Here is a 55,740-nt window from a genome sequence, read left to right as displayed (position 1 = left end):
CACAGGGGAACGGAGCACGGGCAAACCTCCATGAAGCGGGCGCACTATAACCGACTGACGCGACAATTCGAGCCCTGTTTCGCATTCTCGCGCGGGAGATCGCGCCGCCGCGATCACGCAGATGCGATCACGCACACGCACGGGCGGGTTGAGATCGCCGCGCAATGGCTTACCTTGTCCCTGCCGGGTCGGCGCGGCGCGAACGCCGGGAATGTCCCTTTGCAGCGTATAGGTCCAACATGAGTATTTCGTTTCGCCGCCTCGCCGTCACCGGCGCCGTGGCGCTCGTCATCGTCGGCGGCGTCATCGGCATCCGCGCCTACCGGGGGGGCAGCGCGCCGGGCGGCACCTGCCCGGCCTCGGCAGACGTGCTCACGCGCCTGAAACCCTTGGCAACCGGCGAAGTCGCCGCCGTCCAGGTGGAGAATCGCGCGGCGCCGCTTACCGAACTCACCTTCCTGTCGGCGGACGGAAAGCCGCTGTCCCTCGCCGATTTCCGCGGCCGCACCGTTCTGCTCAACCTGTGGGCGACGTGGTGCGTGCCGTGCCGGGCGGAGATGCCGGCCCTCAACGCCTTGCAGAAAAAGCTGGGCGGGAGCGATTTCGAGGTCGTGGCCGTGAACATCGATACCCGTGAGCCGCAGAAAGCCATGCAATGGCTGAAGGACAACGGCATCGACAGCCTCACGCCCTACAGCGATCCGAAAGCGAAAATCTTCCAGACGCTGCGCGCGGACGGCAAGGCATTTGGTATGCCGACGACCGTGCTTGTCGACCGGGACGGCTGCGCGTTGGGGCATCTCGCCGGCGCGGCGGAATGGGCCTCGAACGACGCAGTGGCCCTGATCAGGGCGGCGATCGGCGGCTGAGGCCGCCGGCTCCCGGGCCTATTCGGCGGCGACCTCGATGCCGTTGTCGGCAAGGATCTTCTGCAGCTCGCCTTCCTGGAACAGCTCGCGCACGATATCCGCGCCGCCGACGAACTCGCCCTTGATGTAGAGCTGCGGGATCGTCGGCCAGTTGGCATATTCCTTGATGCCCTGGCGCATGTCGTCGCTCTCCAGCACGTTGATGCCCTTGTAGGACACACCAACGTAATCGAGAATCTTCACCACCTGTCCGGAAAACCCGCACATCGGGAAATCCGGCGTGCCCTTCATGAAAAGCACGACGTCGTTGGACTTGACCTCGTTGTCGATGAACGCAAGTACGTCGGACATGTTCGAAACTTCCTTGTGAAGCACTGCGGCGCAATCGGCGCCAGATATTAATCCTGCTGCGTTCCGGTGGTGAGCGCAAGAGCATGCAGCGCGCCGCCCATGCGGCCCTGAAGCGCGGCATAGACGAGCTGATGCTGCTGGACGCGCGACTTGCCGGCGAACGATGGCGAGATCACGGTTGCGGCATAATGATCACCGTCGCCGGCCAGATCGCGGATCTCCACGAAAGCATCGGGAATGGCGGCCTTGATGAGAGCCTCAATCTCTGCTGCTTCCATTGCCATTGAAAATTCCTCTGGATTCAAATCGTTATTCGGGTTTACTCATGTAATCCGGAAGCCACGCCTCATGCCGGGCATGCAGCCTCCCGAGCGATATGGCCCCTTCGCCCGCGATCTGCAACGCCGCTTCGTCCGCCGTCGCGCCGAGCCGACGCAGGGGCACGCCGGCAGCCTGGGCCGCGGCCGTCACCGCAGCCACATCCGCCTGCGCGACTGTGACGACATAGCGCGCCTGATCCTCGCCAAACCAGAAGGCGTGCGCTGGCACACCCGCCGGCGCGGCATCGAGCGTCGCGCCGATGCCCGAGGCGATGGCCATTTCCGCGACCGCCACGAGCAGGCCGCCGTCCGACAGATCATGCACGGCGCTGGCGTGCTTGTCGAGAATGAGGCCGCGCACGAAATCGCCATTGCGCCGTTCCACGGCGAGATCGACAGGCGGCGGCGCGCCTTCCTCACGCCCCACGATCTCGCGCAGGTAGACCGACTGGCCGAGCCAGCCGGCCGTCTCGCCGACGAGCAGGATCGCCTCGCCCGGCCGCTTGAAGGCAAGCGTGGCATGGACCGAGACATCCGCGACGAGCCCAACGCCGCCGATGGTCGGCGTGGGCAGGATGGAGCGGCCCTGCGTCTCGTTGTAAAGCGAGACGTTGCCGGAAACGATGGGGAAATCGAGCGCGACGCATGCCTCTGAAATACCCCGCAGGCAACCGACGAACTGGCCCATGACGTCGGGCTTCTCCGGGTTGCCGAAGTTCAGATTATCCGTTATTGCCAATGGCTTGCCGCCGACGGCTGTGATATTGCGCCAGGTTTCGGCCACAGCCTGCCGGCCGCCAGCCACCGGATCGGCCTCGCAATAGCGGGGCGTCACGTCCGTGGTGAGCGCAAGCCCCTTGGGGCCTTCGCCGATACGTACGATGGCCGCGTCGCCGCCCGGGATCTGCACCGTGTTGCCGAGGATGAGGTGGTCGTACTGCTCCCAAACCCAGCGCTTCGACGCAAGGTCCGGCGTGCCGAGGAGCCGCTCCAGCGCCTCAAGATCGGAGACGGGCGCGGCGACCGTCGCCGGGTCGAGCACCGGCTGCGGCACAGGCTCGTTCCAGGGCCGGTCGTAGAGCGGCGCCTCGTCGCCGAGTTCGCGGATCGGCAGGTCGGCCTTGACCTCTCCTTTATGGCGCACGACGAAGCGCTGCGTGTCCGTGGTGTGGCCGACGACAGCGAAGTCCAGGCCCCACTTGCGGAAGATGGCCTCGGCCTCGGCTTGCCGCGCGGGGTCGAGCACCATCAGCATGCGCTCCTGGCTTTCCGAGAGCATCATCTCGTAGGCCGTCATGCCTTCCTCGCGGCAGGGCACTGCATCGAGATCCAGCTCCACACCGAGGCCGCCCTTGGCGCCCATCTCCACCGCAGAGCAGGTCAGCCCGGCCGCGCCCATGTCCTGAATGGCGATGACGGCGCCGGTCTGCATCAATTCGAGGCAGGCCTCAAGCAGCAGCTTCTCTGCGAAGGGGTCGCCGACCTGCACGGTGGGGCGCTTCTCGCCGGAGTTCTCGTCGAACTCGGCCGAGGCCATCGTCGCACCGTGGATGCCGTCGCGGCCCGTCTTGGAGCCGAGATAGACGATGGGGTTGCCGACGCCCGCCGCCGCGGCGTAGAAGATGCCGTCCGCGCGCGCGATGCCTACCGCCATGGCGTTGACGAGAATGTTGCCGTCATAGCGCGTATGGAAGCCCACCGAGCCCGCCACCGTCGGCACGCCGAAGGAGTTGCCGTAGCCGCCGACACCCGCCACCACCCCGGCGACGAGATGGCGCGTGCGCGGATGCTCCGGCGCGCCGAAACGCAGCGAATTCAACGCCGCGACCGGCCGCGCGCCCATGGTGAACACATCGCGCAGGATGCCGCCGACACCCGTCGTTGCACCCTGGTAGGGCTCGATGAACGAAGGATGGTTGTGGCTTTCCATCTTGAAGACGCAGGCGAGCCCGTCGCCGATGTCGATAACGCCCGCGTTCTCGCCCGGCCCCTGGATCACCCACGGCGCCTGCGTCGGCAGCCCCCGCAGATGGAGGCGCGAGGACTTGTAGGAACAATGCTCGTTCCACATCGCTGACACGATGCCGAGTTCGGTGAAGGTCGGTTCGCGGCCGACCAGCTCCTTGAAACGGGTGTATTCGTCCGGCGTCAGGCCATGCTCGGCGACGAGCCCGGGGGTGATGGTCGGCTCTTTGGCGGTCATCGGAAGCTCACAATGTGACGCCGCGATTATCGCGACTTTTCAGAAAGTTACGTTAGCCTGCTCAACAAACGGACAAGCTCACGCCGCCAACAGGCTCTCGAACAGCCCGCGGCCGTCCGTGCCGCCGACGAGGTCGTCGATCAGGTTCTCCGGATGCGGCATCAGGCCGAGGACGTTGAACTTTTCGGAATAGACGCCGGCGATGTTGTTCAGCGATCCGTTCGGGTTGGCCTGCGGCGTCACCGCGCCCGCGCGGTCGGCGTAGCGGAACGCCACGCGCCCGTCGCCCTCGATCTGCGCCAGCGTCCGCTCGTCCGCGACGAAGTTGCCCTCGCCGTGGGCGATCGCGACGTCGATGGCCTGCCCCTGCGCATAGCGGCGCGTGAAGGCGGTGTCGTTGCGCTCGACGCGCAGGAACTGGCGGCGGCAGATGAAATTCAGGCCGGCATTGCGCATCAGCACGCCCGGCAGCAGGCCGGATTCACACAGGATCTGGAAGCCGTTGCAGATGCCGAGCACCAGCCGGCCCGTCGCCGCGTGGCTGCGCACCGCGTCCATCACCGGCGCGCGCGCGGCGATGGCGCCGCAGCGGAGATAGTCGCCATAGGAAAACCCGCCGGGCAGCACGGCGAGATCGGTGCCGGCGGGCAGGCTGCTGTCGGCGTGCCAAACCTTGGTCACGCTCGCGCCAGCCTGAACGAGCGCCTGCGCCACATCGCCATCGCGATTGGAGCCGGGGAAGATGATGACGGCGGCTTTCATGTCAGGCGTCCAACAATTCGATGCTGTAGTTCTCGATCACGGTGTTGGCGAGCAGCTTCTCGCACGCCTCGCCGAGCAGCGCCCTCGCGTGCTCCGGATCGGCTCCGGCGAGCGCGATGTCGAACACCTTGCCCTGCCGCACGCCGGCGATGCCCGCGATGCCGAGCGAGGCCAGCGCCCCTTCGATCGCCTTGCCCTGCGGGTCGAGCACCCCGTTCTTGAGGGTAACCGTCACGCGCGCCCGCGGCGCATGGCCGGGGGCATGCGCGGTCGTCTTCTGCGGGGCGGTGTGTTCTGCGGCGGTCATGGCTTGCTCCCTGTCGAACGGCGGTCCCCTCCGCCCTGCGATCCGTCTCTTGCAGATAGGTACGCGAACGGGGGCCTCAAGCCCCCGCTGTAGTCAATATTGATGCTGTTCGCAATCCACTGCGGCATTCGTCCCGCGCAATCCATCCGCGCGGCTGCCAGCACCGCGGAACTGTAGCGGACGTGACACCGTGCCGCGCCATCCTTCCGCGTCGCGCCTTCCGGCGCGGCGTGCTACTCCACCAGGCGGGGGGAGTCCCCGCGCGCGGGGTTCTCGCTCTCACCCAGGATGCCGAGCCGGCGCGCCACTTCCGAATAGGCCTCAACCAGGCCGCCCATGTCGCGGCGGAAGCGGTCCTTGTCGAGCTTGTCGGAGGACTTGACGTCCCACAGCCGGCAGGAATCAGGAGAAATCTCGTCGGCGACGACGATGCGCATCATATCGCCTTCCCACAGCCGGCCGGTCTCCATCTTGAAGTCGACAAGGCGGATGCCGATGCCGAGGAAGAGGCCGGTCAGGAAGTCGTTGACACGGATGGCGAGCGCCATGATGTCGTCAATCTCCTGCGGAGTGGCCCAGCCGAAGGCCGTGATGTGCTCTTCCGACACCATCGGGTCGTTCAGCGCGTCGTTCTTGTAGTAGAACTCGATGATCGAGCGGGGGAGCTGCGTGCCCTCCTCGATGCCGAGCCGCGTCGACAGCGAGCCGGCCGCGACGTTGCGCACGACGACTTCGAGCGGAATGATCTCGACCTCGCGGATCAACTGTTCGCGCATGTTCAGACGCCGGATGAAGTGCGTCGGCACGCCGATCTCGTTGAGCTTGGTGAAGATGTATTCGGAAATGCGGTTGTTCAGCACTCCCTTGCCATCGATCACCTCATGCTTTTTGGCATTGAAGGCGGTCGCGTCGTCCTTGAAGTGCTGAATGAGGGTTCCCGGCTCCGGCCCTTCATAGAGGACCTTTGCCTTACCCTCGTAAATACGACGGCGGCGATTCATCGGCGTGTACCGTATCTTGAGGAAATCCATAGGGTGCCGTGGCTCCGAATTAAACGATCCGCGGCTCGAAACAGGCGGAAAACCGGTCAGTGACTTCCGATGCCGGACAGGCGGCTTGCCGTCTGCCCCGCAACCTATCCGATCGCGCGCAAAAGCACAACGCCGGCCGGCGGGTCTGCGGCCCTCGTCCGTCCGTGCTTTTGGCGCACCGGAAATATATCATTATAATTTATTATGGTTAACGGCAAGTTATGGTTAACGGCGCCGTCCGGCACCATACTGTTTCCGCGACGGCGTCGCCGTTCTGTCATGCTGCCGTCAGACGGAACACGCAAATTTTCCGCACATCCCTGCCGGTATCTTCCGGACGTGAGTCGGAACGGGCGTCATCTGAAAATGCACTGGCCATCGCCCGCACGGCACATTATATCGACTGTATCCGCAGAGGATGTAGATGTATCTGCACGGGGAGCACGACCGATGACAACTTTTAACGATCGTCAGAAGGCAGAAGAGGCCAAGTTCGCCATCGACCAGGAACTTCGCTTCAAGGCCGTTGCCCGCCGCAACAAGCTGCTGGGCCTCTGGGCCGCCGATAAGCTGGGCAAGACCGGCGCGCAGGCGGACGAGTATGCCCGCTCCGTCGTGCTGTCGGACTTCGAGGAGCCCGGCGACGAGGACGTGTTCCGCAAGATCCGCGCCGATTTCGACGCCGCCGGCATCGAGCAGTCCGACCACCAGATTCGCCGCGAGATGGAAGCGCTGCTGGTGCGCGCCCACGCCGAAGTCCGCAGCGGCGCGTAACCGCGTCTCCCACCCGGCACCGTCCGCCGCCGTTTCGGGGTGGACGGAAGCCGGGGAGCCGGGCTCATGCCTGTTCGGGGAACGGCAGCCCGAAGGACGACGTCAGGAACAGTCCGCCGTGGCGCAGGCCGCCACCATCGATGCCATGGCCGATATGCGGCGAAAGATGCCATTGCACGCCGAGGCCCTCGCCGGCCAGCCGCTCGGCCGAGAAGAACAGCCCGTCCACCGGGATCACCTCGTCCGCCTCCCCGTGCACGAGCAGAATCGGCGGCACAGCCGCCGCGCCCGGCCGGGACGCGGGCTCCGCGCCGCCCCCGGGCGGCACCACCAGAATGCCCGAATAGCCGACAATCGCAGCCGGCGCGACCCTGCGACGCAGTCCGACGTGCAGCGCCATCATGGTGCCCTGGCTGAACCCGACCAGCGCCAGCCGGTCAGGCGTGAGCCCGTGGCGCTGCAGCTCCGCGTCGAGAAACGCCTCCAGCGACGGTGCCGCGTGATTGACGCCGCGCCAGCGCTCGTCAGGATCGCGAAAGGTCAGCGCGAACCATTGCCGGCCCATGCCGGACGCCGGACACGGCTCCGGCGCGTGCGGGGAGACGAAGGCCGCATAGGGCAGCCAGCGCTGCCATTCGCGTCCGATGTCGATCAGATCGTTGCCGTTCGCGCCATAGCCATGCAGGAAGACGACGAGCTGGCGGGCGTTGCCCGAACGTGCGGCGAGCCGCGGTCCGTCGATAATTGCCATGGAACCTCCGGTCGATAACGCATCAAGCCTATGAAACGGATACCGTTATCGGGATCAACCCGATGCATGGACTAGAGCATTTCCGGCGGAAGTGGAGACACCTTTTGCGTCCGGAATTGCATCAAAACAAGTAACATAGGCCATTGTTGCGTTTCAACGAAACGTAGAAATGGTCTGAATTCTATATTTTTCCGCAACTTGCATTCAATTTGACAACTCAGATTGAATGCAAACTGCTTTACGGAGACGTGCACGCGGGCGAAAATGGCGGCCTCGCTGCTCCGGCTCAGCGATGCGCCTTCAGGCGATGATATCGGGCGTCAACTGATCCTCAAGATAGGCGATGCGATCCTTCAGCGCGAGCTTGTTCTTCTTCAGGCGCTGCACCTGAAGCTGGAAAGCGGCCCCCTCGCCTTCAAGCGCGGAAATCCGCGCGTCAAGCTCGCGGTGCTCGCCGCGCAGCCGCTCAAGCTCGGCCGCCAGTATCGTGCGTTCTTCAGTATCCAGATCGAATGCCATCACCGCCCCGGCACTATCCGGATTGCGCCCACGTGCGGCACCTTATGCGAGGAAATGGTCGCGCCGCAAGGGTTCTTTGAACAGTTATGGACAGGATGACGCCATCCCCACATGAGGGTGCCGGAACGCCATTCCGGCCCCTGCTGCGCCGCACAATCGTTCTTGCGTGCGACATTTTTCTCCGTGCCGTGCGCGAATCGCGTTTGACCTTCCGTCGTTTTATGTCAGACTGACGACATCGGCAATCGGTATGGAGGTTATTCGATGTCCCTTGAAGGTCACCTCTTCGAATTGGAACGCCGTCACGAGTCAATCGAACGAGAAATCAAGACACACCTCACCAAACCTTACATCAATAGCGAACAGATAGCCGAGCTTAAACGCCGCAAACTTCAACTCAAGGATGAAATTACACGTATCTATTCCAGGAAGGATGGTCAAAAGCTTAACTGAAGCTTGACACACATCCGTTAGCGCCTGTGCCACCGCCGCGATAGAGACCGTCGCGGCGGACAGACAGCGCAGGCGTATACGCCAGCCGCAACATTCCGGATATTGCGCCCGGCCAGCGATAACCGACGAAAGTTGTAATCGCTCAAGGCTTGCGCGACATTTTCCATCCTCCTACGTTCCGCTGAAAGCGCGCCGGCCCGCTGCCTCACCGAATGCCCGGGCCGAGACCCGTCGCTCGAAGCTCAACGAGGGAGGAGAGCCGTGACCGCAGACAACACCCCATCATCGCCCGACGCCACGCCCGAAGGCGCCAACAGCGCTTATGCGCAGGCGTATGCCCGATGGCAGGCCGACCCGGAGGAGTTCTGGCGCGAGGCTTCCGGCGCCATAAGCTGGGTGCGCGCACCTTCCCGCATCTTCGACCCGCAGGAGGGCGTCTACGGCCGCTGGTTTCCGGACGCGACGCTGAACGCGAGCTACAACGCCATCGACCGCCACGTCGACGCGGGGCGCGGATCGCAGCCGGCCATCATCTACGACAGCCCGGTGACGGACTCGAAAAGGGTCATCTCCTACAACGGCCTGCTGAGCGAGGTGCAGACGCTCGCCGCCGTCCTCGCCGATCTCGGCGTCACGCAGGGCGACCGCGTGATCATCTACATGCCGATGATTCCGGAGGCCGTCATCGGCATGCTGGCCGTGGCGCGGCTTGGCGCGATCCATTCGGTGGTGTTCGGCGGTTTCGCGGCGCCGGAACTCGCGACGCGCATCGAGGACACAGAGCCCAAGGTCATCCTCACCGCCTCCTGCGGCATCGAGCCCTCGCGCGTCGTCGCCTACAAGCCCCTGCTCGACGAGGCGTTGCGGCTTGCCGACGCCAGGCCCGCGGTTCTCGTGTTCCAGCGTCCGCAGGCCCGTGCCGAACTGGTCGAGGGGCGCGATCACGACTGGGCCGGGCTCGTGGAGAGGGCCCGCGAAGCCGGGCTCTCCGCGCCGCCCGTCCCGGTCAAGGCGACCGATCCACTCTACATTCTTTATACGTCCGGCACGACGGGCAAACCCAAGGGCGTCGTGCGCGACACCGGCGGCTATCTGGTGGCGCTGGCCTGGACCATGAAGAACCTCTACGATATCAAGCCCGGCGAGGTATTCTGGACCGCCTCCGACATCGGATGGGTCGTCGGCCACAGCTACATCGTCTACGGCCCGCTCATCAACGGCAGCACCACTGTCATCTACGAGGGCAAGCCTGTCGGCACGCCGGACGCGGGCGCCTTCTGGCGCGTGATCGGCGAATACAACGTGGCGGCGTTGTTCACCGCGCCCACGGCGCTGCGCGCCATCCGCAAGGAAGATCCGCACAGCAAGCTGCTGCCGCCGTATGACCTGTCGAAGCTGCGCACGCTCTTCCTCGCCGGCGAGCGCGCCGATCCGGACACCGTGAACTGGGCGCGCGACACGCTGAAGATTCCCGTCATCGACCACTGGTGGCAGACGGAAACCGGCTGGGCCATCACAGGCAATCCGGTGGGGCTCGGCGTGCTGCCGGTCAAGGCCGGGTCGTCGACCGTGCCGATGCCCGGCTATGACGTGCGCATCGTCGACGAGGGCAACAACGAGGTGCCGGCCGAGACGATGGGCTCCATCATCATCAGGCTGCCGCTGCCGCCCGGCTGCCTGCCCACCCTGTGGCGCAATGATGAGCGCTTCCGCGACGGCTACCTCTCCGAGTTCCCTGGCGCCTACAAGACGTCGGACGCCGGCTTCAAGGACAGGGACGGCTATATCTTCATCATGGGCCGCACCGACGACATCATCAACGTCGCCGGCCACCGCCTGTCCACGGGTGGTATGGAGGAGGTGCTGGCGAGCCACCCGGCGGTGGCGGAATGCGCCGTCATCGGCATCGCCGACTCTCTCAAGGGCGAGGTGCCGTGCGGCTTCGTCGTGCTCAAGAGCGGAGTCACGGACAATCCGGCCGATATCGAGAAGGATCTGATCGCGCGCGTGCGCGAGCAGATCGGCCCGGTCGCCGCTTTCCGCCTCGCGATCACCGTGGGGCGGCTGCCCAAGACCCGCTCCGGCAAGATCCTGCGCGGCACCATGAAGAAGATTGCCGACGGCCAGGCGTGGTCGCTGCCGGCGACCATCGAGGACCCGCAGTCGCTGGATGAAATCGCCGAGGCGCTGAAAAGCCACGGCCTCTGACAAGGAAAAAGAACGGAGGCGGCTGCTCTACAGCGGCCGCCCCTCGACCGCGCTGCGCAGCTTCTCCAGCGCCGTGCGCGCCCCGTCGAGATGCGGGTTGACGGCGAGCGCCCGTTCATAAAGCGTAAGCGCGCCCTTGCGGATGCCCGTGCGTTCGAGGATTTCGGCGAGGGTTTGCAGCGCGACAAAATGTCGCCCGTCCCGCAGCAACACCTGATTGATATCCGCGACGGCCCGCTCGTCGTCGCCGATAGCGGCGAACACCTGCCCCCGCAGGGCATAGGCCTCCGTCCAGTCCGGCCTCAGGGCAATGGCCCTGTCGATCAGCTCGATGGCGAGGGCGGCGTCGTCGACGCCAAGCGCCGTGTGGGCGCGCGTCAGCAGCAGGTCGGCAGTATCGCTGCCTGAGCGCAGCCAGTTGCGGGCGATGGCCGCCTCGATCCGTTTCGCCTCGCGCGCATCCCGCGCCCCGGCAAGCTGCTCGTAGAGCGTGTCGAGGGCGCTCCCGCTTTCCCGCGAAGCATCGGGCGAGGCGACACCGTCGGCGCGCGCAGCAGGCGGATGACCCGCGCCCAACAGGGCAAGCGCTAGCAACGTCGCGCGCACCGGAAGGCCCGGCCCGCACTGAAACAGCTTCCTGATGGCGGCAAGCCGGATCGCGAAAATCTTCATGCGGCGATGATAGCGGCTTCAGGGCGTGTTGCCAGCCAAATCTGTGCGGACAACAGAGGCCGAACCTCGCGAAGCACGGAAAAGGCGCGGCAAGCAATGCCGGACGCAATCCCCAGACAAGGTTGCCGTGACAGCTTGGGCAACGCGCGTGAATCGCCGCGACGTTATCGGGGTTAGTAGACAGAATCTTGGTTAGCAAATGGTTAACGCCGCGCCCGTCGGGCTGATGAATGGTTTTTACGTGGGATGGCCATGACCGGTCGTGAGCATGCCGAGAAGCTGTGGGGCAATATCCGCGACCTCGGGGCGCGGCGGCTCGCCGCGCTTGCCATCGTCGGCCTGACGGTCTTCCTTGCCGTGGCGCTGGGCGCCTATTACCTCAGCCGTCCGGAGATGGAGGTTCTTTACACGGGCCTGAGCAGGGACGACGTCACGCGCATCGGGGCGGCCCTGCGCGACGGCGATATCCCCTTCGACGTCAGCGCGGACGGCACCAGCGTCTATGTCTCGCACGGCAATACGGCTGCCGCGCGCATGCTGCTCGCGGGCAAGGGCCTGCCGCAGAGCGCGAGTTCCGGCTACGAACTGTTCAATGATCTCGGCTCGCTCGGCCTCACCTCCTTCATGCAGGAGGTGACGCGCGTGCGCGCCCTTGAGGGAGAGCTGGCGCGGACGATCCAGACCATCAAGGGCGTCAAGGCGGCCCGTGTCCATATCGTGCTGCCGGACCGCGGCTCCTTCCGCCGGGAGCAGCAACCGGCCTCGGCATCGGTGGTCATCCGCACGGAGCCGTCCGACGACACGAGTTCGGCACAGGCGATCCGCAACCTCGTGTCATCGGCCATTCCGGGCCTGACCGTGGAGCGCGTGTCGGTGCTCAACACGGACGGCGTGCTGCTCGCGGCGGGCGACAGCCGCAGCGGCGTGGGGCCCGGTCAGGCGAACGCCACGGAAAAATCCATCGCCGCCGACCTGCAGGAGAACGTCAGGCGGGCGCTGACCCCCTTCCTCGGTCTCGACAATTTCGAGGTCAGCATCGCCGTCGACCTCAACACCGACAGGACCAGCACGCATGAGACGATCTACGATCCGGATTCGCGGGTGGAGCGGTCGACGCGCGCCGTGCGGGAGTCGGAGGCCTCCCAGAACGCCAACCAGCAGACGCCGGCGACCGTGCAGCAGAATATCCCGCAGGGGGCGCCGAACGCGGCACCGGGCGAGACGGCCAGCACCGACTCGAGCCGGCGCGAGGACGTCACCAATTACGAGATTTCGTCCAAGACGGTGCAGACGGTTCGCGAGGGCTACAGCGTCGAGAAGATGTCGGTGGCGGTGCTCATCAACCGCGCCCGCATCCGGCAGCTCATCGGCGGCGACCCGTCGCAGGAAGCCGTCGACAGACAGGTCGCCGAGATCGAGGCGCTGACGCGCTCGGCCGCAGGCTATTCCGAAAGTCGCGGCGACACCATCAAGGTGCTGGCGGTCGATTTCCCGGAGGACGGGCGGCAGCTCGATCCCTACCCGCCGCTGTCGATCACCGAACTCCTGCTGCGGCAGATGGGCAATGTCATCAACGCGGCAACCATTCTCGTCGTCTCGCTTCTGCTGATCTGGTTCGGCCTGCGGCCGGCGGTCAACGCCATTCTGGCCCGCCCGGAGATCAAGGGCGACGCCGAAGCGGTGCTGGCGCTGGACGATGCGTCCGGAATGGGCGAGGCGCAGCAGGGCACGCTCCAGGCGCGGCCCGCGCTGGCCGGCCCCGGCGAGGATTTCCATCTGATCGAGGACCTGACGGAAAGCATCCAGCGCAAGGCGCAAAAGAGGCTCGAACAGGTCATCGCTCTTGATGAAGACCGGGCCGCGGCCGTTCTGCGCGAGTGGCTCCATCGTGAAAGCGCTGCATCATGAAGACATCGCTCGCCGCCTGCCTGCCGGATTTCGATACTGACGACAGCTCCGGCTCCATCGCGGACTCCTCGGGCCCGCAGCCGGCGGCGCCGGCGGAACCCCCGCCTCCTGCCCCGCGCGCGGAGGCCGGCCGGTTGCCGCCCGGCGCCCGGATCCGGTCGGCCAGCAGCAAGCTGCGGTCGGTGGCACGACCGGCGGAGCAGGCCGGCGAGCCCTTCATTGCCCCGCTCATCGATCCGGCGCCGCCGGTCGATATCGAGGCTCTGCTGAAGGAACATGGCGACAAGGTGCGCAGGGAGGCGGCCGGAAAGGCCGAGGCCACGCTTGCCGAGGCGCTCGGCAGGGAGCGCGAGGCGCATGCCGGACAACTCGCCGAAGCCCGCGCACGGTGGGTCGCCGAGGAGTCCACCCGGCTGGCCGAGCGGATGACCGCCGCCCTGCAAGAGATCGAGGATGGCCTGTCCGGAACGGTGGCGCGGATGTTCACGCCCTTTCTCAAACAGGCCATTCGCGAGAAGGCGGTTGCGGCGCTGCACCGGACGGTCGCCGCCCTTCTCGGCGATGTGAATCATGCCAGAATCGAGATTTCCGGCCCAGGCGACCTGATCGATGCGATCCGCGGCGCCGTCATGGCAGGCGCTCCCGGCCACGCGGGGCGGATCGCCTTCACCGTCACGGAAAAGCCCGACGTCCGCGTGGTCGCCGGCAGCACAGTCTGCGTGACACAGCTCGATGTCTGGAACGGCCTCATCGAGGAGGCGCTGGGCGGGCATGCGGATACATAGAGCGGGAAGGCTGTCAGGCAAGAGATCGTCCTGCCCCTGCGCCCTATCGGAGTGAGCAGACGCGATGGACAAGCCCGAACACGAACCGATCCTTATCCAGCGTCGCCACCATGAGGAGGAGGAGCATGGGGCACACGGCATCTGGAAGATCGCCTATGCCGATTTCATGACCGCCCTGATGGCGTTCTTCCTGATCATGTGGCTGCTGAATTCGACCTCCAGGGATCAGCAGGCCTCGGTCGCCAACTACTTCAACCCGATCAAGCTCGCCGACGTCTCGCCAACGCGCAAGGGCGTCCAGGAACCGCTGGAGACCGTTCGGGATCCGGAGGAGGCCGGGAAAGCGCCCGGTCCGACGCGGGAGGAAAACGCGAGCAAGGGCGCGAGCGAGAAGATGTCCGGCGACGCCGCCCATCCGGCGAAGCCCCGGTATCCCGAAAGCGCCCTGTTCGTGGACCCCTACGCGATACTGGCCAAGCTCGCCGCCGACGACAAGCCGGCCGCGAAACCCGCCCGGCAGCCGGCGGAGGCCGCGACGGAGCAGGCCGGCGCTCCGACGCCGCGCACGCCGACAATCCGCGATCCCTTCGACCCGTCCTACTGGCGCCTCGCCCCGCAGGGACAGCCGGCGGCGATTTCGCAGGACGGCCAGCCGCAGGCGGGCGCGTCCGGCGGCACGGAACGGCAGACGTCCAATGCGGCTACCGGCGAGGCCACCACCGGTCAGGCCGCCTCGCCGCCGCCCGCCCGCGCCGGCGAGGCCGCCACGGCGCCCGGCATCATCGAGGCGCCACAGGAGGAACAGGCGCGAGAGGCCGCAGCGCTCAGGAAGGGTGTCGCCGACGCGCTGAAGGACGAAAGCCCCGCCCCCGGCGCGCCCGAGATCAAGGTCGAGAGAACGGACGAGGGCATCCTGATCAGCCTGACGGACGCCGAGAAGTTCAGCATGTTCTCCATGGGCTCGGCAGAGCCCAACCCGGCCGTCGTGCGCGCCATAGCCCGCATCGCTGCCGCCCTCGCCGGCCGCCCCGGCACGGTGGTCATTCGCGGACACACGGACTCGCTTCCCTTCAGGTCCGACACTTACGACAACTGGCGGTTGTCCTCGGCCCGCGCGCACATGGCGTCCTACATGCTCATCCGCGGCGGCCTCAAGGAGGAGCGTATCGAACGGATCGAGGGCCACGCCGACCGCCTGCCGCGCAACGCCGGGAACACCAGGGCGCCCGAGAACCGCCGCATCGAGATATTGCTCCGGGAGAAAGGCTCATGACCGTCAGCCATCCCCCTCCCCGGCGCGTGCTGCGTGCGGCCGCCTGTCTCGCCGCCGCGCTTCTGTTGCCAGCCGCCGGAATGTTCGCGCAAGCCGCGCCGGAAGCAGCCGCGCCCGAACCGGCGTTGCCCGAGCAGACGTTGCCCGAGCCGGACAGCGGCTCGCCCGGTGAGCCCTACCGGCTGCTGCGCACGCTGCAGTCCATCCAGGATCGCACGGCGCATGGCTCACGCGAGGCGCTGAAACTCCAGTCGCCGCTGCTGTCGCAGATCGAGCAGCAGTTGCTGGCCACGCCGGACGCGGCGTGGCAGGAGCCGCGTAATGCCCGCGCCGCCCTGAGCTTCGTGCTCAGCGGCGGTTCGCCCGTCATCCTGCGCAAGCTCGCCCGGCTCGATCCCCCGCCCGCCGTCGCGCCGGAACTGCTGAAAGGCGTGCTCGCGTACGTCGAGGGCGACGAGGAGGAAGCGCTTGCGCAGCTCGAAAACATCGATCCCCGCGCCCTCGCGCCTGGCCTTGACGGACGCATCGCGCTCGTCCAGTCGACGCTCCTTGCGCGCCGCGATCCCGAAACAGCGATGGCCCGTCTCGATCTCAGCCGCCTGCTGCTGCCGGGCACGCTGATCGACGAAGGCGCGTTGCGGCGCGAGATGTTTTTCGCCGGCCAGCTCGGCAAGCGTGAGAAATTCAAGACGCTGGCGAAGCATTATCTGCAACGCTATCCGCGTTCGGTCTACGCAGGCGATTTCCACCAGCGCTTTTCGGCCGCCCTCGTGCGCCTCGACATGACCGGCACGGAGGAAGAGGCAAGATGGTTGTCCGACCTTCTGGCGGCGCTGGACAGACCCGCGCAGATCAACATCAACCTCATTCTCGCCAGGCAGGCCCTGTCGCAGGGCAAGACGCGGATGGCGGCGCTCGGTGCGACGCGGGCGCTCGAACTCGCGTCCGAGGACAGCACCGCTCGCGAACGGGCAAAGCTCTATCAGGCAGCTGCGATCATCGTCAACGAGAACGAATTCGCGCAGGGCAAGCAGGCCTTGCTGTCCATCGACCGCAAGCGCCTGCCACCGGACGATGTCGGCCTGCTGGAGTCGGCGATCTATCTCGCCACGCGCATCCGGGACCTGCCCGGCATGCCGGAGGCGCCGGCGCCCCGGGCAAGCGACGAGGCCGCCGCCGTCGCTGAGCGGGCCGGCGGCGGCATGGAGCCGCAGCTCGATGCCACGGTCACCCGGATCAGACAACTGATCAGCGACAGCGACAGGCTGATTGACGAGGAGTTGGGTTCATGAGCGCGATCGATGCCGCAGCCGCAGCGGCCGATACCCCCGCCGCCGGCAGGAAGCCGCAATCAGGCAAGGCCACCGACGACGGCAGCTTCACCCGTGTCTACGACAGCCTCGGGCAGGAGGCAGCGACGGGCGAGGAAACGACGGAAGAAACCACCGCCGGGCGGCACGATGCGCGATCCCGCGCACCGCATGTCTGGCCCCTTGACACAGCTGCGTCTCTCAACCGTGCGACCGTTGCCTCCCCTTCCCTTGCTTCCGCACCCATCGGCGCGCGCGACGGGATTGTCGAGCCCGGCCTGCCGGATTCCGACACGCCCGATCCCGAAGACGACAACGTCACGCCGGGCAGGCCGGACACGGCCTCGCCTGCGAAAACGGACCTTCCCGCCCTGCTGGCGGGTTTGCTGAGCAGGGGCGCGGAAACATACGGGACACCGGGAGCGTCCGCCGAACCGGAACAGGAGCAGCCGGAAGCCCGTCCGTCTCCGCATGACGCGCAACCGCGGCGCGGCATCTCGGCCGTCGGCAATGCGGGCGCCACCACGGAAGGGCAGACGGCGCGCCTCACCGTCCTTGGCCGGGAAACGCATTTCGCGCCAACGGACATGCCCACACGCGGCGGCTTTTCCGGCGGCGGCCTATCCCGCGATGCGGCGTCCCACACCGCGACGGCGACTGCCGCCGTCAGCGCGCCGGAGGACGGCATCACTGCCGATCGGCGCATGGTTGGACAACATGTCGGCACGGAAACATCCGACGAGCAGCAGGTCACGGCGCGCGCGGGCACGGCGACGCGGTCTGCCGTTGTGGAATCGGCAGCGCCCGGACCGGGCCTCCCCGACAGCGCGAATGGTGCGTTCGCGCGCGCCATCGGCCAGATCGTCGCGCAGGCGCGGGCGTTGACATCAGATTCAGAGCCGGCCAGCGACGCCCAGCGCGTGCCAGCCCCCGCGCCCGCTCCGGCTGCGCAGGGCGTCGGCGGACCAGTGCGCATCCTGCGGCTGCAATTGCAGCCGGAGGAACTCGGCCTCGTCACCGCGCGGCTGCGCATCGTCGGCGGCGCGCTGGAACTGCGTCTGACAGCGGAGCGGCAACAATCCGTCGAAATCCTGCGACGCGACAGCGAGGGCCTGTTGGAAGCGTTGCGGCGCGCAGGATACAAGCCGGAGATCGCAGCCATCGATTTCGCCCGCCCGCAACCCGCCGGCCAAACTCTGCCTGCATCCCAGCCCACGGCGCAGACGGCGGGACAAGCGCACGGACAGGCGGGATATGAAGCCGGTGCGGGCCTCACCGGCGGCGACGGAGGGGCGGAGCGACGGCCGGCACCTGACCGCGGGGGCACGGACCGGCAGGCAGCGGGACGGGAGGCAGACGATATCCACGCGGATGCCACTCCGCGCGCACGGCGCGACCCGGGCGCCGTCTATCTCTGATGGTCGCGCTCCCCGTCCCGGAGTCGCACTTGCGCGCCGGTTCCCGCTGCCTCGCAGGGTTATCCTGCACCCTTATCGCCCTCGTCGCCGGGATGGAACGTGCAGGCGCCATGGCACCGAACGCCTGCGAGCGCGAGATGATCCGCGCGGCGCGGGAGTTCGACGTGCCGGTCAACATCCTCTACGCCGTCGGCCTCACCGAAACGGGCCGGCGCGGCTCCCTGCAGCCCTACGCCATGAACATCGCCGGCACGGCCTATTTCGCGCCCGATGCGCGGGAGGCCGTCAGGCGCCTCAATGCCGAGCGCGCCAGGGGCGTGAGGCTGATCGACCTCGGCTGCATGCAGATCAACCACCACTACCATCGCGACAAATTCGCTTCCGCCGCCCAGATGCTGGACCCGCGCGCCAACGTGACTTACGCCGCACGCTTCCTGAAAGAGCTGCGCAGGCGCGAGGGCAACTGGACCATGGCGGTCGCGCGCTATCACGCCGGCCCCGACAACGACCCGGCGCAGAAGCGCTACATCTGCCGCGTCATCGCCAACATGGTGGCCACGGGGTTCGGCAACTGGACGCCGCAGGCAAGACGGTTCTGCAGGTGATGCCGGCCACTCCGCCGCCTCTCACGGCGCGGGCCGCGCTATCGCCTTGCCGATACCGTCGACGAGCAGCGGGAAAAAGGGGTTCGACTGCATGCGCGACGTCATGCGCAGCACGGGATCGATAGTGACGGTGAAGGTGCCGACCTCGCCCCAGGCGTTGACCACGCCGGTCTGGATACCGAAATCGTCCGCCGGGTCCGGCGTGAGGCCATAGAGGCCGTCGGTGAGCGGAAACGGCACCGCGATGTGCGACAGCGAATAGACCTCCGGCGGATATCGCAGCGCGAGCGGCGTTTCGGTCGTGGCTGTCGCGCCGGCCTCCGCGGTGCGCGCCACCATGTCGCTGGTCAGCCTGTCGGCGCTGGTGACGAGAACCGTGCGGAAGCGGCGCGGCATGGACGGCAGCTTCGCCAGAATCGCATCGCGCGTGTCGTCGTCGACCTGTGCGCCGAAGCGGGTGTTGAGATCGAAATTGGGATCGAACAGCACCAGCTCGCTGCCATTGGCGGGCAGGCGCGCGTAAAGTTCGGTGATGACGGCGGACGTGCTCACCGTGAAATCGAACACCGACTGGAAGGTGAGCACCGGCGGAAATTCCGCCATGCGCCCCTCCTCATCCAGCCGCCTCAGCCCGCCCTGCACGATCTGCGTCATGTCGAAGGACCGCTGCGCGGCATTCACCGGCATGGAATTATACTTGAAGGGGTTGAACTCCGGCAGGATCGACAGCCAGGCCGACTGCGCGAAGGCGGGGATGACCGCAGGCAGGCCGGCAAGCCACGTGAAGCGCGCGAAAGGCGTGATGCCGACCATCGGCGACAACAGGACGAGGCGGTCCGGCCGCTTCAACGCTCCGTCGCCGAGCGCCTCGATGGCATAGTTGAGCGCCAGCGCGCCGCCGTTGGAATAGCCGACGACATGCAGCGGCGCCCCCTCGCCCGCGAGCCGGCGCGCCTCGCGCACCGCCAGCCGGGTTGCGGCTGTCCATTGTTCGAGCCGCGTCACCTTCAGCGACCCCGGCACCGTGCCGTGACCCGGCAGGCGGATGGAGACGACAGCGAAGCCGCGCTCGCGGTAGAGGTTGCCGATATGGCGCAGGCTGTAGGGGGAATCGGTGAGGCCGTGCAGCAGCACCGCGGCGCCGACAGGCTTGCCCTCCGGCAGCATCACGGCGGAGCGGTTCCAGTCCCGCGCGAAGCGCCATGGATAGACGGGGCTCGTCGTGGAGTAGCGGTTGTAGTGCGTGCGGTCATCCGGCTGCAGCGCGCTGGCGATGTCATGCCGGACGCGGCTGAACAGCGCCTCCTCGGCACGCAGGTAGTGCGCCCAGTCGGCCCTCTCCAGCTCCTCGGCGTCCGGTTCCGCCAGCTCGTAGGTGTGCCACGCCTCAAGCGGCAGGCCGCGCCGCATATCCCATCCGCGCCAGACGAACAGAGCCGCGAACACGACTACGGCGAGGATCAGAAGCCGTTTGATAAGCCGGTGCAAAAACCTGAGCATGCAGCAATTTTCCTGTCAGCGGGCGGGACGGGCGCGCTGTCCCGCCGACGCGGCGTATCAGTTGTCAGCCTTCCTTGCCGTCCGAAAGGCCTGCGCGGCGCAGGGCCTCGGCCAACGCGGAGCCGGCGCCCGCGGAGGAAGCGGGCTTGACGCCCTTCCGGTTGTCCGCGCGGCGCTCTTCCACGCGCTGCGGCTTTCCTTGCTCCGGCTTTCCTTGTCCCTGCTTCCCCTGCGGTGCGTTCCGCCGCCCGCCGGCCGCCTCGTCGTCGAGGCGCATGCTCAGGGCGATGCGCTTGCGCGCGGCATCGACCTCCAGCACCTTCACCCGCACCACGTCGCCGGGCTTGGCCACGTCGCGCGGGTCTTTGACGAAGGTGTTGGCCATGGCGGAAATGTGCACAAGCCCATCCTGATGCACACCGATATCGACGAAGGCGCCGAAGGCGGCGACATTGGTGACGACGCCCTCCAGCACCATGCCGGGTTCGAGATCGCTGATCTTTTCCACGCCCTCCCGGAAAGTCGCCGTGCGGAAGGCGGGGCGCGGATCGCGGCCGGGTTTTTCCAGCTCGCGCAGGATATCCGTGACGGTGGGGATGCCGAAGGTATCGTCCGTGAAGCGCGCCGGCGGCAGCCCCCGCAGGGTCGGCGTGTCGCCGATCAGCGCACGGATGTCGCTTTTCGTTGCCGCCAGAATGCGCCGCACCACCGGATAGGCTTCCGGGTGCACGCCCGAGGCGTCGAGCGGGTCGTCGCCGTCGCGGATGCGCAGGAAGCCGGCACACAGTTCGAACGCCTTGGGGCCGAGCCGCGCCACCTTCTTCAGGTCGCTGCGCTTGCGGAAGGGACCGTTCTCGTCGCGGTGCAGCACGATGTTACGCGCCAGCCCCTCGCCTACGCCCGAGACCCGCGCGAGCAGCGGCACCGAGGCGGTGTTGACGTCGACACCCACGCCGTTCACGCAGTCCTCCACAACCGCATCGAGGGAGCGCGACAGCTTCCCCTCGGCAAGGTCGTGCTGGTATTGCCCGACGCCAATGGATTTCGGATCGATCTTGACGAGTTCCGCCAGCGGATCCTGCAGGCGGCGGGCGATGGAGACCGCGCCGCGCAGTGTCACGTCGAGTTCCGGCAGTTCCTGCGAGGCGTAGGCCGAGGCGGAATAGACGGAAGCGCCGGCCTCGGAAACCACGATCTTGGTCAGCTTGAGCTGCGGATACTTGCCGATCAGTTCGGCGGCGAGCCGGTCGGTCTCGCGTGAGGCGGTGCCGTTGCCGATGGCGATCAGCTCCACCTTGTGCCGGGTGGCGAGCGCGGCGAGCGTCCCTAGCGCCTCGTCCCAGCGCCGCTGCGGCTCGTGCGGGAAGACGGCGGCGGTATCCACCACCTTGCCGGTGCCGTCGATCACCGCAACCTTGACGCCCGTGCGATAGCCGGGATCGAGCCCCATGGTGGCGCGCACGCCGGCGGGAGCCGCGAGCAGGAGATCGCGCAGGTTGCCGGCAAATACGCGCACGGCTTCATCCTCCGCCGCCTGCCACAAGCGCGCGCGCAGATCGAGCGACAGCGACACCAGGATGCGTGTGCGCCAGGCCCAGCGCACGGCCTCGCGCAGCCATGCGTCGCCCGGCCGCCCCCGGTCGGCGATGCCGAAGCGCTGCGCGATGCGCAACTCATATGGCCCCGGCCCCGTGGAAGGCGCCTCGCTCGCCGGCACCGGCTCGAAGCCAAGCGTCAGCACCTCCTCTTTCTCGCCGCGGAACAGCGCCAGAATGCGGTGCGACGGCAGTTTGGCGAAAGGTTCGGAAAAATCGAAGTAGTCGGCGAACTTGGCGCCTTCGGTCTCCTTGCCCTCGCGCACCTTCGACGCCAGCCGGCCGGCCCGCCACATGTCCTCGCGCAGCAGGCCGATCAGGTCGGCGTCCTCCGAGAACCGCTCGACCAGAATGGCGCGCGCTCCTTCCAGTGCCGCCTGCACGGTCGCGACGCCCTTCGCCTCGTCGACGAAGCGCGCCGCCTGTGCCTCGGGCGCCTGTGCGGGATCGCCGCAGAGCACCTCTGCCAACGGCCCGAGCCCGGCCTCGCGGGCGATCTGCGCCTTCGTGCGGCGCCTGGGCTTGTAGGGCAGATAGATGTCCTCGATGCGCGCCTTGGTGTCGGCGGCGAGCAGGCTGGCGCGCAGGTCGTCCGTCAGCTTGCCCTGCTCCTCGACGCTGGCGAGCACAGCGGCGCGGCGTTCCTCCAGCTCGCGCAGGTAGCGCAGCCGCTCCTCCAGCGCGCGAAGCTGGGCATCGTCAAGCGCGCCGGTCGCCTCCTTACGGTAGCGGGCGATGAACGGAACGGTCGCCCCGTCGTCGAGCAGGGTTACGGCGGCCTCGGCCTGCTCCGCCCTGATTCCGAGTTCCTGTGCGATTTTCCGGGAGATGGAAGTCATGCGTCGTACCAGTTTCCAAACGTTCCTTGCGCCACGCGCCACCGGCCAAATCGCCGTTCGCGTGGAGGATAACCGTTAAAACGAACGTTGCGGGGTTGCCACAGGCTTTCAATTTCGTTAACAGCTTTGTGTCGCCCCTGAGCGCGACGGACACACGAGAGGCTGCTAATGACCATCCCCGCGCGTTGCCGTCCATCGTTGGCCAAAGCAGCCATCTCGTTTCCCGTCCTGCTGATCGGACTGGCACTTGGCGGTTGTGGATACACTCCGGATCGCTCGTTGACGGCATCCTCCGCGGCAGTTCCAGACAATTCGCAGCCCGCAAAGGCCTCGCAGGCCGCCAAGGCGTCCCGCAGTGTGGCAAAGGCGCAGGGCAGGAATGCGACGGAAAACGTCAAGGTCTCCTCCCGTTCCACGTCGTCAGCGCAATCTCCCCGCAGGCGGATCGCCGTTAGCATGAACGAGCGCGAATGCCTCGTGCGGGCCATGTATTTCGAATCGCAGCGCGCCAGCCGCGACGGTCTGCTGGCCGTCGGCACGGTCGTGATGAACCGGGTCAACTCCCCGAGCTTCCCCGGCACGATCTGCGGCGTCGTCGGGCAGAAGTATCAGTTCGCGTCCGGCGTGCTGTCCCGGCCCATGACGCAGCGTGACCGCGCCCACGCCGACGCCGTGGCCGACCAGCTGCTGGCCGGCAGGCGCCACGACGGCATCGGCGACGCCATGTTCTTCCATGTGGCGACGCGCCGCTACAAATACCCGAACATGCGCTATCTGCAGGTTGCCGGCGGCAACATCTTCTACACGAAGGTCGGCCGCAATGCGCCGCGTGTCGTCGCGGGCTCGGCGCTCGCCTATGCCAACACCCCGCCGGACGTGGCGAAGGTCGAGGCGGCGCAGGTTGAGATTGCCAGGGTCGAGGCCGTCAAGGTCGACGTTGTGAAACCGCAGACGACGACCGTCGCCGCCATCGAAACGGCCGTCAGCCGGGAGCCGGCGGATGCCTCCGCCGCCATCACGGCCGCAGTGCCGGCGCCGGTTTCCATCCCGCTCCCTGTTCCGGCGGAGAGGCTGTCGTTCACCGCACCCGTGGATGAAGCCCTGCTGCGCGCGCGGTCGTTCAGCGCCGCGCCGCTCAAGCTCGCACAGTACCGCCTTCCGAAGTAACTCCGTCCGGCGGCATCGGAGAATTGAAAAGCCCCTGCATCGGCAGGGGCTTTTTGTTTTCCGGGCACGTTGCGCGGCACGTGCCCGGCCGGGTTCACTCCGTGATGTCGACCACCACCGAACCGATGCCCTCGAACGTCACCTCGACATGGGAACGCGGTGCGACGAAGGTGATGCCGGTCCACGACCCGGTGGTGACGTAGGTGCCTTCCTTCAGCCCGCCGAGGCTTGTCGCACCGCCGTTCGCCAGCCATGCGAGCAGGCGCGCGGAGGGGCCGGCCGCGTTGCCACCGCGCTGGTCGAGGACGATCTCGCCGTTGACCCGCAACCTGACCGGCTGGTTCAATGCGTCGACGATGGCGCCCGCCTCGCGGCCGGAGCCGACGATCAGATGCGCGTGGTTGAACTGGTCGGCGATCTGGCTGAGGCGCGTGGCGCGCCCCCAGACGGCGAAATGCGTGTCCACCAGTTCGATGGCCGCATGGATGGAACCGACGGCCGCCAGCACCTCATCTTCCGTATAGGGCCTCTCGCGCGGCGGCAGTGCCCTGTCGAAGCGGTAGACCGTCTCGGCCTCGACGCCGAGCACCGCATGGCCGGCGTGGGCCACGCTCGCCGGCGACAGCGACACCGTCTGGCTGGTCAGCGCGGCACGGAACGGCTCCGACTGCGGATCCGCAGCTCCCACCTTCCAGCCGACGACGGGGCCGAGCCGGGTGATCAGCGCGTCCTGAACGGCGTAGGCCGTTTCCCAATCCGTCGGCCGCAGCGCCGGTGGCAGGTCGACAACGCGGGGGCCGCCATTGCGGGCGGCCAGAAGCCGCTCCGCTGCGGCCTCGACAGATTCGGGGGTAAAGGTTTCAACCATGGAAAACGTGCTCCGTCGCGATGAACAGAAGAGCCGACGCGCCGGCCAGCGCCGCCACGCGGCTCCACCACTCAGGCCGGCACCCAGCGATGGCGGTCGTCGGCGAATACGAGTATGCGGCCCTGCCAGATCGGCAGTTGGACAACCGATTGTCCCGGCAAACCGGCTATGAGCGCCAGCATGACGCGCGCAATGCCGCCATGCGCCACGATCACGGTATCGCGTTCCAGCGTGTCGAGAAACGCCTGCACGCGCAACGCCGCGCCGGCATAACTTTCGCCTTCCGGCGGGGAGAAGTTCCAGCGATCGGCGTCGCGGGCGCGGGCAAGTGCCGCATCGCGGGCGCGAATCTCGGGCCAGGTCAGCCCTTCCCACACGCCGAAGGCGATTTCGCGCAGGCGGTCGTCGAACAGCACGCCGTCCTCCGGCATCGCGAGCGTGTCGCGCAGCAGCGACATCGTCTCCCGCGTGCGCATCAGCGGGCTCGAAAGGTAGTCGAGTCCGGCGAAATCAGGCCGCAGTGCGCGCAGGTGTCCGGCTGCCTGCCGCGCCTGCTTGCGGCCGGTGGCGTTCAGCGGCACGTCCCGCGCCCCCTGAAGCCGCGCTTCCGCGTTCCAGTCCGTTTCGCCGTGGCGAACGAAATACAGGGTGGGACGACCGCTCACGTGCTATTCCTTCGACAGGACGATATCGGGCGCGTCGGGGTTCTTCATGCCGACGACGTGGTAGCCGGCATCGACATGGTGCACCTCGCCGGTGACCCCGCGCGACAGGTCGGACAGGAGGTAGACGCCCGTGTCGCCGACTTCCTCCGGCGTCACGGTGCGCCGCAGCGGCGCGTTGTACTCGTTCCACTTCAGGATATAGCGGAAATCGCCGATGCCCGACGCCGCGAGCGTCTTGATCGGCCCGGCGGAAATGGCGTTGACGCGAATGTTCTGCGGGCCGAGATCGGCCGCGAGGTAGCGCACGCTCGCCTCCAGCGCCGCCTTGGCGACGCCCATGACGTTGTAGTGCGGCATCCACTTCTCCGCGCCGTAATAGGTCATGGTGAGGATGGCGCCGCCGTTCGTCATCAGCTTCTCGGCGCGCTGGGCGACGGCCGTCAGTGAATAGCAGGAGATGAGCAGCGACTTGCTGAAGTTCTCTTCCGTCGTGTCGATGTAACGCCCGGTGAGTTCATCCTTGTCGGAGAACGCGATGGCGTGAACCAGAAAGTCGAGCCCTCCCCAGAGCCGCTCCACCTCGGCGAACACGGCGTCGATGGTCTCCGGCACGGTGACGTCGCAATGCCCGACGACATGCGCGCCGATTTCCGCCGCCAGCGGCTCGACCCGCTTCTTGAGAGCGTCGCCCTGATAGGTGAAGGCAACCTCGGCGCCATGCGCGCGCGCCGCCCGGGCGATGCCCCAGGCGATGGAACGGTTGTTCGCAACCCCCAGGATAAGACCGCGTTTGCCTGCCATCAGGGGAGAGGGCGTCGCAATTTTGTCTGCCATGACGTCGGTTTTCTCTTTTCGGAATTGGGACTCTGTCGTCCGGGAAGTCACTTATTACCCGAGCACGACGCCGGGGGCAACGGGCGAAAAAGCCGTCTGAAACAACAGGCTGCTGCGGCGCACGCCACAGGCGCGGCCGGGTGCGGCCCCGGCGCGACTCACGTTCCCGCGGCGGTGCGCCGCTTGCGCATGAGTTCCTCTAGTTCCGGATCGGGCGATTTCGGCAACTGAACATCGAGCGTGACGATGAGGTCTCCGTGGCCGCTCTTGGCTGGCAAGCCCTTGCCACGCAGCCGGAAATTCTTGCCGGCGCTCGAATACGGCGGAATGTTCATCGCCACTGCCCCGCCAAGCGTGGGCACGCGCACGCTGGCGCCCAGCACCGCGTCCTCAAGCGAGACCGGCAGGCGCAGGCGCAACGTGGACCCGTCCACCGTGAAATCGCGGTGCGGTGCGAAGTGCACCGTCAGCAGCGCATCGCCCGATTCGCCGCCGAAGGGGCTTGGGTCGCCGAGCCCGCGCAGGCGAATCGTCTGCCCGTCCTTCACGCCGGCGGGCAGCGTCACCTCCACCTCGCGGCCCGTCGGCAACTCGACGCGGCACTTGCCGCCATCCGCGATCTGCTCCAGCGTGACCACGATCTCCGCCTCGACATCCTGCCCGCGCGGACGCTCGCGCGCGCCGCCGCCGCGCGCGCCCGCGGACTGGGTCCGCCCGCCCGAGCGCATGGCCTCGCCGAACAGGTCGGAGAACAGATCGCCCGGATCGAAGCCGCCGCCGCGCGCGCCGCCGAAGGGGCTGCCGCCACCCGTGGAATAGCGGAAGCCCGAGAAGCCGCCGGCGTCCGCGCCAGCCCCCGCTCCCGGCCCCGCCGCGCCAAAGCCGCGCGGCTTGCCCTCGGCATCGATCTCGCCGCGGTCGAACTGGCCCCGTTTATCCTTGTCGCCCAGAATCTCATAGGCCGTGTTCAGCTCGGCAAATCTGTCCTTCGCCTTGGGATCGTCCTTGTTGCGATCAGGGTGCCATGTTTTTGCCAGACGGCGGAACGCCTTCTTGATATCGGCCTCACTCGCCGTCTTTGGAACGCCAAGTATGTCGTACGGGTTGCGCATCAATCCACTCCGGCGGTACTACCGGGCGTGTACCGCACCGGCGACCGCATTACCAACCGTCTGGCCCATATGGTCATAATGTTGCATAATAGCAACATTCTCATCGCCGCAAACGGGCTGCTGGTTGGTATGTTCTGTGGAATATCGGGCCGGTCAAGCGGCTTTTGCGGTGCAAACCGCCTTTCACGCGCCGGAGACGTCCATCGTGGCCCATTGGCCGTCCGGCAGGCGGCAGGCGGAACCCTTCAGCGCCTCCGACTGGCCCTGATACTGCAGGTTCGCGCCGAAGCGCCGGCAGACGAGATCGTTCTCCAGATAGGGTTTGCCGAGCGCCACAAAGTCGCCGCGGATGCCCGTGCGCGGGTTGGCCCAGGGCGCGACGGCGCCCGTGCCCAGCGGATCGAGCGCCGTGCCGAGCGCCATGCGGGCGAACTGCCAGTCCTCGGGCGCGAGTTCAGGCGACAGCATCGCCGCGCCCTTCCCCCCGACGGATGCGGTGGTCGGCGGATCGTCGTTGCCGAGCAGGCCGCCGACCGGCACCGCGATGCTGCACCCGCCGAGCAGCAGCACGGCCGACGCCAGGGTCGCGGCAGGGATAGGCGACAAATGGCGCGGCTTGTCCCGCATGATAAATCTGTACATCCTGCTGGACAGCTTCATCATGCCCTCATCCACGTTACGCACGCCCCACTCGAAATGAACGACACGATCGGGAGTATCTGGCCTTGGAGACGTTAAGGAGCGGTGACTTTTTCAGCCGCGAGGACCCCTTTGCACTGTTTTCCGACTGGTTGAAAGAGGCGGAGACATCTGAAATCAACGATCCCAATGCGATGACGCTAGCCACCGTCGACGCCGACGGCCTGCCGGACGCGCGCATGGTGCTGCTGAAATCTTTTGATTCACAAGGCTTTGTCTTCTTCACCAACGAGGAGAGCGCCAAGGGACGTCAGCTTGCGGCCGTCGCCAAGGCGGCGCTGCTGTTCCACTGGAAGAGCCTGCGACGGCAGGTGCGGGTGCGCGGCATCGTCGAGTGGGTGAGCGAGGCGGAATCGGACGCCTACTACGCTTCCCGCCCGCGCGGCAGCCGAATCGGCGCCTGGGCGTCGCAGCAGTCGCGCCCGCTCGAAAGCCGCTTCGCGCTGGAAAAGGCGGTGGCGGGCTACGCGGCGAAATACGCCATCGGCGACATTCCACGCCCTGCTTACTGGCATGGCTATCGTGTGCGGCCGCTGGCCATCGAGTTCTGGCACGATCGCCCCTTCCGGCTGCACGAGCGCGTGCGCTTCGCGCGCGACACGGCGGACGCCGCCGCGGGCGGCTGGCACAAGACGCAGCTCTATCCCTGAGCGGCGATTCCTACGACGCCGCGTCGGAGCAGGTTTGCGGACGACGCGGGGGAGACCGGCAGCCGGAGCGCCGGCAAGCCGGGTTTCATGCTGCGGGCGCGTTCCCCGAACCCGTCCGGCTGCCCGAAATTGCGGCAACTCCCGTCGGAGACATTGCCGTTCGGCGTGATTCGTCATATATGCAGCGCGGTAAAGCCGCCCGACGAAGCAGGTTCGGGGGCCGATCATACGAAACCATCGGATGCCTGCGGTGACATCGTCCTGTCATCTCGCAATGTCATCTGGCCTTGTCACATCTGAGCACCACCGCGCACGACCGCGCGGCCAGGGAACCCCATGAAGCTGCGCAATATCGCGATCATCGCCCACGTCGACCACGGCAAGACAACGCTCGTGGACAAACTCCTCCAGCAATCGGGAGCGTTCCGGGAGAACCAGCGCGTCGCGGAGCGCGTCATGGACTCGGGCGACATCGAAAAGGAACGCGGCATCACCATCCTCGCCAAGGCGACCTCCGTCGTCTGGGGCGATACGCGCGTCAACATCGTCGACACGCCCGGCCACGCCGACTTCGGCGGCGAGGTCGAGCGCATCCTGAACATGGTCGATGGCGCCATCGTGCTCGTGGACGCGGCCGAAGGCCCCATGCCGCAAACGAAATTCGTCGTCTCCAAGGCGCTCAAGATCGGCCTGCGGCCCATCGTGGCCATCAACAAGGTCGACCGTCCCGACGCCCGCATCCAGGAAGTCGTCAACGAGGTGTTCGACCTGTTCGCGGCGCTCGACGCCACCGACGAGCAGCTCGACTTCCCCATTCTCTACGGTTCGGGCCGCGACGGCTGGATGGCGCTCAATCCCGAAGGACCGAAGGAAGACGGTCTCGCGCCGCTCTTCGATCTGGTGCTGAAGCACGTGCCTCCCGCGAAGGTCGAGGAAGGCTCGTTCCGCATGCTCGGCACGCTGCTTGAGGCCAACCCCTTCCTGGGCCGCATCATCACCGGCCGCATCTCGGCCGGCACGGTGAAGCCGAACCAGTCGATCAAGGTCATCGACCGCGACGGTAACGTCGTCGAGCAGGGCCGTGTGTCCAAGATCCTCGCCTTCCGCGGCATCGAGCGCCAGCCGATCGAACTCGGCGAAGCCGGTGACATCGTCTCCATCGCCGGCCTGACCAAGGGCACGGTGGCAGACACGTTCTGCGCTCCCGAGGTCGAGGAACCGATCCTCGCCCAGCCCATCGACCCGCCGACGGTGACGATGTCGTTCCTCGTCAACGATTCGCCGCTCGCCGGCACCGAGGGCGACAAGGTCACGAGCCGCATGATCCGCGACCGCCTCTTCCGCGAGGCCGAGGGTAACGTGACGCTCAAGATCGAGGAATCGGGCGACAAGGATTCGTTCTTCGTCTCCGGCCGCGGCGAACTGCAGCTCGCGATCCTGATCGAGACCATGCGCCGCGAGGGCTTCGAACTCGCCGTGTCGCGTCCGCGCGTCGTGTTCAGCCGCGATGAGGCTGGCAGCCTGCTTGAGCCCATCGAGGAAGTCGTCATCGACGTGGACGAGGAATACTCCGGCTCCGTCGTGCAGAAGATGTCGGAGCGCCGCGCCGAGATGATCGAGATGCGCCCCTCTGGCGGCAACCGCCAGCGCCTGCTGTTCCACGCTCCCACGCGCGGCCTCATCGGCTATCAGTCGGAACTGATGACCGACACGCGCGGCACGGCGATCATGAACCGCCTGTTCCATGAGTACGCCCCCTTCAAGGGCGAGATCCCCGGCCGCCGCAACGGCGTGCTGATCTCCAACGATCAGGGCGAGGCCGTCGCCTACGCGCTGTGGAACCTGGAGGATCGCGGCCCGATGATGATCGAGCCCGGCTGGAAGGTCTACACGGGCATGATCGTCGGCGAGCACAACCGCGAGAACGATCTTGAGGTGAACGTGCTCAAGGGCAAGAAGCTCACCAACATCCGCACCACCTCCAAGGACGAGGCCGTGCGCCTGACGCCGCCGATCCGCATGACGCTGGAGCGTTCGCTCGCCTGGATTCAGGACGACGAACTGGTGGAGGTGACGCCGAAGTCCATCCGTCTGCGCAAGGTCCACCTCGACCCCAACGAGCGCAAGCGCGCCGAACGCTCGAAGGAAACCGCCGCCTGATTGCCGGCGCGGTCACCCGGATGCAAGACGCGGGAGGCATATGCCTCCCGCGTTTTTTATTGCCCGAATGGAAACATGGGCGCCCGTCTCACAGCCCCTCGAACAGCGCGGTCGACAGATAGCGCTCGGCGAAGGACGGGATGATGATGACGATGTTCTTGCCCGCGAGTTCCGGGCGCGCGCCGATCTCAAGCGCCGCGGCGATTGCCGCGCCGGAGGAGATGCCGACCGGGATGCCCTCGATGTGGGCGAGCAGGCGCGAGTTGTCGAAAGCCGTCTGGTTGCCGACCGTCACCACCTCGTCGATCACGGAGCGGTCGAGGATCGACGGCACGAAGCCGGGACCGATGCCCTGAATCTTGTGGGGACCGGGCGCACCACCCGACAGCACCGGCGAATCCTCGGGCTCGACGGCGACGACGCGCACGGAAGGCTTGCGCTCCTTCAGCACCTGCCCGACGCCCGTGATGGTGCCGCCGGTGCCCACACCCGCGACGAGCACGTCCACCTCACCGTTGGTGTCGTTCCAGATTTCCTCGGCGGTCGTGCGCCGATGGATATCCGGGTTCGCCGGGTTGGCGAACTGCTGCGGAATGACGGAACCGGGGATCGCCGCCTTCAGTTCCTCGGCACGCGCTATGGCGCCCTTCATGCCCTGCGCGCCCGGCGTCAGCTCAAGTTCCGCGCCGAGCAGAAGGAGCATCTTCCGCCGCTCGACGGACATCGTCTCCGGCATGACGATGATCAGCCGGTAACCACGCGCCGCCGAGACGAAGGCAAGCGCGATGCCGGTGTTGCCCGACGTCGGCTCGATGATGGTGCCGCCGGGCTGCAGGACGCCCTGCTGCTCCAGCGCGTCGATCATCGCCACGCCGATGCGGTCCTTCACGCTCGAAATCGGATTGAAGAATTCGAGCTTGGCCAGCAGATTGGCCTTGATGCCCTTTTCGGCCGCCAGCCGGCTGAGACGCACGAGCGGCGTGTCGCCGATCGTCCCGGTGATCGAATCGTAAATGCGCCCCCTGCCCCGTTTCAACGCCTTGTCTGCTTCTCCCGCTGCGGTCATTTTCGTCTCCTGTGTGCGCTATGTGCCCCAATCCAAACCCGCCTGCGCCGAACCGGCCGCAGGGCAACACCCCGACCGGCACGGCCTGTAACAGCCATCGATAAGCGATCGGCCGGCGGGCGACAACCGGATACGCCCTCCGGCGAAAAGGCTTGCCACGCCGGCAGTTGGCGCCGATGCGGCCGGCGATCCCGCTCAGATGGTGAAATCGCTCGTCACCGTGGGCGGGCTCAACGTCGTCGTCTTCTCTGCCCGGCGGCAGATATCCTCGACAGTCACTGCGTCGAGCCGCGCCAGAAACGCGCCGGACGCCTCGCGGACGACCGGGCCGATGACCTGCTCCACCAGCGCGGATTCCGGAACCGGCGGCAGATTCTCGTCGCTTGCGGCGGCCATAGCCGCGCGCACGATGTCGCCCGCGCTGATGCGCCGCCGCTCACGCGCGAGTTCATAGCCGCCCCGGGGGCCGCGAACGCCTTTCAGGATACCCGCCCGGACAAGCTGCTGCAGAACCGTCTCCAGATGACGAGGCGGCAGATGATGCCTGGCAGCGAGGAACTTCGCGGCAACGGGCGCCGGACGCGCGTGGATCGCGACATCGACGACGGCCGCAATGGCAAGCAAACTGCGGCGGGATAACAGGTACATCGACTATCCTTGCCTCCCGTCGCGCGCCGCCGGGTGGCAGGGCGGGCGCGACGCATCAATCACTCAACCAAAATTACCGAAACAATCAGGAAATAAAAGTCTTTTCCGTAATATTTCTGTAAGTAGGAGGCATTATCCCTATTCCACGCGGCAGAACTGATAAATCCCGCCGCGCACCTCAGATACCCGTCGATCCGAAACCGCCCGTGCCGCGTGCGGTGTCGTCAAGATCGTCGACCGCCTCCACGGTCGCACGCAGCACGGGCGCCACGATGAGCTGGGCGATGCGCAGCCCGCGCGTGACCGCGAACGGCTCGCTGCCCGTGTTGAGCAGGATGACGGCGACCTCGCCGCGATAATCGGCGTCGATCGTGCCCGGCGCGTTGAGCACGGTGACGCCGTTCTTCAGCGCGAGGCCGGAACGGGGGCGCACCTGCCCCTCCGTGCCGGGCGGCAGCGCAAGCACCAGCCCGGTCGGCACGAGCGCCCGCCCGCCCGGCGCAATCACGACAGGCGCATCCTCCGCAACGGCAGCCGCGAGGTCGAGCCCGGCGGCGGCGGCGCTGGCATAGGCGGGCAGCGGCAGGCCGCGGGCGTGAGGGAGCTGCACGATGCGCAGCACGTGTCCGGTCAGCAATTCACTCATCATCGTCGTCCTTCGGCAGTCTCGGTTCTCGGCATCACGCCTGCGGATCGGCAGCCCGGAGCGCGGCCGCCGCCCTCGCCACCAGCCGGCGCGCCACCTCGGTCTTGTCCATGGTCGGCCAGCTTTCGATGCCGTCCTTGCTGACGAGATGGACGGTGTTGCGCTCGCCGCCCATCACGCCGGTGCCCTTGCCCACGTCGTTCGCGACGATCCAGTCACAGCCTTTGCGCTCAAGTTTGGCGCGCGCGTGATCGAGCACGGTATCGGTCTCCGCCGCGAAGCCGACGACGAGCCCGGGGCGCGGCGCCCCCTTGGCGACGGTCGCCAGAATATCGGGATTCTCGATGAGGGTGAATTGCGGCATCGTGCCCGCGCCCTTCTTGATCTTGGCGTCGGCCTCCTCTGCCGTGCGCCAGTCCGCCACCGCTGCGGCGAAGATGGCGATATCGACCGGAAGCGCGGCGAGCACCGCCGCCAGCATGTCGCGCGCGGTAGTGACGTGGCGCACCTTCACACCGTGGGGATCGGGCAGGTTGACCGGGCCGGAAACAAGGATGACTTCCGCGCCCGCCTGCGCCGCGGCCTCCGCGATGGCGTGGCCCTGCCGGCCGGACGAGCGGTTGGCGATGTAGCGCACCGGATCGATGGGCTCGTGCGTGGGGCCGGAGGTGACAAGCACCCGCTTGCCGGCGAGCGGCAGCAACGCGAGCTGCTTCTCGTGGCCGCCATCCCCTGACAGCAGCAGCGGCACAGGCGACAGCAGCGCTTCGATGGCGGCGAGGATTTCCGCCGGCTCCGCCATGCGGCCGAAGCCCGATTCGCCGCGCTCCGCCATGGCGCCGCTGTTGGGGCCGACGAAATGGATGCCGTCGGCCTGCAGCGTTTCCACGTTGCGTCGCGTGGCGGCATGCGCCCACATGCGCGGGTTCATGGCGGGCGCCACCAGCACGGGCTTGTCGGTGGCGAGGAGCGCCGTCGAGGCGTAGTCGTCCGCATGGCCGTTGGCCATCTTGGCGAGGAGGTCGGCGGTGGCCGGCGCCACCACAACGAGGTCGGCCGAGCGCGAAAGCGCGATATGGCCGATGTCGGCCTCATCGGTAAGCGAGAAAAGGTCGGTGAATGCCTTTTCGCCGGTGAGGCTCGCCACCGACAGCGGGGTGACGAACTCGGTCGCCGCCTGCGTCATGATGGCGCGCACGCCCAGCCCGCGGTCCTTCGCGCGGCGGATCAACTCCAACACCTTGTAAGCGGCGATCCCGCCGCCGATGATCAGCAGCAGGTGCCTGCCCGCCAGATGGTTGCGCGTATTCTCGTCAGCCGCCTCGTGTTCCATGGAATACCTCCCGATCATCCATCCTCACGCGGCTGCACCCGGCCCGGTTCACAACAGGCCGAGCAGCAGCAGCAACGCGATCGCCCACAGCGCCAGCGTCGCGCCGCGGTTGCCGCGCGCCTCCGCCTTGCCGATCGACTCCGTACTCGCCGGCGACAGGGTGAAGCCTTCCGCCGACGCCTTTTCGAGGCGCATGAACATCTTCTCGCCCCGCGCCAGCAGCGCCGGCAGGCGGGCGATCACGCCGCCCACGTCCTGCGCCCCGCGCCCGGCTTCCGCCAGCAGCCCGCGCGGGCCGAGGTTATGCCCGATCCACTCGCGCACCACGGGCTCCGCCGTGCCCCATATGTCGAGCTGCGGGTCGAGCTTGCGGGCGACACCCTCGACGACCACCATCGTCTTCTGCAGCATGACGAGTTCCGTGCGCGTCGCCATGTCGAACAGCGCCGTGATCTCGAACAGCAGCGTGAGCAGCTTCGCCATCGAGATCTCGTCCGCGCGACGGTTGTGGATCGGTTCGCCTATGGCGCGGATCGCCTGCGCGAAGTCCGCGACGGAGTGGTAGTCCGGCACGTAGCCGGCGTCGAAATGCACCTGCGCGGTGCGCCGGTAGTCGCGGGTGATGAAGCCGAGCAGGATTTCCGCCAGGAAGCGCCGCTCCGCCCGCCCCAGCCGTCCCATGATGCCGCAGTCGACGGCGACGAGGCGGCCCTGCGGATCGACGAACAGGTTGCCCGGATGCATGTCCGCGTGGAAGAATCCGTCACGCAGCGCGTGCCGCAGGAAGGACTGGATCACGGTTTTCGCCAGCGCGGTGCGGTCGTGCCCCGCCGCGTCGATGGCCGGGATGTCGGAAAGCGGAATGCCGTGCACCCACTCGCTGGTCATCACCTCGCGGGCCGTCGCATCCCACTCCACCTTCGGCACGCGGAAATCCGCGTCGTCGCGGGTATTCTCGCCCATCTCCGAAAGGGCTGCCGCCTCCAGCCGCAGGTCCATCTCCATGGTGACGGAGCGCGCAAGCGTCTCCACCACCTCGACCGGGCGCAGGCGGCGCGTATCGGGCAGCAGGCGATGGAAGAGCCGCGCCGCGAAGCGCATGGCGCCGAGATCGCGCGCGAATCGCTCGCGCACGCCCGGCCGCAGTATCTTCACGGCCACATCCACATCGCCGCTGAGAAGCCGCGCGCGATGCACCTGCGCGATGGAGGCGGCCGCGATGGGCGGGCTGAACTCGGCGAACACCGTCCGCAGCTCCCCGCCGAAGGCGTTCTCCACGATCCGCACCGCCTTCTCCTGCTCGAAGGGCGGCATCTTGTCCTGCAGCGATTCGAGATCGTGCGCCGTGCGCGCGCCCACGACATCCGGCCGGGTGGCCAGAAACTGGCCGAACTTGACGTAAGAGGGACCGAGCCGCGTGAGCGCGGCGGCGAGCCGCTCCGCGCCACCGCCGAGGCCGGGCCGCTCGATGACGCGCGCCAGCCGGATAGCGAGCCGACCCGCCGGCGGCAGCTCCGCCGTGTCGATGAGGCCGAGCGCTCCCTCGCGCGCCAGCACGAAGCCGACCCGCGACAATCGCGCCAGATGGATGAGGCTGCTGATCATGCGATGGTCACCCCTTGCCGGCTCACAGTTTCCAGCCGGAATGGATGGCGACGATGCCGCCGCTCAGGGGCCGGTAGCTGACGCGGCCGAAACCCGCCTCCCGAATCATATCCGCGAATGTATCGAACAGCGGAAACTTGCGGATCGACTCCACAAGGTAGCGATAGGGCTCGCCGTCGCCCGTCACCAGCCGGCCGATGCCCGGTATGACATTGAAGGAATAGGTATCATAGACGGTGTCGAGCACCGGCACGTCGACGCGGCTGAATTCGAGGCACAGGAAGTGGCCGCCGCGTTTCAGCACGCGGTACGCCTCGCGCAGCGCCGCCGGGATGTCCGGCACGTTGCGGATGCCGAAGGCGATGGTGTAGCCGTCGTAGGCGCGGTCGGACAGCGGCAGCTTCTCGGCGTTGCCCTGCACGAAGCGCAACCGGCCGGCGTATGTCTGCCTCGCCCGCTCCCGCCCCACGCGCAGCATGTCGCCGTTGATGTCGAGGATGGTGACCTGCGTCTGCGGCCCGCCCGCTTCCAGCACGCGGAAGGCGATATCGCCCGTGCCGCCCGCGACGTCGAGATGGCTGAAGGGGCGCTCGCGCGGCGGGCGCAGCATGGATATCAGCGCGTCTTTCCACAGCCGGTGCATGCCCACCGACATCAGGTCGTTCATCAGGTCGTAACGGTCGGCGACCTTGTGGAAGACATCGTCGACCAGTCCCTGTTTCTCGGCCAGCGGCACGTCCGTGAATCCGAAATGGGTCGTCGCCTCGCTCGTCATGATACCTTCCCGCTGCATCCGCGCACCGTGCGCACGGTTTCGCGGACCATAGCGAAAGCCTCGGCCCTTCGCTATGCTCATCTCGTTTTCCGCCCGCGCCCACCGCCCGTAGCATGGCGCGGCGGACAGAAAACCGGAGCCCCCGCCGCTCCAGCTCCTTGGTTCATGCATCGTCTTTCGTGGAAAGCGGACGCCGCCTTCCGGGATCGTGCACAAGACACAGAAGGCCCCATCGCTCCCATGCCGGAACTGCCCGAAGTCGAGACCGTGCGCCGCGGCCTCGAACCCGTGATGAGCGGCGCGCGCATCGTGCGCCTGGAACAGCGCCGCGCGGACCTGCGCTTTCCGTTTCCCGAACGCTTCGCCGAGCGCCTTCAGGGCAGGCGCATCGACGCCCTGTCGCGTCGGGCCAAGTATCTCCTCGCCGATATCGAGGGCGAGCTTGCGCTCGTGATGCATCTGGGCATGAGCGGACGCTTCCTCGTCGAGACGCCGGCGGGAAACGGCGCGCCGGGCGACTTCCACTTCGCCGCGGGCGGCAATGCGACGCATGACCACGTCGTGTTCCATCTCTCGAACGGCGCGCGCGTCACCTACAACGACGTGCGGCGATTCGGCTTCATGCTGCTCGTGCCGTGGGATGAACTCGAAACGCATGCCCTGTTCCGCCATATCGGCGTCGAGCCGCTCGGCAATGCCCTCGACGCGCAGGTGCTGGCAGCGCTGTTCGCGGGGCGGCGCACGCCGCTGAAGGCCGCACTGCTGGACCAGCGTCTGATCGCGGGGCTCGGCAATATCTATGTCTGCGAGGCGCTGCACCGGGCGGGCCTCGCGCCGGACCGCCCCGCAGGCAGCATCGTCACCGCCGACGGCAAGCCCACGGAAGCTGCCCTCCGGCTGACGCTCGCCATCCGCGATGTTCTCAACGACGCCATCGCGGCCGGCGGATCGACATTGCGCGATTTCGCGCATACGGACGGCAACCTCGGCTATTTCCAGCATACGTTCCGCGTTTACGGACGCGAGGGCGAACCCTGCGTCACGCCCGGTTGCCGGGGAACCGTGAAACGCATCGTCCAATCGGGCCGCTCGACGTTTTTCTGCCCTGAATGCCAGCAATAGTGGCTGGCACAACCGTCATCGCGCGTGCCCGGCTCATTTTTCGGGAACTCCTCCGGTGGTCGCGCGTTGCCGGAAACGGGGAGCAGCAAAGATCAAGCAGATGAGGACCCGATGACCAACGCCAATACCACGACGCCTGGAAAGACGACTTCCGCGCGCGGCTTCGCCTCCATGGACCGGGAAAAGCAGCGTGCGATCGCTTCCAAAGGCGGACGGAGCGTGCCGAACGAGAAGCGCAGCTTCTCGCAGAACCGCCAACTCGCGGCGGAGGCCGGACGCAAGGGCGGACGCAGCGTGCCGGACGAAAAGCGCAGCTTCTCGCAAAATCCGACACTGGCCGCGGAAGCGGGACGCAAGGGCGGCCAAGCCCCCCATGGCGGCCGCGCCCCCGGCGAGGACGCCGCCGAGTAGGATGCACCGCCGGCCCGGCCCGAACGAAACGGATCGGGAGACAGCGACCGTCTCCCGTCTCGATCATGTCGATTTCTTAACGTGACAGCGCTTTGGCCGCCATGCGGATATCGACCCGCAGGCCTTCCGGCGGCCAGTCGAGCGCAATACTTCCGCCAAGCTGGCCGGTGACCGTGCGCCTGATGAGGCTGGAGCCGAAGCCGGTTTCCGTCGGGGCAGCCGCTACAGGAGGGCCGCCACTCTCGCGCCAGGTGAGAACGCAGCTCTCCCCTTCCCTGCGCCACATCACCGTTACCTGCCCGGTTGCCGCCGACAGCGCGCCGTACTTGGCGGCGTTGGTGGCGAGTTCGTGCAGGATGAGGCCGAGCGCCGTCAGCGCGCCCTGCCCGATGGAAAAAGTGTCGGAGGGTTCCTCCTCCGGTTCCTCCAGCACAACTCCCCGGCCGTCGCCGCAATAGGGCGCCGCGATCACCTTCACCAGCGCCCGCAACTGCGACGCGAAAGAAGCGGGCGCGCCGTCGTCGGCATGCCGCTCGACCCTGTGCACCAGCGCCTGCGCCCGCCCCAGCGCCTCCAGCCGGCCGCGAACGCTGGCCGCCATTTCCTGTGGCGACCCGGCGGTGCGCGCCGAGGCGCTCACAAGGCCACCCGCCACGGTGAGGATGTTGCTGATGCGGTGACGCATCTCGCGCGTCAGAATCTCCTGCATGGCCAGCGCTTCCTTGAGCGCGTGAGCGTCGCGGATCATCTTGATGGCGATGCCGGCGAAGCTCGCGAGTTCCGTCAGCACCTGCGCGTCGCCGCCGTCGAAGCGCCGCCGTTCGTCGTGGGAGATCACCCACAGCGCGCCCAGGGGCTCCTTGCCGCCTTTGTAGATAGGTACGAGCAGAGCCTCGTAGCTGACGATGTCGGGCATCGCATAGGAGGAGTAGAACTGCTCCGGATAGGCGATCAGCACCGGCCCGCCCTCGTCGAGACACAGGCCGCAGGGGCTCGCGCCGCGCGGCGTGGTGCGGCCGATGAACGGCGCGCAGGCGCCCTTCAGAAAATGCCAGCGGAATACATCGCCCTCCGGCGCGTCGGGCTCATGCAGGCTGATGCCTGCCGAATGCGCCTCGCTGACCTCCATGGCGACAGCGACGAGATACGGCAGAAACGCATCCGGGCGCTCCAGCATCTGCCGCGCCAGGTCCTGCAGAGCCGACGTCTCCTTGCGCGGGTCGGACCGCCGCCGCGGCCGCAGGCCAAGCTCCTGAGTGATCACCGCGCCGACACCGGACGACGGAGAGGACAGTCCGTGTGACATCTGCACCCCTTTCCCGGCAACGAACGCGGCGCTCCCGCTCCATATCCGCTGGCCCGTTTTCCGACGATGCCACTTGCCGACGATGCCCCCCGTCCACCCGCCACCGGGCGGGAATGGGCCCGCCGAACCGCTGCGCATGCAACGCCCTTGCATTCCACTCCGGGCGGGTATGCAAGTCAAGTATAGGCAGGCAGTTCCTTGCTCAGGATGTTCCGGTGCGGGCGAGCCTCCTGTCGGCCTGTTCCGGCTCCGCGTGGCCCACGACGCGCGCCACCTCCGGCAGCTCCTGCCTCAGCAGCCGCTCCAGAATGTCGACCTGCGCGTGGACGGCGGCGATGTCGAGCGCCGGCGGCGCGCAGCAATGATAATTCACCACCAGCCCGCAGGGCGTTTCGCGCACGCGCACATGATGGATATCGTGAATGGAATCGGTGGCGGCAGCGCTGGCCCGCAGGATATCGGCGATCCGCGCGACGACGGCGGGCGGCGCGTCCTGCCCGTCCAGCGGGTCGCTCTCCAGCGGCTCGATATGGGTCTCGACCTCGGTTTCGGCGCCGAATTCCTCGCGCAGCGCGTTCTCAAGCCGGGTCGCCGCCGCGTGGGCTTCGCCGAGCGATGTCCGGCCGTCGATCTCAAGATCGAGGCTGATCGACAGCCTGCCGCTGACGTTCTGCACCGTCACATGATGCACGGGCGCGCGGTTTCTGTGCGCGATCAGGTTGACGCGCTCCTGTACCGTCTCGGAGCCGAGCTGGACGGGGTTCGCCGTCACGGTGAACTCCGCGCGCTCCAGTTCGGCGGCGAGCGCCTGCGTCACCCGCTCGCGGATGGCCTTCACGCGCTCCAGAGGCAGCGTGCGCGACACGTCGACCGCCACCTCGCCCAGCACACCGGAGCCGGCCGGGCGCACGCGCACCTGCGCCACGGCGACGACGCCCGGCACCGTCTGCACGATCTCGCGCACGCGCTCCGCCATGCCGGGGGGCGCCGTATCCAGCAGATTGGCGATGGTGCGGCGCGCCAGCCCGAAACCGGCGATGGCGATATACGCGGAAACGCCGATGGCGATCAGCGCATCCGCCGCCTGATAGCCGATCGCCGCCAGGCCCAGCGCGATCAGCACGAAGATGGAATTCACGAGGTCAGACGAGAAGTGCAGCGCATCCGCCTCCAGCGCCTCGCTGCCCGTCTCGCGCGCCACGCGCTTCAGCATCCACCAGCGCCACCCGTCGACGAGAATGGCACCGATGAGGATGAACGCCGCCATCCAGTTCGGCTCCACCGCGTCGGAACCGCTCGACAGGCGCCGCACGCCCTCCACCGCGACAACACCCGACAGCAGGAACAGGAATGCCGTCTCGGCGAGTGCCGACATCGACTCGAACTTGCCGTGGCCGAAGTGGTGCTTGTCGTCGGCAGGCTTGTGCGCCTCCCTCACGGCGAGCCACGTCAACGTCGTGGCGCCGACGTCGAGCAGGCTGTTGGCCGCGTCCGACAGCAGCGCCAGCGACCCGGTGGAGAAGCCGCCGATCGCCTTGGCAATGGTCAGTAGCGCGCTGACGAATATTGAAACCAGCGCGACACGTTCCTTGCGTCGGTTAGCGTCATCTACAGCATGGCCGTCATTCGCAGCATGCATCGATCATCTCCATCCTGCATTTGACATCGTGGATCGAAACCTGTTGGCTCATTGCCGCCGTTGCAGCATCGCGCGGGCGGAAAGCCGCAGGCCCGCGCGTAACATTGCCCGGGTGCAGGTCGCTCTATCAACGGCGGCGAGTCAAGTGGCGATAACACAGGAGAGGGATGCGCTCATGCGCTACGTTCACACCATGGTCCGGGTGCGCGATCTCGACGCCGCGCTCGATTTCTACGTCAACAAGTTTGGCCTCGTGGAAACACGCCGTACGCAGAACGAGGCCGGCCGCTACACGCTGGTGTTCCTCGCCGCGCCGGCCGATCTCGAAACCGCGCGCGAGTGGGGCGCGCCGGAGATCGAGCTGACCTGGAACTGGGACCCGGAGGAATACACGGGCGGCAGGAACTTCGGTCACCTCGCCTATCGCGTCGACGACATCTATGCGTTCTGCGACAGGCTCGCGAAGGCCGGCGTCGTCATCAACCGCCCCCCGCGCGACGGCCGCATGGCCTTCATCCGCTCTCCCGAAGGCATCTCCATCGAGATCCTGCAGGAGGGTCAGCCCCTGCCGCCGCAGGAGCCGTGGACGAGCCTGCCCAATATCGGCACCTGGTAAGCGTGCAGGGAGCAGATTCGTTTGACCTCAATCAATGGCGAACGGATCGGTATCCGGTGTGATGAGAGGTCCCGACCGGGACTGGGTGTATTCCACGGGCGCCCGTTCCGGCGGGGGTTTGCCGATGCCTCCCCGCGTGCTTCTCACTGGCCGCTGGGCGGCACAGGCGGCAAGAGCCACCACGAGAACCCCGATGACAAGCGCCGACAGAAATCTCCCCGGGCCCTTGCGCCTTCCCTCCGGCGGCATCGCCGTTTCCGTGCCGGTGCGCCCGTGCCCCTTGCTTGCCTGCCTCATAGATGCGTTCCTCCTGCAATGACTGGATTTTCTTCCAGTAGAAGTGAAACTCCACCCCCTGCCCGGTGTAACGCCGCGATTCCCTTCCTCATGCGTGATGCCGCAGCGTGGATACCATTGAACAGACGAATCATCCATAGAGCATCAAACCGGCAAAGGAATGCCGTTTTTCCGGATAAATCCGGTGCATCAACAAGGAGATAAAGCGGCGACGCCGCTGCTCCGGACGACCGGAGACGCGGCGGAACCCGTTTTCACCATCCGGCTCACAACAAGCACAACACTTCGGGCCGCGCGGGTGCGCGGCCGCAGACAATAACAGGGAGAAACGATGACCACAGGCGCGTTCGGGGAAATCGAGGGGCGGCGTGTCGACGAGATCGGCATCCGCGCGCCCGGGTCCGGCATCGAGGCAAAGGTCATCACCTGGGGTGCGGTCGTCCGCGACCTCAAGGTGCACCTCGGCGACGGGCACTGGCAGCGCGTCGTGCTAGGGCTGAACACGATCAGGGACTACGTCGCCCATTCCCCGCATATGGGCGCCATCGCCGGGCGCGTCGCCAACCGGATCGCCGGCGGGCGCTTCACCCTTGACGGCCGGACCTACGACCTCACGCGCAATCAGGCGGGACAGCATACGCTGCACGGCGGTGACGGCTTCGGCAACAAGCTGTGGACACTGGCGGACCACGATGAATCGGGCGTGACGCTGACGCTCGACTCCCCGGACGGCGACAACGGGTTTCCCGGCGCCGTGCGCGCCGTCTGCACCTATCGCCTGCGCGATCCCGGCATTTTGCGCGTGGAGCTTTCAGCCACCACGGACCGGCCGACGCCCGTCAACCTCGCCCACCATTCCTATTTCAACCTCGATGGCGGCGCGTCGATCTTCAATCACCGCCTGAGTATAGACGCCGACTTCTTCACGCCGACGGACGCCGATCTCATCCCCACGGGCGAGATTCTCCCCGTCAACGGCACGCCAAACGACTTCCGCGCCAACCGCAGCATCCGCTTTCCGGATGCGCTTACCGGCGCGCCCGTCCACTACGACATCAACTTCGTGCTGCGGCGCGACAGGGTGGAGCCCGCCGACCCGGACGCAACGGCAGGCAAAGCCCCCGAACTCGCGCATGCCGCGGTGCTGTCGTCGCTCGTCAACAACCTGTGGCTCGACGTGTGGACCACCGAACCTGGCCTGCAGGTCTATGACGGCGGCAAGCTGAACGTGCCGGTGCCCGGCCTAGACGGTGTCCACTACGGCCCCGGCGCCGGCATCTGCCTTGAGGCGCAGAACTTCCCCGACGCCATCAACCGGCCGAATTTTCCCGACCCGGTGCTGCGCCCCGGCGACATATACCGCCAGGTCACCGAATACCGCTTCACGCGCAAATGACGACCAGCGGCACGGCATCCTGCCGGTGGATAATTTTCGCGGACCCGCTTGACGGACGATGCGGGCGCGTCTAAGTAATTCGCCATCGGGCGACACATTCAGCGCCGCTCGATGGGACCTCGTTCCCGGACACTCCGCTCGGAAGTGTCTCTACAATAGAGCGATCCCTTGCTGGGGAATAGTTTAACGGTAGAACTGCGGACTCTGACTCCGTCAGTCCTGGTTCGAATCCAGGTTCCCCAGCCAATTCTCGCTAAACTCTCTCAAAACCTTGTTTTTTGACTGCTCGCCACGCGGGTGGTTACTGTCGACGTCACGCTTGAACGGCAGACGAAGGGTTACCTCACGCGCTCCGGGAAGGCGGGCTCCGGCATCACTTGATTCGCGAGGGCTATAGCAACGCCTGGCGCCCGGCCGCAACTCCCTGCGCAACGGTCAGGCTGAACGCGGGATGGCCCTTGCCGCACGACAGGTTCTCGACGACCGGGGATGCCGCCGCAGGTGATCATTCCCCGGCATTCGAGACCTCCCTGCCGGCGGCGGCCTGTCCACGGTCGCCGACAGTCTCCGGCCGGTCGCCCCGCCCGACGCGAGAGAGCACGGCGACGGGCAATATGCCGATCACGACGATCAGCAGCGCGGCGATCGACGCTTCCTCATAGGTGCCCCGCGCCGCCTCGCCGTAAAGATGCGTTGCCAGCGTCTCGAAATTCAGCGGGCGCAGCAGCAGCGTTGCCGGCAGTTCCTTCATGCAGTCTACAAAAGCCAGCAGCCCCGCGGAAACGAGCGCCGGCTTCGATAGCGGCAGATGCACCTTGCGGAATACGCCGGACGACGTCTGGCCCAACATGCGGGCGGCGTGGTCCAGAGACGGCGAGATGCGGCTGAAGCCGGCCTCGATACCGCCCGTCGCGATGGCCATGAAACGGGCGCTGTAGGCCAGAACGATCGCCGTGCCGGAACCGAGCAGCAGGAGGCCGATCGACACCCCGAAAATTCGCTCCGCGCCGGTCGCAAGCATGCGGTCGAGCGCGCCAATCGGCATGAGAAGGCCAAGCGCGAGGACGGTTCCCGGAATGGCGTAGCCGAGCGTGGATATCCGCGCCGCCGTCGCAGTCGCGCGCCCCGGATAGGTGCGCGCCGCGTAAGCGACGACGAGGCCGCAGAGCAGCACGATGGCTGTCGCCGCCGTGGCGACAGTGACAGTGTTGACCACCTCTCCCAGCAACCGTTCCGAAAGCCCCGCGAAGCGGTAGCGCTTGTAGGCCTCCACACCCAGATAGACCGCGGGCACGACAAAGCCGAGTGCAACAGGCACGATGCAGACGGCGAACGCACCCGCCGCCCGATATCCGGTCAACCGGAAAGTGCCCATTGCGCGCGGCCGCTGGGCCGCCGCCGTATAGCGCTGGTTGCGGCGCGCATGGCGCTCGATGAGCACGAGCCCCACAACCAGGAAGAGCATCGCAAGGGAGATCTGCGCGGCGCCCGGCATGTCGGAGCGGCTGATCCAGGTGGTATAGACCGAGACGGTCAGTGTCTTGACGCCGAGGAACTCGGAAGCACCGATGTCGTTCAACGTTTCCATCAGCGCCAGGCTGACGCCGACGGCGATGGCGGGGCGTGCAAGCGGCAAGGCCACCCGCCAGAATACATCGCGGCGGCGGCTGCCGAGCGTGCGCGACACTTCGACCAGGCTGGCCGCCTGCGTCAGGAACATCGAGCGCGTGGTCAGATAGACATAGGGATAGAGCACGAGGCCCAGAAGCAGAATGCAGCCCCCCATCGACCTGATGTCGGGAAGGCGGAACTCGCGAGGGCTGGAGTAGCCGAGCAGATAGCGCAATACGCCCTGCACGGAGCCGACCGGATGCATGATGTCGAGATAGGCGTAGGCGATGATGTAGGTGGGCACCGCCAGCGGCAGCAGCAGGCCCCATTCGAGAAACCGCCGGCCGGGAAAATCGTAGGCTGTCACGATCCATGCGGTGGTCGTGCCGATCAGCGTGGTCAGCACGCCCACGCCGACCAGCAGGACCAGCGTGTCACGGAGCGCCGCCGGCAGCACATACCGGATCATATGTGGCCACAGCCCTACGCTGCCCTCGAATGCAGTCAGGGTCAGCGCGGCAACCGGAAGGCAGACGAAAGCGGCAATGGCGAAGGCCGGAAGGCGCCATCTCAGCCCGAGAAGACGCCGCGAAACAGTTCTCATGGGATTGGAAATCGTCGCGGACATGATCGGCAGGGACGGCTGCCGGCCTTAAAGGCCGGCAGACGCAACAAGCGTGGGTCAGTTGTCGAAGCCGACTTTTTCAGCGAGTTCGCTGGCCTTCTTGCGGAAGCTCACGCCCTTGGCGAGGTCGACCGTGTCGGGCTTCAGCACGCCATATTCGGCGATCAGCGGGGAAACCGTCGCCTTGGCGTTGACGGGATATTCGAAGTTCGCCTCGGCGTAGATCTTCTGCGCCTCATCGGACACGAGATATTCCAGCAGCTTCACGGCTTCGGCCTTGTTCGGCGCATGGCGCGCGACAGCGGCGCCCGTGATGTTCACCTGCGTCCCGCCAGCTTCGAAGACGGGCAGAACCATCTTGATCGCCTTCGCCCATTGCTCCTGCTCGGGCCCGCCCTTGCCGCTGCGCATCAGGCCGACGTAGTACGAATTGGCCACGCCGATGTCGCACAGCCCGCCCATGATGTCGCGCGCGACTTCCCGGTCGCCGCCGCCGGCCTTCCGGGCGAGGTTCGCCTTCAAGCCCGTGAGCCACTTCTCGGCCGCCTCCTCGCCATGGTGGGCGATGTAGGAGCCGACCAGCGCGACGTTGTAGGGATGCTGCCCGGAGCGGATACAGATCTTGCCCTTCCAGGCCGGATCAGCGAGCTGCTCGTAGGTGATTTCCTTAAGGTCCAGATCCTTTGCCGCATAGAGCGCACGGGCGCGCAGCGACAGCGCGAACCAGTTGCCGTTCGCATCGCGCAGCGAAGCAGGAATGCTGCCGGTCAGCACGTCCGACTGGACGCTCTGCGTCAGCCCCTTTTCCACGAGATCGACAAGATTGCCCGCGTCAACCGTCATGAGCAGATCCGCCGGCGACTTGTCGCCTTCCGACGCGACACGCTCGGCAAGGCCATCCTTCAGGAAGATCGTATTGACCTTGATGTCCGTCGATTTGGTGAACGCATCGAGCAGCGGCTGGATCAGGCCCGGCTCACGGGTCGTGTAGAGGTTGAGTTCCGCAGCCATGGCCCCGGACGTGCCGGCGACGACCGCTAAAAGCGAACCCGCCAGCATGTTTCTCAGTGTCATATGCGTCTTCATGCTTGACTCCATCTCTGTGCGCGTTTATGTAGAATTGTTATGATTACAATCTAGGTCAATTGACCCGATTGAAGGCTGGAGAAACAGCATAAAGCTGTAGCAGTAAAGTGCTACTTCGCCTAACGCATCGCCTGCGTTGAATCAGTCCTTCGGATTGCAGTCAGGTTATTGTGCCGATAAGAGATTTTCGGCCCGCTACGGCGATTCAGAAAACAAGAACCTGTTCGGGTGATACGGAAACATGCGCCGTATCGCCCTTGCGCAAGCGGCTGCGGTCTGTGGAACGAATTCTCAGGGGCTCGGCCAACGCTGCTACGGCGATGTGCATTTGCTCGATTTCGCCGATCAGCGCGCAATCCACGACCGTGCACTCCACCCCGTGGCCGTCGCCGTTCACGCGCAGGCACTGTGGGCGGATGTAGACGGTCGCCTGCGCGCCGTCGGCAAAGCCGGGAGCCGCAAACCTGCCGAGAGGCGTTTCCGCATATCCGCTCCGGCACGCAGTCCGCACCTTGTTGAACGAGCAGAAGAATTCCGCGGCATAGGGGCACGACGGGCGTTCGTAGAGTTCCGCGCCCGCGCCGGACTGGATAATCCTGCCCCCCCGCATGAGGACGACCATGTCCCCCGCGGAAAGCGCCTCTTCCGGATCGTGCGTGACCATGATGACGGTGGTGCCCAGCTCCTGCAGAAGTTCGATGGTCTCCGTCCGGATGTCGTTGCGCAATTCCCGGTCGAGGTTGGAGAACGGCTCGTCCATCAGCATGATTTCCGGTTGTGGCGCGAGGGCGCGGGCAAGCGCCACCCTCTGCTGCTCTCCGCCGGACAGCATGTGCGGGAAACGTGTCGCGAGGCGGTTCAAACCCAGCCGGCCGATGATTTCATCGCATCGCTCACGCGCCGCGCGCCGGCCGACCCGCTTCAGGCCGAACAGGATGTTATCCGTGACATTCAGGTGTGGAAACAGCGCATAGTCCTGAAACATGAACCCGATGTTGCGATCTTCGGGCTCCACGTGGCCTGCGGGACCGGAAATCTCCCTGCCGTCGAGCAGCACACGGCCCCCATCCGGCCAGTCTATCCCGGCGATAATGCGCAACAGGGATGATTTGCCGCAACCCGAGTGCCCGACGAGGCAGACGACGGCGCCACGTTCAACCGCGAGGGAAACGCCGTCGAGCGCCTGCACATTCCCGAAGCGGCGCGATATTCCTTCAAGTTCGAGATGACGATCGCTTATCGTCTGCCGGGTGTTCATCATTTTTCGTCCGGAAGTTTTCCTGGGTGGGTCGATAGTTTTCGGGAGCGTGTGGCCTTGCGCAGGCGCTCAAGCTCCCCCAGCGTGGACACGGCTTTTTGCGAGTCCGATGTTGCCAGACCGAGCAGGAGCATTTCCAGACACAAAACGGTCACGCCGTGCAGCGCCATTCGCTCGCTCCGCCCACGCGGAACCGCCAGCACAACGTCGGCCCGCCGGGCGAGTTCCGTGTCCTCCGAGTCGGAGACGAGAACCACGCGCATCCGCAGCCGACGCGCCTCGGCGAGCGCGACTTCGGCTTCGGGATAAGGCTTGCCGTAGGCCAGCATCAGCAGGGCATCGCCGTGCGCGAGGTCGAGAAGCTGGTCGGCAAGCTCCGCCCCCGTCCGGTCGAGCACGGCCTGCTTCTTCCCCTTTCGCCGCAACCGCGCCGCGAAATAGGCAGCGATATGGGCCGTCGGCCCGATACCGAAGAGCACAATGCGTTCCGCCGTATGCAGGATGTCCAATGCTGCCAGCACATTCCCGCGAAACGCGGGCTTGCCCAGGGCATCCAGCCCCGTGGCGAAGACTTCGAGAACCGTATCCAGCGCGGCCTCGACACTTTCCGACGCCTCGGCCAGCGTGCGCCGCAGATTGTCCACGGGCGCGTTGCGCTTGCCATAAGATGCGGCGATCTCGCTCCTCAGATCGTGCAGCCCGTCGAAGCCCAAGGCCTGGACGGCACGGATCACAGTCGCGTCCGACGTTCCGATCTCCCGCGCGAGATCGACGGCGGAGGAGGTCAGCACCGTCAGCCGATTGGCGTCGATAAAGGCCGCGACCCGTTTGAAGGACGGTGAAAGCTCCTCACAACGGCGCGCGAAGCGATCGCTGAACACATCGCGCTTTTTACCCCGTGCCCCACTGTGACCTGCAGACATCTGCGTCCTTATGCGGTGACCGTTCTTTCCGTAGTGCCTGTTACATTCATCCTGTCGGAAAGTAAATGCTACGCGATCCCATATGGAAGATTGAAGGAGGGGACTCCGCAGTCCTCTCCCGCCATCTGCCGCAGGTGCTCATCGGCGGCTCCGCCAGCCAGGATCGGCTGAGTCATGGGCGTGATCCCCACGCTCCGGTGCACCTTACACTTGCGCTGCCTCGACGGGCACACTCCGCACGGCATCATCCGGCGTTTCAATCAGGCAGCTTATATCGCAACTGATGCAGTGACCACGGACATGCTGCCGACGCCCGCCATATCTGTGAAGTCGCCAGCGCTTCGTCTATATCGGCACGGCGAGGCCGTCGCGGATGGTGATCCGGCGGTCCATGCGGGCAGCGAGGTCGAGGTTGTGGGTGGCGATCAGCGCGCCGAGCCGCGAGGCGCGCACCAGCGCCACCAGCGTCGCGAAGACATGGTCGGCGGTCTTGGGGTCGAGGTTGCCGGTCGGCTCGTCCGCCAGCAACAGCCGTGGCGCGTTGGCCACGGCACGGGCGATCGCCACGCGCTGCTGCTCGCCGCCGGACAGCTCCGCCGGGCGGTGATCGAGACGCTCCGCAAGCCCGAGAAACGATAGCAATTCCGCCGCCCGCTGTTTGGCCATACGGCTGTCGAGGCCGCGGATGAGCTGCGGCAGGCAGACGTTCTCGATGGCGGAGAATTCGGGCAGCAGATGGTGGAACTGGTAGACGAAGCCTATCTCCAGCCGCCGCAGGCGCGTGCGCCCCGCGTCGTCGAGCCCGACCGTGGGCTGGGCGCCGATATAGACCTCGCCCCCGTCAGGCCGCTCCAGCAAGCCGGCACAATGCAGCAGCGTCGATTTTCCGGAGCCCGACGGCGCCACCAGCGCCACGATCTCGCCGGGCCACACGGCGACATCGATGCCACGCAGAATCTCCAGCATGCCCTGCCCTTGCCGGTAATGGCGCCGCACCTGCGACAGGAACAGGGCGGGCGTCGGCGGCACGTTCGTCTGGCTCATGTTGTCAACCGTAACGCAGGGCTTCAACGGGATCGAGGCGCGCCGCCCGCCAGCTCGGATAGAGCGTTGCCAGCAGCGACAGCACGATCGCGGTGAACACCACGGTCGCCACCTCGCCGGGCTCGATGACCGCCGGCAGGCGGCTCAGGAAGTAGATTTCGGCGGAAAACAGGTCGGTGCCGGTCAGCGACGACAGGAACGAGCGGATCGTTTCCACGTTCAGCGTGATCACGAGCCCCAGCAGGAAGCCCGCCACCGTGCCGGAAATGCCGATGGAGGCGCCGGTGATCAGGAACACCCGCATGATGGCGCCGCGCGTTGCGCCCATGGTACGCAGGATGGCGATGTCCGCGCTCTTGTCCTTCACCAGCATGATCAGGCCGGATACAATGTTGAGCGCCGCAACGAGCACGATCAGCAGCAGGATCAGGAACATCACGTTGCGCTCAACCTCCAGCGCGGAAAAGAACGTGCGGTTGCGCTGGCGCCAGTCCGTCATCATGATCTGCCGCCCGGCCACCTGGTCGATCACCGCTCGCGCCTCGTCCACCCGATCGGCGTCCTTCAGGTACACCTCGATGACACTTACGTCGCCGTCGCGGTTGAAGTAATTCTGCGCTTCTTCAAGCGGCATGTAGACGAAGGCGGCGTCGAATTCCGACATGCCGATTTCGAAGATGGCGACGATGGGATACGACTTGATGCGCGGCGCGGTGCCGAAGGGCGTCGCCGCACCCTTCGGCGAGACGACGGTCAGCGTGTCGCCCGCCCGCAGGCTCAACTGCTCGGCGAGGCGCCGGCCGATCGCCACCCCTCCCTTCTCGTCGAAGCCCGCGAGCGTACCCTCGCGGATGGTGTCGGCGACGAATGGGGTCGCGGCGAGGTCCTGCTCGCGCACGCCGCGCACCAGCACGCCGCCCGCGTTATAGGGTGAGGAGGCGAGCGCCTGCCCCTCGACCATCGGCACGGCGCGCACGACGCCCGGCGCCGCCGCGACGCGCTGCGACACCTCCGCATAGTCGCGCAGCGGCGAATCGATGGGGGTGATGAAGATATGGCCGTTGACGCCGATGATCTTGTTCAGCAGTTCCGCCCGGAAGCCGTTCATCACCGACATGACGACGATCAGCGTCGCCACGCCGAGCATGACCCCCGCAAAGGAAAAGCCGGCGATGATGGAGATGAACCCCTCGCGCCGACGCGCCCGCAGGTAGCGCCACGCCAGCAGCCACTCGAAGGGCGCGAAGGGCTTCGTCGCGCCGGGATCGTTTGAATAGCCCTTCGCCATCGTCGTCACGTCCTCCGCCGCGCCCGCCCGTACCCTGCCGTGCTCACGAAGCGATTCGCTCCACGGCATCCTCGACGGAGAGCAACTCGCGCTCGCCCGTCGCGCGGCGCTTGACCTCGACCTTGCCCTCGGCCAGCGACTTCGGCCCGACCAGCACCTGCCACGGCGAACCGATCAGGTCTGCAGTGGCGAACTTCGCCCCCGGGCGCTCGTCCCGGTCGTCGTAGAGCACGTCGAAGCCCCGTGTCGCGAGCGCCTTCTCCAGCCGCAGCGAGGCGGCATCCGTCGCCTGATCGCCCACCTTCAGGTTGAGCAGGCTGACATGGAACGGCGCGACAGCATCCGGCCATACGATCCCGGCATCATCGTGGCTCGCCTCGACGATCGCCGCGACGAGGCGCGAGGGGCCGATGCCGTAGGAGCCCATGTGCAGCGTATGCTCCTGCCCGTCCGGCCCCGTCACCGTCGCCTTCAACGGCGCGGAATACTTGGTGCCGAAATAGAAGATGTGCCCCACCTCAATGCCGCGCGCCGACACCTGCTTGCCGGTCGAAATGGCGTCGAACGTCGCCGGATCGTGCTTTTCGGACGTCGCCGCATAAAGCGCCGTCCAACGGTCGAAAAGGGCTTGCAGACCCTCCGCGTTGTCGAAGTCGGTATCGGCGGGCGGCACGGAAAAGTCGAGGAAATCCCGGTGGCAGAACACCTCGCTCTCGCCGGTCGAGGCGAGAATGATGAACTCGTGGCTGAGATCGCCGCCGATCGGCCCGGTGTCGGCCTGCATCGGAATGGCCTTGAGCCCCATCCGCGCGAAAGTGCGCAGGTAGGCGACGAACATCTTATTGTACGAGTGGCGGGCGCCGGCCGCGTCGATATCGAAAGAATAGGCGTCCTTCATCAGGAACTCGCGCGAGCGCATGGTGCCGAAGCGCGGCCTGATCTCGTCGCGGAACTTCCACTGAATGTGATAGAGGTTGAGCGGCAGGTCCTTGTACGAGCGGACGAAGGAGCGCACGATATCCGTGACCATCTCCTCGTTGGTGGGGCCGTAGAGCATCTCGCGGTCGTGGCGGTCGCGGATGCGCAGCATCTCCTTGCCATAGGCGTCGTAGCGACCCGATTCGCGCCACAGATCGGCCGACTGGATCGTCGGCATCAGGATTTCCTGCGCCCCCGCCCTCTCCTGCTCCTCACGGATGATCGCCGTGATCTTCTTCAGTACCCGCAGCCCGAGCGGCAGCCACGCATAGATGCCCGCCGACTGCTGCCGGATCATCCCGGCGCGAAGCATCAACCGGTGCGAGACGATCTCCGCTTCCTTGGGGGTTTCGCGGAGGTTGGGGAGGAAATAACGGCTGAGGCGCATGGGAACCCTGAATGGCAAGACGGACGCGATGGAATCGGATGATAACCCTTCATAGGGGAATAGCATCTGTCGCGCATCCTGCACACCGGTTTCCACCGCCCGCGCCCATTCCGCGGAGCGAGCGCGGCGGCTGCGCGCATGTCAGATTCAGGAAAAGCAAGATGATGACAATCTACGACGAATGTCGTATGAATGGCGCCGGCTGGCGATCGGATATCCGCGAAGGCGGCGCCGATGCAGCGGTCCAAGTCTCGGGAGGAAGTCAGTCGGGCGCGGCCAATGCCACAAAACAAGGTGGCCATATGCGTTGCGGCGGGTTGAGAATTTGGCTTTCACTTTCCAAGCAAGGCTCCGGCCTTGCTTTTTTCTTATAGCAGCTTCCATCTGGCACCGCTCACCGAAACCGCCCCCGCTCGCGCGACACTTGCGCGCAACCCTCCGTCACAACGTGACAGTGCGGATCAGCATCTGGATGAAGGCGAAGATCACCGCGGCGACGACCGTCGTGATCAGCGCCTTGCGCCACATCTTGGGGCGCTGCGGCGCGCCGGGCTCCGTGCCCGGCACCACCTCGTCCTCCCACTGGCTGCGCACGCCCAGCGGCAGAATGGCGAACAGCGTGATCCACCAGATGATAAAGTAGAGGGCGAGCATGCCCACGACGCTGTCCATGGCCGCCTACACGGTCAGGACATGCACGTGGCAGGTCGGCTTCTTGCCCCACTTGCGCTGGACCTCGGCACGCACCGCCCGCTCCACGGCGTTGACAACGGTATCGGGATCGCGCCGGCGCGCGCGCGGCAGCGATTCCAGCAGTTCGACGACGGTCTCGCCGATGATCTCGTCGAAGATCTCGCCATCGGCCGTCACCGGGGGCAGTCCGGACGTACCGACGGACACGTCGCCCGCCAGTTCGCCCTTGTCGGTGAGGGCGACGGCGATCGAGATCACACCGGCGAAGCCCAGCCTGCGCCGCTCCGGAACGGTGCGCTCGGCCGCATTGACGAGCAGATCGCCGTCCTGATACACGCGCCCGGTCGGCACCTCGTCGACGACGCCGGCAGCGCCCGGCGCGAAGCGCACCAACTCGCCGTCCTCGGCGCTTAGGATCACCTCGACACCCTGCTTGCGGGCGAAATCGCGATGCCCCGCGAGATGCATCGGCTCACCGTGGACAGGGAGCACGATCTTCGGCCGCACCCAGCGGTACATCTGCTCCAGTTCGCCCCGGCGCGGATGGCCGGACACATGTACGAGCGCCTCGCGATCGGTGATCACCTCGACACCGCGGCGCACCAGATTGTTGACGATCCCGTCGATGGATTTCTCGTTGCCCGGAATGGCGCGCGAGGAAAAGATCACCCTGTCGCCGGCCGCGAGCGAGATATCGGGATGGCTGTCGGTCGCGACCCGCGCCATCGCCGCGCGCGGCTCGCCCTGGCTACCGGTGAGCAGCGCCACCACCTTGTCGCGTGGCAGCTGGCTGTACGTTTCAGGCGTGCGAAACGGCGGCAGCCCATCGAGGTAGCCGAGCTCGCCGGCCACGCCACTCACGCGGTCCATGGCACGCCCGACGACGACGATCTCGCGCCCCGCCTTTGCCGCCGCCTCGGCCACGGCGCGGATGCGCGCCACGTTCGAGGCGAAGGTCGTCACCGCGACTCGCGCCGGCGCCTTCGCAATCAATTCGGCCAGCGAAGCGGCGACGTCGGACTCGCTGGGGCTCGCCCCGTCGCGCAGCGCGTTGGTGGAATCGCACACCATCGCCAGCACGCCCTCGTCGCCGATCTGCGCCAGGCGCGCGCCATCCGTCGGCACGCCGACGAAGGGCGTCGGGTCGATCTTCCAGTCGCCCGTGTGGAGCACCGTGCCAAGCGGCGTGCGAATCGCCAGCGCATTGGCCTCGGGAATCGAATGCGCCACCGGGATGAACTCGATGTCGAACGGTGGCAGCGATATCCGCCCGCCCTGCTTCACCGTATGTAGCGGAATTTTCGGCGCGCCGGGCTCCGACAGGCGGCGCGTTTCCAGAAGGCCCGCCGCGAATGGCGTGCAGTAGACGGGCGCATTGAGCTGCGGCCACAGCTTCGCCAGCGCGCCGATGTGGTCCTCATGCGCATGGGTGATGATGATGCCGAGGAGATCGCGGCGCTCCTCCGCAATGAAGCGGATGTCGGGGAACACCAGATCGACGCCTGGCGCTTCCTCCCCCGCGAAGCTGATGCCGCAGTCGACCATGACCCACTTGCGCCGGTCCTCGGGACCGAAACCGTAGAGGCCGAGATTCCTGCCGATCTCGCCAAGCCCCCCGAGGGCCACGAAAACCAGACCATCCGTGCGAGGCGCCATCCGCTGTCAATCCTTCCGTACCGTCGCAGCGGTGCCGAAGTGGACCTCACCGGCGGCAATCGCCAGGCTGCGTCCATCCGCCCGCTGCATTATCAGACGACCCGCGTCGTCTATCGTTTCAAACACGCCCCCGAGCACGCCCTCCGGCGTCTGCACGCTGACCGGCGCGCCCAGTCCCGACGCACGTTCGAGCCACAGATCGCGAATGACCGCCACGCCGCGCCCCTCGTCCCAAAGCCCTACACATCGCAGCCACTCGTCCGCAAGCGCGGAAAACAGCTGTTGCGCCGACATCGCCCCGCCCATCGACAGCAGCGACGTCGCCGGATAAGGCAACCCCTCCGGCGCCGCCACGACGTTGACGCCGATGCCGACCACCACGATTCGCCGCCCCGCGTCGAGCGGCTCGCTCTCCAGCAGGATGCCGGCAAGCTTCGACCCGTCAGCCAGGATGTCGTTGGGCCATTTCAGGCTGACGCGATGCCGCAGGAACGGCGCGACACGCACGATCGCCCGCTCCAGTGCAACGCCTGCCACGAAACCGAGCGTCGCCGCAAGCGCAACCGAAGCATTGGTGGTGAGCAGCAGGCTCGCGGCCAGGTTGCCCTTCGGCGAACTCCAGGCCCGGTTCCGCCGCCCGCGACCGCCCAGCTGATGATCGGTCACAACCCACAGCGGACCCGGATCGCCGGCGCGGCCACTCTCCATGGCCTCCGTGCTGG

At 66.6% G+C, this 55,740-nt stretch carries 54 protein-coding genes and 1 tRNA gene (2 of these 55 cut by a window edge); 19 read left to right on the top strand and 36 right to left on the bottom strand.

Annotated features, from left to right (window positions below):
• On the bottom strand, window positions 1-18 hold the beginning of the coding sequence (locus ACFFJ7_RS08225; RefSeq protein ID WP_166948763.1) for a lipoprotein. It extends 240 nt beyond the left edge of the window; 18 of the gene's 258 nt are visible here — the first part of the coding sequence; its start codon is at window positions 16-18; its stop codon lies off the left edge, out of view.
• 221 nt (window positions 19-239) lie between these two features.
• Between ACFFJ7_RS08225 and tlpA the strand changes: the two genes are divergently transcribed.
• Window positions 240-869, top strand: a complete 630-nt coding sequence (tlpA, locus tag ACFFJ7_RS08220) for a thiol:disulfide interchange protein TlpA (protein WP_377591714.1) — start codon at window positions 240-242, stop codon at window positions 867-869.
• 18 nt (window positions 870-887) lie between these two features.
• Here the strand turns inward: tlpA and grxD are convergent, their stop codons facing one another.
• The 6 genes from grxD to purC form a co-directional block, all read right to left on the bottom strand.
• Window positions 888-1,220, bottom strand: a complete 333-nt coding sequence (grxD, locus tag ACFFJ7_RS08215; protein WP_166948757.1) for a Grx4 family monothiol glutaredoxin — start codon at window positions 1,218-1,220, stop codon at window positions 888-890.
• A gap of 47 nt (window positions 1,221-1,267) precedes the next feature.
• A complete protein-coding gene (locus ACFFJ7_RS08210) occupies window positions 1,268-1,504 on the bottom strand; it encodes a BolA family protein (RefSeq protein ID WP_166948754.1) in 237 nt (78 codons plus the stop codon).
• Window positions 1,505-1,529: 25 nt separating this feature from the next.
• Complete coding sequence (gene purL, locus ACFFJ7_RS08205) at window positions 1,530-3,743, bottom strand: phosphoribosylformylglycinamidine synthase subunit PurL (protein WP_377591713.1); 2,214 nt, start codon at window positions 3,741-3,743, stop codon at window positions 1,530-1,532.
• Between the two features lie 78 nt (window positions 3,744-3,821).
• Entirely contained in the window at window positions 3,822-4,505 is a 684-nt protein-coding gene (gene purQ, locus ACFFJ7_RS08200; RefSeq protein ID WP_377591712.1) for a phosphoribosylformylglycinamidine synthase subunit PurQ, read from the bottom strand.
• Window position 4,506: 1 nt separating this feature from the next.
• A complete protein-coding gene (gene purS / locus ACFFJ7_RS08195; RefSeq protein ID WP_343042496.1) occupies window positions 4,507-4,740 on the bottom strand; it encodes a phosphoribosylformylglycinamidine synthase subunit PurS in 234 nt (77 codons plus the stop codon).
• Window positions 4,741-5,045: 305 nt separating this feature from the next.
• The gene (gene purC, locus ACFFJ7_RS08190) at window positions 5,046-5,843 is read right to left on the bottom strand and encodes a phosphoribosylaminoimidazolesuccinocarboxamide synthase (protein ID WP_166948745.1); all 798 of its coding nucleotides are present in this window, start codon (window positions 5,841-5,843) and stop codon (window positions 5,046-5,048) included.
• Window positions 5,844-6,293: 450 nt separating this feature from the next.
• Here purC and ACFFJ7_RS08185 point away from each other — a divergent pair, with 450 nt between their 5' ends.
• Window positions 6,294-6,617, top strand: coding sequence for a DUF1476 domain-containing protein (locus ACFFJ7_RS08185; RefSeq protein ID WP_166948743.1), 324 nt, complete (start codon window positions 6,294-6,296; stop codon window positions 6,615-6,617).
• A 64-nt stretch (window positions 6,618-6,681) separates the two neighbouring features.
• Here the strand turns inward: ACFFJ7_RS08185 and ACFFJ7_RS08180 are convergent, their stop codons facing one another.
• Together ACFFJ7_RS08180 and ACFFJ7_RS08175 are read right to left on the bottom strand one after the other, a co-directional pair.
• A complete protein-coding gene (locus ACFFJ7_RS08180; RefSeq protein ID WP_377591711.1) occupies window positions 6,682-7,368 on the bottom strand; it encodes an alpha/beta hydrolase in 687 nt (228 codons plus the stop codon).
• A gap of 300 nt (window positions 7,369-7,668) precedes the next feature.
• A complete protein-coding gene (locus ACFFJ7_RS08175) occupies window positions 7,669-7,887 on the bottom strand; it encodes a YdcH family protein (protein ID WP_166948739.1) in 219 nt (72 codons plus the stop codon).
• Window positions 7,888-8,151: 264 nt separating this feature from the next.
• Here ACFFJ7_RS08175 and ACFFJ7_RS08170 point away from each other — a divergent pair, with 264 nt between their 5' ends.
• Window positions 8,152-8,340 (top strand): YdcH family protein, encoded by a 189-nt coding sequence (locus ACFFJ7_RS08170; RefSeq protein WP_166948737.1) that lies wholly within the window; start codon window positions 8,152-8,154, stop codon window positions 8,338-8,340.
• A gap of 261 nt (window positions 8,341-8,601) precedes the next feature.
• A complete protein-coding gene (locus ACFFJ7_RS08165) occupies window positions 8,602-10,548 on the top strand; it encodes a propionyl-CoA synthetase (RefSeq protein ID WP_377591710.1) in 1,947 nt (648 codons plus the stop codon).
• A gap of 27 nt (window positions 10,549-10,575) precedes the next feature.
• On the opposite strand, the gene ACFFJ7_RS08160 is transcribed toward ACFFJ7_RS08165, so the two are convergent.
• Entirely contained in the window at window positions 10,576-11,220 is a 645-nt protein-coding gene (locus ACFFJ7_RS08160; protein ID WP_377591709.1) for a tetratricopeptide repeat protein, read from the bottom strand.
• 252 nt (window positions 11,221-11,472) lie between these two features.
• On the opposite strand from ACFFJ7_RS08160, the gene fliF reads away from it, so the two are divergent.
• The 6 genes from fliF (at window position 11,473) to ACFFJ7_RS08130 (ending at window position 18,519) form a co-directional block, all read left to right on the top strand.
• Window positions 11,473-13,128 carry a flagellar basal-body MS-ring/collar protein FliF gene (gene fliF, locus ACFFJ7_RS08155; RefSeq protein WP_377591707.1) on the top strand — a complete coding sequence of 552 codons (1,656 nt, stop codon included), beginning with the start codon at window positions 11,473-11,475 and terminating at the stop codon, window positions 13,126-13,128.
• Window positions 13,125-13,913: a hypothetical protein gene (locus tag ACFFJ7_RS08150; RefSeq protein ID WP_377591705.1), complete on the top strand. Its 789-nt coding sequence runs from the start codon at window positions 13,125-13,127 to the stop codon at window positions 13,911-13,913. Before fliF ends, ACFFJ7_RS08150 begins: the two co-directional genes overlap by 4 nt.
• Window positions 13,914-13,977: 64 nt before the next feature.
• Window positions 13,978-15,186: a MotB family protein gene (locus ACFFJ7_RS08145; protein WP_377591703.1), complete on the top strand. Its 1,209-nt coding sequence runs from the start codon at window positions 13,978-13,980 to the stop codon at window positions 15,184-15,186.
• Entirely contained in the window at window positions 15,183-16,478 is a 1,296-nt protein-coding gene (locus tag ACFFJ7_RS08140) for a MotC family chemotaxis protein (protein ID WP_377591701.1), read from the top strand. The genes ACFFJ7_RS08145 and ACFFJ7_RS08140 overlap by 4 nt, the downstream gene beginning before the upstream one ends.
• Window positions 16,475-17,914, top strand: a complete 1,440-nt coding sequence (gene fliK, locus ACFFJ7_RS08135; RefSeq protein ID WP_377591700.1) for a flagellar hook-length control protein FliK — start codon at window positions 16,475-16,477, stop codon at window positions 17,912-17,914. Before ACFFJ7_RS08140 ends, fliK begins: the two co-directional genes overlap by 4 nt.
• A 92-nt stretch (window positions 17,915-18,006) precedes the next feature.
• A complete protein-coding gene (locus ACFFJ7_RS08130; RefSeq protein WP_377592112.1) occupies window positions 18,007-18,519 on the top strand; it encodes a lytic transglycosylase domain-containing protein in 513 nt (170 codons plus the stop codon).
• Between the two features lie 21 nt (window positions 18,520-18,540).
• Here ACFFJ7_RS08130 and ACFFJ7_RS08125 read toward each other — a convergent pair whose 3' ends face one another.
• Together ACFFJ7_RS08125 and ACFFJ7_RS08120 are read right to left on the bottom strand one after the other, a co-directional pair.
• Entirely contained in the window at window positions 18,541-20,019 is a 1,479-nt protein-coding gene (locus tag ACFFJ7_RS08125) for an alpha/beta hydrolase (RefSeq protein ID WP_377591699.1), read from the bottom strand.
• 64 nt (window positions 20,020-20,083) lie between these two features.
• Window positions 20,084-22,453 carry a Tex family protein gene (locus ACFFJ7_RS08120; protein WP_377591698.1) on the bottom strand — a complete coding sequence of 790 codons (2,370 nt, stop codon included), beginning with the start codon at window positions 22,451-22,453 and terminating at the stop codon, window positions 20,084-20,086.
• A gap of 456 nt (window positions 22,454-22,909) precedes the next feature.
• On the opposite strand from ACFFJ7_RS08120, the gene ACFFJ7_RS08115 reads away from it, so the two are divergent.
• Window positions 22,910-23,620: a cell wall hydrolase gene (locus ACFFJ7_RS08115; RefSeq protein ID WP_377591697.1), complete on the top strand. Its 711-nt coding sequence runs from the start codon at window positions 22,910-22,912 to the stop codon at window positions 23,618-23,620.
• A gap of 94 nt (window positions 23,621-23,714) precedes the next feature.
• On the opposite strand, the gene ACFFJ7_RS08110 is transcribed toward ACFFJ7_RS08115, so the two are convergent.
• From ACFFJ7_RS08110 to ACFFJ7_RS08090, 5 genes are all read right to left on the bottom strand, one after another.
• Complete coding sequence (locus tag ACFFJ7_RS08110) at window positions 23,715-24,488, bottom strand: 2-keto-4-pentenoate hydratase (protein ID WP_166948712.1); 774 nt, start codon at window positions 24,486-24,488, stop codon at window positions 23,715-23,717.
• Window positions 24,489-24,559: 71 nt separating this feature from the next.
• The gene (locus ACFFJ7_RS08105; RefSeq protein ID WP_166948710.1) at window positions 24,560-25,153 is read right to left on the bottom strand and encodes a histidine phosphatase family protein; all 594 of its coding nucleotides are present in this window, start codon (window positions 25,151-25,153) and stop codon (window positions 24,560-24,562) included.
• 3 nt (window positions 25,154-25,156) lie between these two features.
• Complete coding sequence (gene fabI, locus ACFFJ7_RS08100; RefSeq protein WP_246224996.1) at window positions 25,157-25,987, bottom strand: enoyl-ACP reductase FabI; 831 nt, start codon at window positions 25,985-25,987, stop codon at window positions 25,157-25,159.
• Between the two features lie 158 nt (window positions 25,988-26,145).
• A complete protein-coding gene (locus ACFFJ7_RS08095) occupies window positions 26,146-27,099 on the bottom strand; it encodes a DnaJ C-terminal domain-containing protein (RefSeq protein ID WP_166948709.1) in 954 nt (317 codons plus the stop codon).
• Window positions 27,100-27,282: 183 nt separating this feature from the next.
• Window positions 27,283-27,762: an RT0821/Lpp0805 family surface protein gene (locus ACFFJ7_RS08090; RefSeq protein ID WP_377591695.1), complete on the bottom strand. Its 480-nt coding sequence runs from the start codon at window positions 27,760-27,762 to the stop codon at window positions 27,283-27,285.
• A 56-nt stretch (window positions 27,763-27,818) separates the two neighbouring features.
• Here ACFFJ7_RS08090 and pdxH point away from each other — a divergent pair, with 56 nt between their 5' ends.
• Window positions 27,819-28,448, top strand: a complete 630-nt coding sequence (gene pdxH / locus ACFFJ7_RS08085) for a pyridoxamine 5'-phosphate oxidase (RefSeq protein WP_166948986.1) — start codon at window positions 27,819-27,821, stop codon at window positions 28,446-28,448.
• Window positions 28,449-28,784: 336 nt separating this feature from the next.
• Complete coding sequence (gene typA, locus ACFFJ7_RS08080) at window positions 28,785-30,608, top strand: translational GTPase TypA (RefSeq protein WP_166948707.1); 1,824 nt, start codon at window positions 28,785-28,787, stop codon at window positions 30,606-30,608.
• A gap of 88 nt (window positions 30,609-30,696) precedes the next feature.
• Here the strand turns inward: typA and cysK are convergent, their stop codons facing one another.
• The 6 genes from cysK to ubiE all read right to left on the bottom strand — a co-directional run bounded on the left by cysK (window position 30,697) and on the right by ubiE (window position 36,681).
• Complete coding sequence (gene cysK / locus ACFFJ7_RS08075; RefSeq protein WP_166948706.1) at window positions 30,697-31,674, bottom strand: cysteine synthase A; 978 nt, start codon at window positions 31,672-31,674, stop codon at window positions 30,697-30,699.
• Window positions 31,675-31,869: 195 nt separating this feature from the next.
• Window positions 31,870-32,322, bottom strand: coding sequence for an RrF2 family transcriptional regulator (locus ACFFJ7_RS08070; protein ID WP_166948705.1), 453 nt, complete (start codon window positions 32,320-32,322; stop codon window positions 31,870-31,872).
• A gap of 178 nt (window positions 32,323-32,500) precedes the next feature.
• Window positions 32,501-32,968 carry a dUTP diphosphatase gene (dut, locus tag ACFFJ7_RS08065; protein WP_377591693.1) on the bottom strand — a complete coding sequence of 156 codons (468 nt, stop codon included), beginning with the start codon at window positions 32,966-32,968 and terminating at the stop codon, window positions 32,501-32,503.
• A gap of 34 nt (window positions 32,969-33,002) precedes the next feature.
• Window positions 33,003-34,301 carry a bifunctional phosphopantothenoylcysteine decarboxylase/phosphopantothenate--cysteine ligase CoaBC gene (coaBC, locus tag ACFFJ7_RS08060; RefSeq protein ID WP_377591692.1) on the bottom strand — a complete coding sequence of 433 codons (1,299 nt, stop codon included), beginning with the start codon at window positions 34,299-34,301 and terminating at the stop codon, window positions 33,003-33,005.
• 48 nt (window positions 34,302-34,349) lie between these two features.
• Entirely contained in the window at window positions 34,350-35,906 is a 1,557-nt protein-coding gene (ubiB, locus tag ACFFJ7_RS08055) for a 2-polyprenylphenol 6-hydroxylase (RefSeq protein WP_377591691.1), read from the bottom strand.
• A 22-nt stretch (window positions 35,907-35,928) separates the two neighbouring features.
• Entirely contained in the window at window positions 35,929-36,681 is a 753-nt protein-coding gene (gene ubiE, locus ACFFJ7_RS08050; protein ID WP_377591689.1) for a bifunctional demethylmenaquinone methyltransferase/2-methoxy-6-polyprenyl-1,4-benzoquinol methylase UbiE, read from the bottom strand.
• A gap of 240 nt (window positions 36,682-36,921) precedes the next feature.
• Here ubiE and mutM point away from each other — a divergent pair, with 240 nt between their 5' ends.
• A complete protein-coding gene (mutM, locus tag ACFFJ7_RS08045; protein ID WP_377591687.1) occupies window positions 36,922-37,803 on the top strand; it encodes a bifunctional DNA-formamidopyrimidine glycosylase/DNA-(apurinic or apyrimidinic site) lyase in 882 nt (293 codons plus the stop codon).
• Window positions 37,804-37,914: 111 nt separating this feature from the next.
• Entirely contained in the window at window positions 37,915-38,214 is a 300-nt protein-coding gene (locus ACFFJ7_RS08040) for a con-10 family general stress protein (RefSeq protein WP_166948694.1), read from the top strand.
• Between the two features lie 76 nt (window positions 38,215-38,290).
• On the opposite strand, the gene ACFFJ7_RS08035 is transcribed toward ACFFJ7_RS08040, so the two are convergent.
• Complete coding sequence (locus ACFFJ7_RS08035) at window positions 38,291-39,520, bottom strand: sensor histidine kinase (protein ID WP_166948692.1); 1,230 nt, start codon at window positions 39,518-39,520, stop codon at window positions 38,291-38,293.
• 202 nt (window positions 39,521-39,722) lie between these two features.
• Entirely contained in the window at window positions 39,723-41,159 is a 1,437-nt protein-coding gene (locus ACFFJ7_RS08030) for a cation diffusion facilitator family transporter (RefSeq protein WP_377591684.1), read from the bottom strand.
• 175 nt (window positions 41,160-41,334) lie between these two features.
• Here ACFFJ7_RS08030 and ACFFJ7_RS08025 point away from each other — a divergent pair, with 175 nt between their 5' ends.
• Window positions 41,335-41,775: a VOC family protein gene (locus tag ACFFJ7_RS08025; protein ID WP_166948688.1), complete on the top strand. Its 441-nt coding sequence runs from the start codon at window positions 41,335-41,337 to the stop codon at window positions 41,773-41,775.
• 27 nt (window positions 41,776-41,802) lie between these two features.
• On the opposite strand, the gene ACFFJ7_RS08020 is transcribed toward ACFFJ7_RS08025, so the two are convergent.
• Window positions 41,803-42,072, bottom strand: coding sequence for a hypothetical protein (locus ACFFJ7_RS08020; RefSeq protein WP_377591682.1), 270 nt, complete (start codon window positions 42,070-42,072; stop codon window positions 41,803-41,805).
• Between the two features lie 331 nt (window positions 42,073-42,403).
• On the opposite strand from ACFFJ7_RS08020, the gene ACFFJ7_RS08015 reads away from it, so the two are divergent.
• Entirely contained in the window at window positions 42,404-43,468 is a 1,065-nt protein-coding gene (locus ACFFJ7_RS08015) for an aldose epimerase family protein (protein WP_377591680.1), read from the top strand.
• 172 nt (window positions 43,469-43,640) lie between these two features.
• Window positions 43,641-43,714, top strand: a tRNA-Gln gene (locus ACFFJ7_RS08010).
• A gap of 259 nt (window positions 43,715-43,973) precedes the next feature.
• Here ACFFJ7_RS08010 and ACFFJ7_RS08005 read toward each other — a convergent pair.
• The 7 genes from ACFFJ7_RS08005 to proS all read right to left on the bottom strand — a co-directional run bounded on the left by ACFFJ7_RS08005 (window position 43,974) and on the right by proS (window position 52,669).
• A complete protein-coding gene (locus ACFFJ7_RS08005; RefSeq protein ID WP_377591678.1) occupies window positions 43,974-45,707 on the bottom strand; it encodes an ABC transporter permease in 1,734 nt (577 codons plus the stop codon).
• 54 nt (window positions 45,708-45,761) lie between these two features.
• Window positions 45,762-46,778 (bottom strand): extracellular solute-binding protein, encoded by a 1,017-nt coding sequence (locus tag ACFFJ7_RS08000; RefSeq protein WP_166948984.1) that lies wholly within the window; start codon window positions 46,776-46,778, stop codon window positions 45,762-45,764.
• A gap of 217 nt (window positions 46,779-46,995) precedes the next feature.
• Complete coding sequence (locus ACFFJ7_RS07995; RefSeq protein WP_208394052.1) at window positions 46,996-48,051, bottom strand: ABC transporter ATP-binding protein; 1,056 nt, start codon at window positions 48,049-48,051, stop codon at window positions 46,996-46,998.
• Window positions 48,048-48,971 carry a MurR/RpiR family transcriptional regulator gene (locus tag ACFFJ7_RS07990; RefSeq protein ID WP_377591675.1) on the bottom strand — a complete coding sequence of 308 codons (924 nt, stop codon included), beginning with the start codon at window positions 48,969-48,971 and terminating at the stop codon, window positions 48,048-48,050. Before ACFFJ7_RS07990 ends, ACFFJ7_RS07995 begins: the two co-directional genes overlap by 4 nt.
• A 345-nt stretch (window positions 48,972-49,316) precedes the next feature.
• A complete protein-coding gene (locus tag ACFFJ7_RS07985; protein WP_377591673.1) occupies window positions 49,317-50,015 on the bottom strand; it encodes an ABC transporter ATP-binding protein in 699 nt (232 codons plus the stop codon).
• Between the two features lie 4 nt (window positions 50,016-50,019).
• On the bottom strand, window positions 50,020-51,303 hold the full coding sequence (locus ACFFJ7_RS07980; RefSeq protein WP_166948982.1) for a lipoprotein-releasing ABC transporter permease subunit: 1,284 nt from the start codon (window positions 51,301-51,303) through the stop codon (window positions 50,020-50,022).
• A gap of 43 nt (window positions 51,304-51,346) precedes the next feature.
• Entirely contained in the window at window positions 51,347-52,669 is a 1,323-nt protein-coding gene (proS, locus tag ACFFJ7_RS07975; protein WP_166948675.1) for a proline--tRNA ligase, read from the bottom strand.
• Window positions 52,670-52,830: 161 nt separating this feature from the next.
• Here proS and ACFFJ7_RS07970 point away from each other — a divergent pair, with 161 nt between their 5' ends.
• Window positions 52,831-53,043, top strand: a complete 213-nt coding sequence (locus ACFFJ7_RS07970; protein WP_166948673.1) for a hypothetical protein — start codon at window positions 52,831-52,833, stop codon at window positions 53,041-53,043.
• Window positions 53,044-53,110: 67 nt separating this feature from the next.
• On the opposite strand, the gene ACFFJ7_RS07965 is transcribed toward ACFFJ7_RS07970, so the two are convergent.
• The 3 genes in view from ACFFJ7_RS07965 to ACFFJ7_RS07955 are tightly spaced (at most 6 nt apart) and all read right to left on the bottom strand, a layout consistent with a single transcriptional unit that may run on beyond the window.
• On the bottom strand, window positions 53,111-53,341 hold the full coding sequence (locus tag ACFFJ7_RS07965; protein ID WP_377591671.1) for a DUF1467 family protein: 231 nt from the start codon (window positions 53,339-53,341) through the stop codon (window positions 53,111-53,113).
• 6 nt (window positions 53,342-53,347) lie between these two features.
• Window positions 53,348-55,018: a ribonuclease J gene (locus ACFFJ7_RS07960; RefSeq protein WP_377591669.1), complete on the bottom strand. Its 1,671-nt coding sequence runs from the start codon at window positions 55,016-55,018 to the stop codon at window positions 53,348-53,350.
• 6 nt (window positions 55,019-55,024) lie between these two features.
• Window positions 55,025-55,740, bottom strand: the 3' portion of a protein-coding gene (locus tag ACFFJ7_RS07955) for a biotin--[acetyl-CoA-carboxylase] ligase (protein WP_166948668.1). Its footprint extends 88 nt past the window's final position; only the last 716 of its 804 coding nucleotides appear in the window; the start codon falls outside the window, past its right edge; its stop codon occupies window positions 55,025-55,027.

Origin of the sequence: Pseudochelatococcus lubricantis (assembly GCF_042432495.1) — a bacterium.
GTDB lineage: Bacteria > Pseudomonadota > Alphaproteobacteria > Rhizobiales > Beijerinckiaceae > Pseudochelatococcus > Pseudochelatococcus lubricantis.
Note: the sequence above shows the minus strand (reverse complement) of the source record. Positions and strands in the feature narration are given on the sequence as shown.

Coding starts and splice junctions, on each gene's coding strand:
- purQ (WP_377591712.1), bottom strand. CDS start 4,505: ATGAAAGCCGCCGTCATCATCTTCCCCGGCTCCAATCGCGATGGCGAT.
- proS (WP_166948675.1), bottom strand. CDS start 52,669: ATGCGCCTCAGCCGTTATTTCCTCCCCAACCTCCGCGAAACCCCCAAG.
- ACFFJ7_RS08035 (WP_166948692.1), bottom strand. CDS start 39,520: ATGTCACACGGACTGTCCTCTCCGTCGTCCGGTGTCGGCGCGGTGATC.
- fliF (WP_377591707.1), top strand. CDS start 11,473: ATGACCGGTCGTGAGCATGCCGAGAAGCTGTGGGGCAATATCCGCGAC.
- ACFFJ7_RS08005 (WP_377591678.1), bottom strand. CDS start 45,707: ATGTCCGCGACGATTTCCAATCCCATGAGAACTGTTTCGCGGCGTCTT.
- ACFFJ7_RS08070 (WP_166948705.1), bottom strand. CDS start 32,322: ATGTACCTGTTATCCCGCCGCAGTTTGCTTGCCATTGCGGCCGTCGTC.
- coaBC (WP_377591692.1), bottom strand. CDS start 34,301: ATGGAACACGAGGCGGCTGACGAGAATACGCGCAACCATCTGGCGGGC.
- ACFFJ7_RS08185 (WP_166948743.1), top strand. CDS start 6,294: ATGACAACTTTTAACGATCGTCAGAAGGCAGAAGAGGCCAAGTTCGCC.
- ACFFJ7_RS08030 (WP_377591684.1), bottom strand. CDS start 41,159: ATGCATGCTGCGAATGACGGCCATGCTGTAGATGACGCTAACCGACGC.
- ACFFJ7_RS08130 (WP_377592112.1), top strand. CDS start 18,007: ATGGAACGTGCAGGCGCCATGGCACCGAACGCCTGCGAGCGCGAGATG.
- ACFFJ7_RS08025 (WP_166948688.1), top strand. CDS start 41,335: ATGCGCTACGTTCACACCATGGTCCGGGTGCGCGATCTCGACGCCGCG.
- ACFFJ7_RS08140 (WP_377591701.1), top strand. CDS start 15,183: ATGACCGTCAGCCATCCCCCTCCCCGGCGCGTGCTGCGTGCGGCCGCC.
- purL (WP_377591713.1), bottom strand. CDS start 3,743: ATGACCGCCAAAGAGCCGACCATCACCCCCGGGCTCGTCGCCGAGCAT.
- ACFFJ7_RS08150 (WP_377591705.1), top strand. CDS start 13,125: ATGAAGACATCGCTCGCCGCCTGCCTGCCGGATTTCGATACTGACGAC.
- grxD (WP_166948757.1), bottom strand. CDS start 1,220: ATGTCCGACGTACTTGCGTTCATCGACAACGAGGTCAAGTCCAACGAC.
- mutM (WP_377591687.1), top strand. CDS start 36,922: ATGCCGGAACTGCCCGAAGTCGAGACCGTGCGCCGCGGCCTCGAACCC.
- ACFFJ7_RS08095 (WP_166948709.1), bottom strand. CDS start 27,099: ATGCGCAACCCGTACGACATACTTGGCGTTCCAAAGACGGCGAGTGAG.
- ACFFJ7_RS08115 (WP_377591697.1), top strand. CDS start 22,910: ATGAACGAGCGCGAATGCCTCGTGCGGGCCATGTATTTCGAATCGCAG.
- ACFFJ7_RS07990 (WP_377591675.1), bottom strand. CDS start 48,971: ATGTCTGCAGGTCACAGTGGGGCACGGGGTAAAAAGCGCGATGTGTTC.
- ACFFJ7_RS08020 (WP_377591682.1), bottom strand. CDS start 42,072: ATGAGGCAGGCAAGCAAGGGGCACGGGCGCACCGGCACGGAAACGGCG.
- ubiE (WP_377591689.1), bottom strand. CDS start 36,681: ATGACGAGCGAGGCGACGACCCATTTCGGATTCACGGACGTGCCGCTG.
- cysK (WP_166948706.1), bottom strand. CDS start 31,674: ATGACCGCAGCGGGAGAAGCAGACAAGGCGTTGAAACGGGGCAGGGGG.
- typA (WP_166948707.1), top strand. CDS start 28,785: ATGAAGCTGCGCAATATCGCGATCATCGCCCACGTCGACCACGGCAAG.
- ACFFJ7_RS08015 (WP_377591680.1), top strand. CDS start 42,404: ATGACCACAGGCGCGTTCGGGGAAATCGAGGGGCGGCGTGTCGACGAG.
- ACFFJ7_RS08110 (WP_166948712.1), bottom strand. CDS start 24,488: ATGGTTGAAACCTTTACCCCCGAATCTGTCGAGGCCGCAGCGGAGCGG.
- ACFFJ7_RS08180 (WP_377591711.1), bottom strand. CDS start 7,368: ATGGCAATTATCGACGGACCGCGGCTCGCCGCACGTTCGGGCAACGCC.
- ACFFJ7_RS08160 (WP_377591709.1), bottom strand. CDS start 11,220: ATGAAGATTTTCGCGATCCGGCTTGCCGCCATCAGGAAGCTGTTTCAG.
- ACFFJ7_RS07995 (WP_208394052.1), bottom strand. CDS start 48,051: ATGATGAACACCCGGCAGACGATAAGCGATCGTCATCTCGAACTTGAA.
- fabI (WP_246224996.1), bottom strand. CDS start 25,987: ATGGCAGACAAAATTGCGACGCCCTCTCCCCTGATGGCAGGCAAACGC.
- purC (WP_166948745.1), bottom strand. CDS start 5,843: ATGGATTTCCTCAAGATACGGTACACGCCGATGAATCGCCGCCGTCGT.
- ACFFJ7_RS08090 (WP_377591695.1), bottom strand. CDS start 27,762: ATGATGAAGCTGTCCAGCAGGATGTACAGATTTATCATGCGGGACAAG.
- ACFFJ7_RS08000 (WP_166948984.1), bottom strand. CDS start 46,778: ATGACACTGAGAAACATGCTGGCGGGTTCGCTTTTAGCGGTCGTCGCC.
- fliK (WP_377591700.1), top strand. CDS start 16,475: ATGAGCGCGATCGATGCCGCAGCCGCAGCGGCCGATACCCCCGCCGCC.
- ACFFJ7_RS08175 (WP_166948739.1), bottom strand. CDS start 7,887: ATGGCATTCGATCTGGATACTGAAGAACGCACGATACTGGCGGCCGAG.
- ACFFJ7_RS08170 (WP_166948737.1), top strand. CDS start 8,152: ATGTCCCTTGAAGGTCACCTCTTCGAATTGGAACGCCGTCACGAGTCA.
- ubiB (WP_377591691.1), bottom strand. CDS start 35,906: ATGATCAGCAGCCTCATCCATCTGGCGCGATTGTCGCGGGTCGGCTTC.
- ACFFJ7_RS08125 (WP_377591699.1), bottom strand. CDS start 20,019: ATGCTCAGGTTTTTGCACCGGCTTATCAAACGGCTTCTGATCCTCGCC.
- ACFFJ7_RS08120 (WP_377591698.1), bottom strand. CDS start 22,453: ATGACTTCCATCTCCCGGAAAATCGCACAGGAACTCGGAATCAGGGCG.
- ACFFJ7_RS08145 (WP_377591703.1), top strand. CDS start 13,978: ATGGACAAGCCCGAACACGAACCGATCCTTATCCAGCGTCGCCACCAT.
- ACFFJ7_RS07985 (WP_377591673.1), bottom strand. CDS start 50,015: ATGAGCCAGACGAACGTGCCGCCGACGCCCGCCCTGTTCCTGTCGCAG.
- ACFFJ7_RS08040 (WP_166948694.1), top strand. CDS start 37,915: ATGACCAACGCCAATACCACGACGCCTGGAAAGACGACTTCCGCGCGC.
- ACFFJ7_RS08210 (WP_166948754.1), bottom strand. CDS start 1,504: ATGGCAATGGAAGCAGCAGAGATTGAGGCTCTCATCAAGGCCGCCATT.
- ACFFJ7_RS07970 (WP_166948673.1), top strand. CDS start 52,831: ATGATGACAATCTACGACGAATGTCGTATGAATGGCGCCGGCTGGCGA.
- dut (WP_377591693.1), bottom strand. CDS start 32,968: ATGAGTGAATTGCTGACCGGACACGTGCTGCGCATCGTGCAGCTCCCT.
- ACFFJ7_RS07960 (WP_377591669.1), bottom strand. CDS start 55,018: ATGGCGCCTCGCACGGATGGTCTGGTTTTCGTGGCCCTCGGGGGGCTT.
- ACFFJ7_RS07965 (WP_377591671.1), bottom strand. CDS start 53,341: ATGGACAGCGTCGTGGGCATGCTCGCCCTCTACTTTATCATCTGGTGG.
- tlpA (WP_377591714.1), top strand. CDS start 240: ATGAGTATTTCGTTTCGCCGCCTCGCCGTCACCGGCGCCGTGGCGCTC.
- ACFFJ7_RS07980 (WP_166948982.1), bottom strand. CDS start 51,303: ATGGCGAAGGGCTATTCAAACGATCCCGGCGCGACGAAGCCCTTCGCG.